The sequence below is a fragment of the Kocuria sp. ICS0012 genome, from assembly GCF_001665945.1.
Lineage (GTDB): Bacteria > Actinomycetota > Actinomycetes > Actinomycetales > Micrococcaceae > Kocuria > Kocuria marina.
Genome location: NZ_LZMM01000084.1, coordinates 1 through 57,671, shown reverse-complemented (window position 1 = coordinate 57,671; position 57,671 = coordinate 1). Strand labels below are relative to the sequence as shown.

48 protein-coding genes and 2 pseudogenes (1 of these 50 running past the window's edge) are annotated in these 57,671 nt (G+C 69.1%); 23 read left to right on the top strand and 27 right to left on the bottom strand.

Going from position 1 to position 57,671, the window contains the following annotated elements:
* On the bottom strand, positions 1-637 hold the 5' portion of the coding sequence (locus A5728_RS13090; RefSeq protein ID WP_064847490.1) for a 3-hydroxyacyl-CoA dehydrogenase. Its footprint begins 218 nt before the window's first position; the window shows 637 of its 855 coding nt (coding positions 1-637); it begins with the start codon at positions 635-637; its stop codon lies beyond the left edge, outside the window.
* 253 nt (positions 638-890) lie between these two features.
* Here A5728_RS13090 and A5728_RS13085 point away from each other — a divergent pair, with 253 nt between their 5' ends.
* Positions 891-2,306, top strand: a complete 1,416-nt coding sequence (locus A5728_RS13085; protein ID WP_082943492.1) for a uracil-xanthine permease family protein — start codon at positions 891-893, stop codon at positions 2,304-2,306.
* Positions 2,307-2,314: 8 nt separating this feature from the next.
* Here the strand turns inward: A5728_RS13085 and A5728_RS13080 are convergent, their stop codons facing one another.
* Together A5728_RS13080 and A5728_RS13075 are read right to left on the bottom strand one after the other, a co-directional pair.
* Positions 2,315-3,376, bottom strand: coding sequence for an enoyl-CoA hydratase/isomerase family protein (locus A5728_RS13080; protein ID WP_064847488.1), 1,062 nt, complete (start codon positions 3,374-3,376; stop codon positions 2,315-2,317).
* Positions 3,377-3,404: 28 nt separating this feature from the next.
* Positions 3,405-4,427 (bottom strand): YeiH family protein, encoded by a 1,023-nt coding sequence (locus A5728_RS13075; protein ID WP_064847471.1) that lies wholly within the window; start codon positions 4,425-4,427, stop codon positions 3,405-3,407.
* A gap of 274 nt (positions 4,428-4,701) precedes the next feature.
* On the opposite strand from A5728_RS13075, the gene A5728_RS13070 reads away from it, so the two are divergent.
* A complete protein-coding gene (locus A5728_RS13070) occupies positions 4,702-5,670 on the top strand; it encodes a LysR family transcriptional regulator (RefSeq protein ID WP_064847470.1) in 969 nt (322 codons plus the stop codon).
* On the opposite strand, the gene A5728_RS13065 is transcribed toward A5728_RS13070, so the two are convergent.
* The 10 genes from A5728_RS13065 to A5728_RS13025 all read right to left on the bottom strand — a co-directional run bounded on the left by A5728_RS13065 (position 5,603) and on the right by A5728_RS13025 (position 16,335).
* Positions 5,603-6,769, bottom strand: a complete 1,167-nt coding sequence (locus A5728_RS13065; RefSeq protein ID WP_082943489.1) for a serine hydrolase domain-containing protein — start codon at positions 6,767-6,769, stop codon at positions 5,603-5,605. The genes A5728_RS13070 and A5728_RS13065 overlap by 68 nt on opposite strands.
* Positions 6,770-6,778: 9 nt before the next feature.
* Complete coding sequence (locus tag A5728_RS13060; RefSeq protein ID WP_082943488.1) at positions 6,779-8,665, bottom strand: ABC transporter ATP-binding protein; 1,887 nt, start codon at positions 8,663-8,665, stop codon at positions 6,779-6,781.
* Positions 8,665-9,876, bottom strand: coding sequence for an ABC transporter permease (locus A5728_RS13055; RefSeq protein ID WP_231885659.1), 1,212 nt, complete (start codon positions 9,874-9,876; stop codon positions 8,665-8,667). Before A5728_RS13055 ends, A5728_RS13060 begins: the two co-directional genes overlap by 1 nt.
* Positions 9,873-10,829: an ABC transporter permease gene (locus A5728_RS13050; protein ID WP_064847469.1), complete on the bottom strand. Its 957-nt coding sequence runs from the start codon at positions 10,827-10,829 to the stop codon at positions 9,873-9,875. The genes A5728_RS13055 and A5728_RS13050 overlap by 4 nt, the downstream gene beginning before the upstream one ends.
* 4 nt (positions 10,830-10,833) lie before the next feature.
* On the bottom strand, positions 10,834-12,501 hold the full coding sequence (locus A5728_RS13045) for an ABC transporter substrate-binding protein (RefSeq protein WP_231885658.1): 1,668 nt from the start codon (positions 12,499-12,501) through the stop codon (positions 10,834-10,836).
* A gap of 120 nt (positions 12,502-12,621) precedes the next feature.
* Entirely contained in the window at positions 12,622-12,801 is a 180-nt protein-coding gene (locus A5728_RS14345; protein WP_156523471.1) for a hypothetical protein, read from the bottom strand.
* 240 nt (positions 12,802-13,041) lie between these two features.
* Positions 13,042-13,944 carry a glycerophosphodiester phosphodiesterase family protein gene (locus A5728_RS13040; RefSeq protein ID WP_064847468.1) on the bottom strand — a complete coding sequence of 301 codons (903 nt, stop codon included), beginning with the start codon at positions 13,942-13,944 and terminating at the stop codon, positions 13,042-13,044.
* Positions 13,937-14,806 (bottom strand): HAD family hydrolase, encoded by an 870-nt coding sequence (locus tag A5728_RS13035; protein WP_064847467.1) that lies wholly within the window; start codon positions 14,804-14,806, stop codon positions 13,937-13,939. The genes A5728_RS13040 and A5728_RS13035 overlap by 8 nt, the downstream gene beginning before the upstream one ends.
* A 3-nt stretch (positions 14,807-14,809) precedes the next feature.
* On the bottom strand, positions 14,810-15,331 hold the full coding sequence (locus tag A5728_RS13030) for a YbhB/YbcL family Raf kinase inhibitor-like protein (protein WP_064847466.1): 522 nt from the start codon (positions 15,329-15,331) through the stop codon (positions 14,810-14,812).
* Between the two features lie 71 nt (positions 15,332-15,402).
* The gene (locus A5728_RS13025) at positions 15,403-16,335 is read right to left on the bottom strand and encodes a carbohydrate kinase (protein WP_064847465.1); all 933 of its coding nucleotides are present in this window, start codon (positions 16,333-16,335) and stop codon (positions 15,403-15,405) included.
* Positions 16,336-16,540: 205 nt separating this feature from the next.
* On the opposite strand from A5728_RS13025, the gene A5728_RS13020 reads away from it, so the two are divergent.
* Positions 16,541-17,956, top strand: a complete 1,416-nt coding sequence (locus A5728_RS13020) for a glyceraldehyde-3-phosphate dehydrogenase (protein ID WP_144999321.1) — start codon at positions 16,541-16,543, stop codon at positions 17,954-17,956.
* A 91-nt stretch (positions 17,957-18,047) separates the two neighbouring features.
* Here the strand turns inward: A5728_RS13020 and A5728_RS13015 are convergent, their stop codons facing one another.
* The 3 genes from A5728_RS13015 to A5728_RS13005 form a co-directional block, all read right to left on the bottom strand.
* A complete protein-coding gene (locus A5728_RS13015; RefSeq protein ID WP_082943487.1) occupies positions 18,048-19,487 on the bottom strand; it encodes a M18 family aminopeptidase in 1,440 nt (479 codons plus the stop codon).
* On the bottom strand, positions 19,477-20,811 hold the full coding sequence (locus A5728_RS13010; RefSeq protein ID WP_156523470.1) for a CPBP family intramembrane glutamic endopeptidase: 1,335 nt from the start codon (positions 20,809-20,811) through the stop codon (positions 19,477-19,479). Before A5728_RS13010 ends, A5728_RS13015 begins: the two co-directional genes overlap by 11 nt.
* A gap of 216 nt (positions 20,812-21,027) precedes the next feature.
* Complete coding sequence (locus A5728_RS13005; RefSeq protein WP_064847463.1) at positions 21,028-21,762, bottom strand: glutamine amidotransferase; 735 nt, start codon at positions 21,760-21,762, stop codon at positions 21,028-21,030.
* Between the two features lie 342 nt (positions 21,763-22,104).
* Between A5728_RS13005 and A5728_RS14340 the strand changes: the two genes are divergently transcribed.
* The 3 genes from A5728_RS14340 to A5728_RS12995 all read left to right on the top strand — a co-directional run bounded on the left by A5728_RS14340 (position 22,105) and on the right by A5728_RS12995 (position 26,792).
* Entirely contained in the window at positions 22,105-22,278 is a 174-nt protein-coding gene (locus A5728_RS14340; RefSeq protein ID WP_179861313.1) for a hypothetical protein, read from the top strand.
* A 146-nt stretch (positions 22,279-22,424) separates the two neighbouring features.
* Complete coding sequence (gene aceE, locus A5728_RS13000; protein ID WP_064847462.1) at positions 22,425-25,163, top strand: pyruvate dehydrogenase (acetyl-transferring), homodimeric type; 2,739 nt, start codon at positions 22,425-22,427, stop codon at positions 25,161-25,163.
* A gap of 294 nt (positions 25,164-25,457) precedes the next feature.
* A complete protein-coding gene (locus tag A5728_RS12995) occupies positions 25,458-26,792 on the top strand; it encodes an aminotransferase class V-fold PLP-dependent enzyme (RefSeq protein WP_064847461.1) in 1,335 nt (444 codons plus the stop codon).
* Between the two features lie 58 nt (positions 26,793-26,850).
* Here A5728_RS12995 and A5728_RS12990 read toward each other — a convergent pair whose 3' ends face one another.
* The gene (locus A5728_RS12990) at positions 26,851-27,612 is read right to left on the bottom strand and encodes an IclR family transcriptional regulator (RefSeq protein WP_035964809.1); all 762 of its coding nucleotides are present in this window, start codon (positions 27,610-27,612) and stop codon (positions 26,851-26,853) included.
* A gap of 202 nt (positions 27,613-27,814) precedes the next feature.
* Between A5728_RS12990 and A5728_RS12985 the strand changes: the two are divergent.
* Both A5728_RS12985 and aceB read left to right on the top strand, forming a co-directional pair.
* Positions 27,815-28,863 (top strand): annotated as a pseudogene (locus A5728_RS12985) (malic enzyme-like NAD(P)-binding protein).
* Complete coding sequence (gene aceB, locus A5728_RS12980; RefSeq protein ID WP_064847459.1) at positions 28,860-30,467, top strand: malate synthase A; 1,608 nt, start codon at positions 28,860-28,862, stop codon at positions 30,465-30,467. The pseudogene A5728_RS12985 and the gene aceB overlap by 4 nt, the downstream one beginning before the upstream one ends.
* A gap of 179 nt (positions 30,468-30,646) precedes the next feature.
* On the opposite strand, the gene A5728_RS15145 is transcribed toward aceB, so the two are convergent.
* Both A5728_RS15145 and A5728_RS12970 read right to left on the bottom strand, forming a co-directional pair.
* A complete protein-coding gene (locus A5728_RS15145; RefSeq protein WP_082943486.1) occupies positions 30,647-31,033 on the bottom strand; it encodes a GtrA family protein in 387 nt (128 codons plus the stop codon).
* Between the two features lie 210 nt (positions 31,034-31,243).
* Positions 31,244-32,290 (bottom strand): NAD(P)-dependent alcohol dehydrogenase, encoded by a 1,047-nt coding sequence (locus A5728_RS12970; RefSeq protein ID WP_064847457.1) that lies wholly within the window; start codon positions 32,288-32,290, stop codon positions 31,244-31,246.
* A 213-nt stretch (positions 32,291-32,503) separates the two neighbouring features.
* Between A5728_RS12970 and A5728_RS12965 the strand changes: the two genes are divergently transcribed.
* Complete coding sequence (locus A5728_RS12965; RefSeq protein WP_064847456.1) at positions 32,504-33,874, top strand: NAD-dependent succinate-semialdehyde dehydrogenase; 1,371 nt, start codon at positions 32,504-32,506, stop codon at positions 33,872-33,874.
* Between the two features lie 37 nt (positions 33,875-33,911).
* Positions 33,912-34,349, top strand: coding sequence for a hypothetical protein (locus A5728_RS12960; RefSeq protein WP_064847455.1), 438 nt, complete (start codon positions 33,912-33,914; stop codon positions 34,347-34,349).
* Positions 34,350-34,375: 26 nt separating this feature from the next.
* Here the strand turns inward: A5728_RS12960 and A5728_RS14935 are convergent, their stop codons facing one another.
* The 3 genes from A5728_RS14935 to A5728_RS14600 all read right to left on the bottom strand — a co-directional run bounded on the left by A5728_RS14935 (position 34,376) and on the right by A5728_RS14600 (position 35,505).
* On the bottom strand, positions 34,376-34,762 hold the full coding sequence (locus tag A5728_RS14935; RefSeq protein ID WP_222119721.1) for an aspartate/glutamate racemase family protein: 387 nt from the start codon (positions 34,760-34,762) through the stop codon (positions 34,376-34,378).
* A gap of 18 nt (positions 34,763-34,780) precedes the next feature.
* Positions 34,781-34,957, bottom strand: coding sequence for a hypothetical protein (locus A5728_RS14605; RefSeq protein WP_197493205.1), 177 nt, complete (start codon positions 34,955-34,957; stop codon positions 34,781-34,783).
* Positions 34,958-35,163: 206 nt separating this feature from the next.
* Complete coding sequence (locus A5728_RS14600; RefSeq protein WP_197493203.1) at positions 35,164-35,505, bottom strand: hypothetical protein; 342 nt, start codon at positions 35,503-35,505, stop codon at positions 35,164-35,166.
* Positions 35,506-35,937: 432 nt separating this feature from the next.
* Between A5728_RS14600 and A5728_RS12950 the strand changes: the two genes are divergently transcribed.
* From A5728_RS12950 to A5728_RS12915, 6 genes and pseudogenes are all read left to right on the top strand, one after another.
* Positions 35,938-36,723 (top strand): hydroxypyruvate isomerase family protein, encoded by a 786-nt coding sequence (locus tag A5728_RS12950; RefSeq protein WP_098056084.1) that lies wholly within the window; start codon positions 35,938-35,940, stop codon positions 36,721-36,723.
* A 178-nt stretch (positions 36,724-36,901) separates the two neighbouring features.
* A complete protein-coding gene (locus tag A5728_RS12945) occupies positions 36,902-38,032 on the top strand; it encodes a glycerate kinase (RefSeq protein ID WP_064847454.1) in 1,131 nt (376 codons plus the stop codon).
* A gap of 177 nt (positions 38,033-38,209) precedes the next feature.
* Positions 38,210-39,140, top strand: a pseudogene (locus A5728_RS13825) (amidohydrolase family protein); the annotation flags it as partial.
* Positions 39,137-40,399, top strand: coding sequence for a M24 family metallopeptidase (locus A5728_RS12925; protein WP_082943485.1), 1,263 nt, complete (start codon positions 39,137-39,139; stop codon positions 40,397-40,399). The pseudogene A5728_RS13825 and the gene A5728_RS12925, both read left to right, overlap by 4 nt.
* 4 nt (positions 40,400-40,403) lie before the next feature.
* Positions 40,404-41,687 (top strand): PLP-dependent aminotransferase family protein, encoded by a 1,284-nt coding sequence (locus tag A5728_RS12920; RefSeq protein ID WP_231885657.1) that lies wholly within the window; start codon positions 40,404-40,406, stop codon positions 41,685-41,687.
* 59 nt (positions 41,688-41,746) lie between these two features.
* Positions 41,747-42,961 (top strand): M20 family metallopeptidase, encoded by a 1,215-nt coding sequence (locus A5728_RS12915; RefSeq protein ID WP_064847450.1) that lies wholly within the window; start codon positions 41,747-41,749, stop codon positions 42,959-42,961.
* A gap of 9 nt (positions 42,962-42,970) precedes the next feature.
* Here A5728_RS12915 and A5728_RS12910 read toward each other — a convergent pair whose 3' ends face one another.
* Positions 42,971-44,371: an MFS transporter gene (locus A5728_RS12910; RefSeq protein ID WP_206069151.1), complete on the bottom strand. Its 1,401-nt coding sequence runs from the start codon at positions 44,369-44,371 to the stop codon at positions 42,971-42,973.
* A gap of 179 nt (positions 44,372-44,550) precedes the next feature.
* Here A5728_RS12910 and A5728_RS12905 point away from each other — a divergent pair, with 179 nt between their 5' ends.
* A complete protein-coding gene (locus A5728_RS12905) occupies positions 44,551-45,213 on the top strand; it encodes a GntR family transcriptional regulator (RefSeq protein WP_064847449.1) in 663 nt (220 codons plus the stop codon).
* Between the two features lie 12 nt (positions 45,214-45,225).
* On the opposite strand, the gene A5728_RS12900 is transcribed toward A5728_RS12905, so the two are convergent.
* From A5728_RS12900 to A5728_RS12890, 3 genes are read right to left on the bottom strand one after another with little or no spacing between them, the layout of a single operon-like run.
* Positions 45,226-46,716, bottom strand: a complete 1,491-nt coding sequence (locus A5728_RS12900) for an NAD-dependent succinate-semialdehyde dehydrogenase (protein ID WP_064847448.1) — start codon at positions 46,714-46,716, stop codon at positions 45,226-45,228.
* Between the two features lie 53 nt (positions 46,717-46,769).
* Positions 46,770-49,793, bottom strand: coding sequence for an FAD-binding and (Fe-S)-binding domain-containing protein (locus A5728_RS12895; protein WP_064847447.1), 3,024 nt, complete (start codon positions 49,791-49,793; stop codon positions 46,770-46,772).
* Positions 49,790-51,079, bottom strand: a complete 1,290-nt coding sequence (locus A5728_RS12890; protein WP_064847446.1) for an aspartate aminotransferase family protein — start codon at positions 51,077-51,079, stop codon at positions 49,790-49,792. The genes A5728_RS12895 and A5728_RS12890 overlap by 4 nt, the downstream gene beginning before the upstream one ends.
* Positions 51,080-51,184: 105 nt before the next feature.
* On the opposite strand from A5728_RS12890, the gene A5728_RS12885 reads away from it, so the two are divergent.
* The 3 genes from A5728_RS12885 (at position 51,185) to A5728_RS12875 (ending at position 54,292) form a co-directional block, all read left to right on the top strand.
* The gene (locus A5728_RS12885) at positions 51,185-52,252 is read left to right on the top strand and encodes a D-2-hydroxyacid dehydrogenase (protein WP_082943493.1); all 1,068 of its coding nucleotides are present in this window, start codon (positions 51,185-51,187) and stop codon (positions 52,250-52,252) included.
* A 295-nt stretch (positions 52,253-52,547) separates the two neighbouring features.
* Positions 52,548-53,180 carry a peroxiredoxin gene (locus A5728_RS12880; protein WP_064847445.1) on the top strand — a complete coding sequence of 211 codons (633 nt, stop codon included), beginning with the start codon at positions 52,548-52,550 and terminating at the stop codon, positions 53,178-53,180.
* Positions 53,181-53,512: 332 nt separating this feature from the next.
* The gene (locus A5728_RS12875) at positions 53,513-54,292 is read left to right on the top strand and encodes a hypothetical protein (protein ID WP_064847444.1); all 780 of its coding nucleotides are present in this window, start codon (positions 53,513-53,515) and stop codon (positions 54,290-54,292) included.
* On the opposite strand, the gene A5728_RS12870 is transcribed toward A5728_RS12875, so the two are convergent.
* Positions 54,270-54,620, bottom strand: a complete 351-nt coding sequence (locus A5728_RS12870; protein ID WP_064847443.1) for a hypothetical protein — start codon at positions 54,618-54,620, stop codon at positions 54,270-54,272. The genes A5728_RS12875 and A5728_RS12870 overlap by 23 nt on opposite strands.
* Positions 54,621-54,850: 230 nt before the next feature.
* Between A5728_RS12870 and A5728_RS12865 the strand changes: the two genes are divergently transcribed.
* From A5728_RS12865 to A5728_RS12855, 3 genes are all read left to right on the top strand, one after another.
* The gene (locus A5728_RS12865; RefSeq protein ID WP_082943484.1) at positions 54,851-55,786 is read left to right on the top strand and encodes a VOC family protein; all 936 of its coding nucleotides are present in this window, start codon (positions 54,851-54,853) and stop codon (positions 55,784-55,786) included.
* Positions 55,787-55,870: 84 nt separating this feature from the next.
* The gene (locus A5728_RS12860) at positions 55,871-56,833 is read left to right on the top strand and encodes an aldo/keto reductase (RefSeq protein WP_064847442.1); all 963 of its coding nucleotides are present in this window, start codon (positions 55,871-55,873) and stop codon (positions 56,831-56,833) included.
* Positions 56,834-56,978: 145 nt separating this feature from the next.
* Positions 56,979-57,533, top strand: coding sequence for a type 1 glutamine amidotransferase domain-containing protein (locus A5728_RS12855; protein WP_064847441.1), 555 nt, complete (start codon positions 56,979-56,981; stop codon positions 57,531-57,533).
* The last annotated feature ends 138 nt before the right edge of the window (positions 57,534-57,671 follow it).

Here is a 57,671-nt window from a genome sequence, read left to right as displayed (position 1 = left end):
GTGCGATGTCGTTGACCCACAGGTGCGATGCCGCCGTCAGGAACGGCACCAGCAGGGTGTTGAGGATGTAGCCCGCCTGCTCCTTCTGGATGTGGATGGGCACCATACCGATCTGCCCGGCGAACTCCAGGACGGCCTCGGCCGCGGCGGGGTCCGTGCCCGCGTGCCCCATGACCTCACCGGTGTTGTTGCGCCACACCTCGTTGGCGAAGTGCAGCGCCAGGAACCGCTCCGGGTGGCCTGTGGACTCGGCAATGTCACTGGGCAGCAGCGTGGAGGAGTTGGTGCACAGGACGGTCTTCTCCGGCGCGGCCGCACCGATCTGGGACCACACCTTCTTCTTGAGCTCCAGGTTCTCGGGCACGGCCTCGATCACGATGTCCGCGTCCGCGAGGGCCGTCTCGAGATCCGTGGTGCCGCTCAACCGGGCCTTGGCCGCCTCCAGTTGCCCGGGGGTGGCCGCCATGTCCCGCGTGTACAGCAGGGACAGCTTCTCCCACTTGCCGGGCAGCGCCCCGACGATCTCCTCGCTAATGTCGTACACGGTCACGGTCTTGCCGAAGTACGCCGCCTGGAACGCGATCTGCGATCCGAGCACCCCGGATCCGATCACGGTCACGTTGGTCAGTTCAGCCATGATGTCCTCCCCCACTACTGTGTGAGTCACGCTCGCGCGAGTCGGCCTCCCGCGGGCCCGGTGGCCACGGGCGTGGCCCCCGTCATTCACCCTACTCGCCCGTAGATTTCTCGCCAGGCGCCGACAACGCCGCACGGCCACCTCCCGCGGCACCTCACCACCGCGCGTGGGCCCCGCACCACCAGTCGGGCCCCACCCGCGCACTAGAATCCTCGGGGCGGCACCCACGGCCCGCCCAGGACAAGGAGCACCCATGAGTTCGCCGGTTTCCCCCGACCACACCCCGCCACCGCAGGACGAGCAGCACGAGCCGCGCAAGCAGGACCGGCGCGGCGGCGTCGTCGAGCGCCTGGGCCTGAACTGGCGGCTGCACGGGGACGGCAGGCACGTGGCCCCCGGTGATGTGGTGACCCCGCGGGAACGGCTCGCCTGGCCGCGGACCATCTCGATCGGCGCGCAGCACGTGGTCGCGATGTTCGGCGCCACGTTCCTGGTGCCGCTGCTCACCGGCTTCCCGCCGGCCACCACGCTGTTCTTCTCGGGCATCGGCACGGTGCTGTTCCTGGTGGTCACGGCGGGGCGGGTGCCCAGCTACTTGGGGTCTTCGTTCGCGTTCATCGCCCCGATCACCGCGTCCGTGAATCAGTACGGTCCGGGTGGCGCGCTCGGCGGCGTGATCATGGCCGGTGCCGCGCTGTTCCTGATCGGCGTGATCGTGCAGATCGCGGGCACGGGGTGGCTGCAGAAACTCATGCCACCGGCCGTCACGGGCACCATCGTGGCCCTCATCGGTTTCAACCTGGCCCCCTCCGCCAAGCAGAACTTCACCGCGGCACCCGTCACGGCCCTCGTGACCCTGGGTTCGATCATCCTGATCTCGGTGTTGTTCCGCGGGCTGCTGGGCCGCCTGTCCATCCTCCTGGGCGTGGCGATTGGCTACGTCACCGCCGTGATCCGCGGCGAGGTGGACTTCACCTCAATCCAGGCCGCATGGGATGAACAAGGCGTGTTCGGCCTGCCCCAGTTCCACTCCCCCGAGTTCCACCTCAACCTGGCCGGGTTGTTCATCCCGGTGATCCTGGTGCTCGTGGCGGAGAACATCGGTCACGTGAAGTCCGTGGCCCTAATGACCGGCGACGACCTGGACCCCTACATGGGCCGCGCCATCATCTCGGACGGACTGGCCACTATGATCGCGGGCTCCGGCGGCGGGTCCGGCACCACCACGTACGCGGAGAACATCGGAGTCATGGCCGCCACGCGCGTCTACTCGACCGCCGCGTACTGGGTGGCCGCGCTCGTCGCGATCCTGCTGAGCGTGCTGCCCGTCTTCGGCGCCGCGGTGGCCACGGTCCCCCAGGGTGTGCTGGGCGGAGCGGCCACGGTGCTGTACGGCATGATCGGCATGCTGGGTGTGCGGATCTGGGTGCAGAACCGCGTGGACTTCTCCAACCCGGTCAACCTCACCACCGCGGCAATCGCCATGATCGTGGGCATCGGCGACTACACCTGGTCCGTGGCCGGGCTCGACTTCGCGGGCATCGCCCTGGGCACCGCCGCCGCCCTGGTGGTCTACCACCTCATGGCGGCCATCGCCCGCGCCCGCGGCTCGGTGGGCTCGGACCCGCTCACCCCGGACTCTTCGCAGAGCCCGTCGCCGCTGGGCTGACGCGCGGCTCACACACTGATCGGCAGGTCCGATTCCTGGTCCGCCACGTCCCGGATCCGGGCCATGTCCACCTCGGCCACCGTGGCCGGCTCCCACTGCGGGTTCTTGTCCTTGTCCACGACCATGGCGCGCACGCCCTCGATGAAGTCGTGGCCCACCGCAGTGTCCTCCGCCATACGCAGTTCGCGGCGCAGGCAGGAGACGACGTCGTCGTCCTGCGCGCCGCGCTGCAGCAGCTCGAACACGCGCGCGAGCGACGTGGGGCTCATCCCGTCCAGGTCCGAGCCCGCGTTGCGCACGACCTCCTCGAAGCTGTCCGCACCGTAGGTCGCCACGATCTCGTCCCAGCGCCCCACGAGTTCGGATTCCGGGGCCTGCTTGGCGTACGACGACGTCGCGGCGTCCACTCCGTCCGCCAGCACGGTGTCCACGAACGCGTCCACGTCCGCGGAATCGATGTAGGTGTCCGCCAGCCCCAGCGCGATCGCATCCGCGCCGTTGATCCGCGCACCGCTCAGCCCGAGGTAGCGGGCGACGGCGAGGGATTCGTGGCGAGCGGCGTCGTCGTCGGTCGAGGAACCGGCACCCCGGGTGACGCGCGGCAGGAAATAGCTCGCGCCGATGTCCGTGAAGAAGCCGATGGCGGTCTCCGGCATGGCCATCTGCGTGGTCTCCGTGACCACTCGGTGCGAACCGTGCACGGACAGGCCCATGCCGCCGCCCATCACGATGCCGTTCATGATGGCCACGTACGGCTTGGGGTAGCGCGCGATGATCGCGTTCATGGAGTACTCGGTGCCGAAGGCGTCGCGGATCTCGTCCTGGCGGCCGCCCAACGCCGCCTCGCGGACCTCCTTGATGTCCCCGCCCGCGCAGAACGCTTTGGCGAGCTGCGAGCGGATCACGACCTGCGTGATCGCGGGATCGTCCCGCCACATCTGCAGCGCGCTGACCAGCTGGTGGTACATGCTGCGGTTCAACGCGTTCAGCGCCTTGTCACGGGTCAGGGTCAACAGCCCGGTCTGGCCCTGGATCTCGGCCCGGACGAACGATTCTTCGGTTGCCTTCATGTTTCCCATGCTAGCCAGCACCATGGGCTCATGTGACGACCAGCATGCCCCCGAGGGCGGTGGCCGCCACGACGACCGTGGAGATCGCACCGAGCAGCACGGGCTTGAAGCCCACTCGCACGAGTTCCTCGGCCTTCACCCCGAGCCCCAGCGCGAACATCGCCATGCTGAGACACCACGTCTCCAGCGTGCCCAGGGCTCCCATGACCGGTTCCGGGAGGACGCCGCTCGAGGCCACCAGCACGGCGAGCACGAACCCCACCACGAACAGGGGCACGATTGGGGGTCGCTTGCCGTTGCGGGCGGCGGTGCCCGAACGGCGCGCCCGGATCCCCACGATCGTCATGATCGGCGCGAGCATGATCACACGGGTCAGTTTGACCAACACCGCGGACGCCAGTGCCGCCGAGCCGATGGCCCCGCCCGCGGCCACGACCTGGGCGACCTCGTGGATCGAGCCGCCCGCCCACAGACCGGCCTGGTGTTCGGTCAACCCCAGGACCCCGCTGAGGAGCGGGATCCCCGGGATCATCAGACTGCCGTAGAGCACCACGAGTCCCACGGCGGTCGCGACGTCCTCGTCCTCCGAGTCCGTGACCCCCTCCACCGCGGCCACGGCGGCGGCCCCGCAGATCGAGAACCCGCACGCGATCAACAGGCGCTGTGCGCGCGGGACCCCCATCAGGCCGCCGATCCACACCGTGGTCAGGATGCCCACGCCGACCACGGCCACGACGACCGCGATCATCCCGAAGCCGAGTCCCGCGATGTCCTGGAGCGAGACGGACAGGCCCAGCAGGACGATGCCGACGCGCAGGACCCGCTTGGCGGCCACGGCGATCCCCGGAGCCAGAACCCGGGGCAGCCGGACCACGTTGGCGATCAGGGCGCCCACGACGATCGCGATCAGCAGCGGGCTCACCCCCGGGATCAACCACCCGAGCACGAGGGATACGGCCATGCCCACAGCGCAGAACGCCAGCCCGGGGAGGACCGCAGCACGGGAACCCGGTCGCCGTTCAGTGCCAGGGGCAGCCGGGGGCGCGGGCATCGTCGCACGCGCCACTGGAACAGGATGCATGGCCGATGCCGCGGCTGCGGCGGTTGCCGAGGTCGACGCCGCTCCTCGCGGGACGACTGCGCCACCGGCAGCGCCCCGCCCAGCGAGCGCACCAGTCCCACCGAGTATGCCTGCCCCGCCGAGGGCGCTTGTCCCGTCAGGGGTGCCGTGGGAAGATTCGTGACCCGTTGCCATGCCTCCACTGTGCTCGCGCGAACACCCGTCGGGTAGTCGTGATCTGAGCATCGGGTCATACACTGCTGATATGGCCGAGGTCGATCTCTCCCTGCTGCGCGTGATCGTGGCCGTCATGGACCACCACTCCATGGGCGCGACCGCCCGCGCGCTGGACATGGCCCAGCCCAATGTCTCACGCGCCGTGGCCCGCGCCGAGCGGATGTGGCGGCTGCGCCTGCTGGACCGCTCACCCACCGGGTCCAGACCCACCCCCGAGGGCCGCGCCGTGGCCGAGCGCGCCCGCAGGGTCCTCGCGGAGTACGACGGGTTCACGACGGAGATCGAGAAACTGCGCCTCGAGTGGACCCAGCACGTGAAGGTCGCGGCATCCGTGACCGTGGCCGAGTACCTGGCCCCCACCTGGTTGTCCCGGTTGCGGGACTCCCACCCGGGGCTGGAGCTGCAGTTGTTCGCGTGCAACTCCGCGGAAGTCATGCGTCGCACGCGCCGGGGCGTGGTGGACGTGGGCTTCGTGGAGAGCCCGGATCCCGCGGAGGGGCTGCGAGAAACGGTGGTCGCTCGGGACCGACTGGAGGTCGTGGTGGCCCCGCTCCACCCGTGGGGTCAGCGCACCGAGCCCTTGACAGCTGCGGAACTCGCGGCCACCCCGCTGGTCATGCGTGAAGAAGGATCGGGAACGCGACGCACACTGCTCGCCGCGCTCGCGCCCCTCGTCCCGGTGCCCCCGGCCATGGAGCTCAGCTCCAACGCGGCGGTCCTCGGTGCCGTGCGGGCCGGGGTGGGCCCAGCGGTGCTCAGCGCGCTCGCCGTCGCCGCGGAGGTCGAGCGCGAGAACCTGGTGCGCGTGCCCGTGTTCGGCGGCGTGCTGGACCGTGATCTGCGCGCGGTGTGGCGCGCGGGTCTGGACACCGACGGCGCCGCGTGGCACCTCGTGGAGCTTGCCGCGCACGCGCACCGCACCTCCCCGTTCAGCTCAGATCGCACTGCGCGAGCGCGGCCAGCAGGTCCTTGGCCCGGCGGTCCACGTTTTCACTGACCATCTCGTTGGTGTGGAACGAGAACCCGATCCGCGCATCCGGCCATACCCCGTGCAGACAGCCACCCGCACCGGAGTGACCGTAGGCCCGCTCCACTGGGCCGTACGTGCACAGGGGGTCCTGCACCTCAAACCCCAGCCCGAACGCCACGGGCCGGTCGTTCACCGCGTCCCTGCCGTGGGACCACGTGCGCGTGAACGTCTCGAGGGTCGCCGGTGACACGCGTTCACCCGATGCCACGAGCGAGTAGAACCGCGCAATCGCATCCGCACCGGCGATCCCGCCTCCCGAGACCAGTCCGCTCGCGTGGAACGCGCGGGAATTGGCGGGCAGTTCCTCCCCGAGCAGTGCGTTGCCGTACATCCGCTCCACGATGGCGCGCCTTTGCGGATCCTCCAGGAACGTGCTGATCGCGTACCCGGGGGCGCGGAACACGGGAGCCACCCGGTCCTCGAGCTCGGCGGACAGTCCCAGGTACAGCTCGAGCCCGTGGGGCCGGGCCACGTGCTCGCGCAGCAGCTGTCCGGCGCGGTAACCCGTGACCCGCACGAGCAACTCCTCGACCATGTGCCCGAACGTCACCGCGTGATACGCCACCTTGCTCCCCGGCTCCCACAGGGGCTCCTGCCGCGCGAGCACCGCCGCATGCGCGGAGGCGTCCAGCATCCCGGCGGGAGGTTCCGGATCCGTGTACACGAGTCCCACGGTGTGATCGAGGACCTGCGCCACGCTCACATGCTCCTTGCCGCGGGCCGCGAACTCGGGCCAGTAGCGCGCCACGGGCTCGTTCACATCCAGCAGCCCTCGGTCCACCGCCATGGCCACGAGGGTTGCGGAGACCCCCTTGGTCCCCGAGAACATCACGGCCAGGGTGTGCTCGTCCCACGGCCGCTCGACCGCGTCCCCCGGGGAGGACCGGCGGTCGAACGATCCCCCGTGCAGCCGGATGAGCGGGCGCCCGTCCCGGTACACGCAGAAGGACATCCCTCCGTGTGCGCGGGACAGGTGCTCCTCGAAGGTCTCACGCACCCGGCTCACGGCGGGGTCGCGCAGGTTCGTGTGCGCCGTCGTCAACTCAGCCCGGCTTCGGATGGTCATCGTCCCACCTCAGCCCGCGCTCTCGAGGGTGGGTACGTGCTCGAGCAGGGACCGCGTGTACTCGTGCCGAGGGTTGCGCAGCACGGTGTCCGTGGGGCCGTAGTCCACCAGCTTGCCGCGTTCCAGGACGGCAAGCTGGTGCGAGATGTGCCGCGCCAGGGCGATGTTGTGGGTCACGAACAGCATGGCCAGCCCGCGCTCGCGCTGGATTTCCCGCAGCAGTTCGATCACGGACGCCTGCACGGACACGTCCAGCGCGGACGTGATCTCGTCGCACACCAACAACGACGGCGCGTTCACGAGCGCCCGCGCCACGGCCGCCCGCTGCCGTTCACCACCGGAGAGCTCTCCTGGACGGCGGTCGATGTAGCTGCGCCCCAGCCGCACCGCGTCCAGCGCGTCCGCCACCGCCGCCCGGCGCTGCCCCCGGTTCATCCCGCCACCCAGCTGCAGCGGCACCTGCAGCGAGTCGCCGATGCTGCGCCGCGGGTTCAGGGACGAGAACGGAGACTGGAAGACGTACTGGATCCGGCGGCGCTGCTTGTTGCTGCGCCGCCGCGTGCTGGGCGCAAGCACCTCGCCGTCCAGCAGCACGTCTCCCGTGTAGTCGTCGTTGAGACCCGCCACGCTGCGGGACAGGGTGGTCTTGCCGGACCCGGACTCACCCAGCAGCATCGTGGTCTGTCCGGCCTCCAGCTCCAGGTTGATGCCGTCCAGGATCACCGCCTGCCCGTAGGCCATGCGCAGGTCCCGCAACCGCACGACCGGTTCGTGCTCCTGCCCGGGCACGACGACGCCGCCCGCGCCCCGCTCCCGCGTCACCGCACGTGCGGTCGGGGCTGGGACCTCCCCGGCAGCAGCATCCTGCTCAGAAGGTGCCGAGCCAGGGTCCGACGTGTCGGCGCAGGGCGTGGCCGTGGTGTTGTCTGCGGTGAAGTGGGTGGCCGCGGAACGGCCGTCGTCCCACGGTGCCCGCACGGAGGCGAGGGGGCTGACAGCGGGTCCGCCGCCCATGTCCCGGGCACCCTGCATGTCTGGAACGGCGCTGAGCAGCGAACGCGTGTACGCGTGCTGCGGGTGGCGCAGCATCTGTTCCGCGGGACCGTCCTCCACAATCCGCCCGTGCAGCATGACGGCGACGTCGTTGGCGACCTGCGCAACCACGGCGAGGTCGTGGGTGATGTAGAGCCCGGCGACGTCGTGCTTGGTGGTCAGCTGGTAGATGGTCTTGAGCACGACGTCCTGGGTGGCCACGTCCAGACCGGTGGTGGGCTCGTCCAGGATGATGACCGCGGGGCGGCACGCGAACGCCATGGCGATGCCGATGCGCTGCTGCTGCCCGCCGGAGAGCTGGTGCGGGAAGCGGCGCTGGTACGCGCTGTCGCTGGGCAGACCTACCTCGCTGAGGACCTCGGCCACGCGGGCGTCGCGTTCGGGGGCGTTGCGGCCGAACTCGTGGGCGCGCAACACCTCCGCGATCTGCTCCCCCACGCGCAGCGACCCGTTCAGGGACAGCGCCGGGTCCTGTGGCACGTAGGCGATAGTGCCACCGCGCAGCTGCCGCATCTGCTTCTCGGAGAGCGTCAGCAGGTCCACGGCCTTGCGGTGGAACCGGGACGCTCCCTCCTGCAGCTCCACGGTGCCGCCGCGCAGCTCCAGCCCAGAGCGCAGGTGGTTCATGCACGCGAGCGCCGCTGTGGTCTTGCCGGACCCGGATTCCCCCACGAGGGCGAGGATCCGCCCGGGGCGCAGCCGGAAACCGACGTCGTCCAGGATCAGCCCGCCGTCCACGACACCCAGGCTCAGGTGCTCCACCGCGATCGCGGTCTCCACCGTGGCCCTCGGAACGACGGACGCGCGGCCCTCCACGCGGGCCCTCTGCTCTGACTTCCTCATCACGACCTCTTCTCCCCGGTGTCCCCGACATCTGCGGCGCCCGCGGCGTCTGCGCTGCTCGAGCGGCCTGCCCGGCCCGTACCTCCTGCGCTGCCCGTGCCGCCCGCGGGACTCTCAGCACCGTTCGACGCCGCCTGCTCGGCCGCTCTCCTCCGGGAACGCCGCGGTCCCGTGGAGGCGACCCGCCCCGCCGAGGCGCCGGCCACGGCGTCGGCAATGAGGTTGGTGCCCACCGTGAGCACCGCGATCGCGAGCACGGGAAGGATCACGCCCCAGGGCTGCAGGGACAGGGCGATCCGGTTCTCGTTGATCATCAGACCCCAGTCCGGGGTGGGCGGCTGCATGCCGAGACCCAGGAAGGACAGCGAGGCCACCGCACCGATCGAGTAGGTCAGGCGCAGCCCCACCTCCACCATGAGCGGGCCCATGATGTTGGGGACCACGTCCCGGGTCAGGATCTTCCACTGCGGCACGGCATACATCTGGGAGGCGAGCACGTAGTCCTCGGCCACCACCCCGGCGGTGGCAGCGCGGATCACGCGGGCCACGCGCGGTGCGTGGGTCACGCCGATCACGAGCACGAGCACCCACCCCTGCGGACCCAGCACTGTCACGGCCAGCAGGGCGAACACGAGCTGCGGGATGGCCAGCAGCACGTCCCCGCAGCGCATGATCAGCGCATCCAGCCAGCCCCCGCGGAACGCGGCGAGCATGCCCAGCACGGCACCCAGCCCCACGCCCAGCACGGTGGCCAGCGCCGAGTACAACAGCAGCCGCCAGCCGCCGGCCAGGAAGCGGGAGAGCACGTCACGGCCCAGGTTGTCGGTGCCGAAGACGCCGCCCTGGAACGGTTTGCCCGCGAACGAGTTGGGGGTGTGCCCGGTCCACGCCGGTACCACGAAGGGCCCCAGCACGGCCAGCACGAGCACGATCCCGGTGAGCACGAAGCCCAGCTTCGCAACGGGCTGCGAGAGCACGCGCCGCGCAAAGGACGCCGGCCGGGCGTCCCCCCGGGACTCGGAGTGGTCGAAGTCCGGGGCCGTTCCGGCGTCCCCCGAGCCGGTGGCGGCGCCGAGGCCGCCCCCGGCGCCGAGGCCGCCCCCGGCGCCGTCGCCTGCTGCGAGGGCGTCCTCGGCCACGACGACGTCGCTCGCCGCCGAAGTGCCCCGGGTCTGCCGGGGCGGGTGGCTCGTCCTGTCCTGCGCGCTCATGAGTGGGACTCCGTCCGCAGCTTGGGGTTGGCGAGGATCCCGATCACGTCCGCGATCAGGTTCACGACCACGTAGAACGCGGCGATGATCATGGACAGCGCCTGGACCACCTGCACGTCACGGGTGTTCACGGCATCGACCATGGCCTGGCCGAGTCCGGGATAGCGGAAGAGGAACTCGACCACCACAATGCCCCCGGCGAGCCACGCGAGCTGCATGGCCACCACCTGGGCCACGGGCCCTACGGCGTGCGGGAGGGCATGTTTGAAGATCACCTGGCGTTCGGGCAGCCCCTTGAGCCGGGCCATCTCCACGTACCCGGAGTCCAGAACGTCCGCCATGGTGGTGCGGGTCATGCGGATCATGTAGGGCACCACCACCAGGATCAGGGTCAGGGTGGGCAGGATCAGTTGTAGCGGGTAGTCCCACACACGCGTGCCCGGCGCGGCCATCGTGACCGAGGGCAGCAAGCGGAACACGGTCGTGGACAACAGCGTGGTCAGCGCCACGCCGATCACGAACTCGGGCAGCGCCGCCAGCACGAGCGAGAGGCCGGTGAGCGCCTGGTCCGAGGCGCGGCTCTGGCGCATGGCGGACCATGTGCCGAGCAGCAGGCCCACGGGGATCGCGATCACGGCTGCGATCACCATCAGCACCAGGGAGGCGGACACCTTGCTGGCCAGCAGGGCGTTCACGGAGCCGCCCGTGGCCGCGGAGGTTCCCAGGTTTCCCACGAACAGCCCGCCCAGCCACGTGAGGTAGCGGACGTACCAGGGATCGTTGAGCTGCAGCTGCTCGCGCAGCGCGGCCAGCCGTTCCGGGGTGGCCTGCTGCCCGAGGATTGCCTGGGCCGGATCGCCCGGGAGCAGGAGGGTGAACACGAACACCAGCAGGGACACCGCCAGCAGCACGAAGACGGAGACCCCCAGCCGTTTCAGGATCATGGCGGTCACACGATCACTTCCCTTCCTGGTCGATCCACAGGTGGCGCATGTGGAACCCGCACACGGGCATGCCGATGCGGTGGCCGAAGCCACCGCCCACGTAGTTCTGGTAGGCGTCCGCCTGGTTGAAGAACCCCCACGCGATGTATCCGCCCCGGTCGTGGAGCACCTTCTGCGCGTCCTGGATGAGCTGGTTGCGCTGCTTCTCGTCCATCGTGGCTCGGGCCTTCTTGTACAGGGCCCGGAACTCCGGGTCCGCCTCGTGGGTCTCGTTGAACGGGGCTCCCGGAACGGTGCCCTGCGCTGTCTGGGACAGGAAGTTGCGGGTGTACCAGAAGTCCTGCGAGAAGGGGTACTTCAAGTACCCGTCCCCGAAGAACGTGGTGCTGTCCACGCGGCGCAGCTTCACGGTGATCCCAGCCTCGGCCGCCTGCTCCGCGAAGACCTGGGCGGCCTCCACGGCGCCCGACTGGATGGGGGCGGTGACCAGCTCGACCTCCAGACCGTCGGGATGGCCCGCCTCCGCCAGGAGCTTCTTCGCCTTCGCGATGTCCCGCGTTCGCTGCGGCAGCGTGGGCGTGCCGGGGTCGAACGGCGAGTACATGTCGTTGCCCACCGAGCCGTGGCCGGAGAAGACCTGCTCCACCATCTGCCCGCGGTCCACCACCAGCCGGAATGCCTCGCGCACCCGGGCGTCGTCGAACGGGGCGGTGTCCACGCGCATGGTGAACGGCAGCCAGTTGCCCGTCTCGGAGAGCACCGTGTGCAACCGCGGGTCCGTGTTGACCACGTCCACCAAAGCCAGCGGCAGCTGACCCACCACGTCCACCTGGGTGGAGAGCAGCGCGTTGACCAGTGCGTCCTGGTCGTTGAAGTTCAGCAGATGGACCTCGTCCACGTAGGGCGGTTCGCTCCAGTAGTCCGGGTTGCGCTTGAGCACGGTCACCTGGCCGGGCTCGAACGAGCCGAGGGTGAACGGCCCGGTGCCCACGGGCTTGGCGGGATCGTAGTCCGCGGGCACGATCCCCATCGAGTTCTGGGCGATCGAGTCCACCAGGGACGCGTCCGGTTCCTTCAGCTCGAACCGCACCGTCCGCTCGTCCACCGCCACGGTGCGCTCGAGCAGAGCGAGAGCGGAGGCACCTGTCTTGGGGTCGTCGGGGTCGGTGATCCGCTCGAACGTGGCCACCACATCCTGGGGCGTGAGGGGCCTGCCGTCGTGGAAGCGCACGCCCTCCCGCAGCCGGAACACCCACTCGCGCCCGCCCTTGCGGGGCTCTGCGGATTCCGCCAGGCCGGGGACCAGTTTGTAGTCGGGGTCGAACTCGTAGAGCCGGTCGTACAGCCCCATCACGCGCCCACCGTCCGCGGTGACCACGGGTGCGTGGGCGTCCAGGCTGTCGGACGCGCCGCCCCCGGTCATTCCGACCCGCAGAGTGCCTCCACGCTGCGGTTCACCCGTGGCCCGGGCCGTCCCCGCTCCGGGCTGGCTTCCACTGCCGCACCCGGCGAGGGCCAACGACGCCGCAGCGGCGCCCAGGCCCATGAAACCCCTCCGGGACACCGCCGAGCGCAGCACGGCACCCACGGCGGGGGACGCTGCGACCTCGTGCGGGGCCGCAGCGCGGCCGGGGGCAGCCCTACGTTCGGGTGGCTGGATAGGGGGTGGCAGTGGATTCATGGTTCCTCGCAGGCGGCGTGGTCGCGGGCATGGTCGTCGTGCGCAGAGGCAGCGACGCAGAGCGGCGGAAGGGGAGGGCGCGGCAGCCCACGGAGGGAGTGCCGAGCGGCGCAGAGCCAGCTACGGGATCTTGCTGAGGCGCGCGGCCACCACGCGGTGTCTCCGCACGGGCGTCTGAGCGGTGAGCCGACGACGGTAGATCTCGGGCTGCGAACGGCGTGCACCGCCGCGGCGGGAGGGCTTCCGAGTCCCGCCCAGACGGCTACCGGCGGGAAGGACGAGGTCAGGGCTCTGGCGCATGCAGTGCACGTGGCCTCCCTGGTCTCGTCGGAGCGGGTCTCGCGGCGCACGGGGTGCTTGCCAGCCCGCTCGTGGCCTCGATCACGTTCCACGCTACCGTGTTGGGGCACCGAACGAGTGAAGCGTGGCACCTTGACGAAGCGCGTCGAACGCTCTTCGCCCTGCGCCGGGGTGGTCACGGGTCGCAGCGGCCAGGCGCATCCACGCCGCACGGGACCGCGCCCGCGTCAGCGCTGGGCATCAGTCCTGGGGATCAGGCGGCCACTGTCCCCGGCGGAGGAGCACGTCCCGGAGCAGGTCCGCGCGATCGGTGATCAGCCCGTCCACCCCGAGGTCGAGCAGCCGGTCCATGTCCGCGGGGTCGTTGACGGTCCACACCTGCACGCGCAGACCCTCCCGGTGGGCAAGGTCCAGGAACTGCCGCGTCACGATCCGCACGGTCACCCGCCGCCCCAGGGGCAGCTCCACGGTGTGCCGCTCTGGCAACTGCAGCGTGTCGAAGGGTGCGACCACGCGGGACCACGCTGCCCGGTGGGCCGCCCACAGCGCGTGCGCGACCCGCGGCGAGACCTTGTCGGTGAGGGGCGCGACCGCGGCGACGGCGAGGAACCCCGCTGTGCCGAGCGTTCCCGCGGAGGTCTTGGCGCGCCGCCCGGTAAGCCGGGTGATCCCTGCGAGCGCGCGGCGTCGTCGTGATTCGGAGAAGGACGTGACGCGCAACCGGTGCGCGGCGTGCTCGCGCGCCACGACCCCGGGCAGGGCGGCGACGGACGCCTCGTCCTTGACGTCGATGTTCAGGCACGCCTCGGGCAGCGCCCGCAGCAGCTCGGTGAGCGTGGGGATCTCCTCGGTGCCGCCGATGCGCACTTCCCGCAGTTGCTCCCACGTGAGGTCGTTGACGTTGCCGCTCGTGCCCGTGACGCGCTCCAACGTGGGGTCGTGGAATGCCACGACCACGCCGTCCAGGGTCGTGTGCACGTCTGTCTCGAGCCACACGAAACCGAGCTCCGCGGCGGCCCGGAACGCGGCCAGCGTGTTCTCGTGACCGTCCGGGGAGAACCCACGGTGGGCGAGCGCGGCGGGGTGCCGCCGTGCACCGGGGTCCTGGCGGGCGGCCGGAACGGAACGGGACGACTCAGACACGGCGACCCTCCCGGGCCACGGGAACGATGTGCTCGTGCTCCAGGTAGGCCTCGATCACCTGCGCTACGCCGTCCTCGGTGAACGCCGGTGCGGTGCGTCCCACCGTGGCGACCACGTGCGGGTGCCCGTCCGCCATGGCGTAGCCGCGCTCGGCCCACGTGAGCATCTCGAGGTCGTTGGGCATGTCCCCGAAGGCCATGACCTCCCGGTGGGAGATGCCGTGCTCCGCGGCGAAGTGTTCGAGCGTGCGGGCCTTGGTGAGCCCGCGCTGCCCCATTTCGACGAGGGGTGCGGCGGCCACCGAATGCGTCACGGACAACCGCCCCGCCACGATCTCGCGGACGTGCTCGAAGTACCGATTGGGATCGGCGCCGTCCAGCTTGGCCAACAGCTTGACCACCTCGGTGCCGGGCGCGAGCGACTCCTTCACGGGCGCTTCGGTGATGTGGCGGATCTCCATACGGTCCGTACGGGACCACCCGTGATCCGTGTAGACGCGCTCCAGGGTCTCCGCGGCGAACAGAGAATCCGGGAACTCGCGGGCCACGTCCGCCATGACGGGCAGGGCCTCGCTCACGTCGAACAGGCTCGCCTCCAGGACACGCTCCGCGCCGGGATCGTAGATCACCGCCCCGTTGGAGCAGATCACGACCCCCACGTCATCGAGTTGTTCGTGCAGGGGGTCCAACCACCGCATGGGGCGCCCGGTCACGAAGACCACGTGAATCCCGGCGTCCCGCGCGGCGGTGATCGCGGCGACGGTGCGCGGCCGGAACCGGAAGTCACGGCCCAGCACTGTCCCGTCCAGGTCACTCGCGATGAGCCGGACAGGTGGCTGGTCCGCGGCGTGTTCCGGCGCCACGGGCTACTTCACTTCGTAGACGGGCGTGAGGAACGCGCGTCCCAGGGCGTGCGAGAACAGGTTGAAGTTGACCACTGCGGGGCTCGCGGACTCGTCCACCTCGAGCTCGGGGACGTCCACGGCCGTGACGCAGACGATGTAGCGGTGCGGGCCGTGGCCCTCGGGGGGTGCGGCGCCCAGGTATTCGTCCGTGCCGCCGTCGTTGCGGTGCTTCACGGCGCCCTCGGGCGGGTTCGACGCCGCCCCGGTCGCCAGTTCGGTGACGTCCGCCGGAATGTTGGACAGGCACCAGTGCCAGAACCCGCTGGGGGTGGGGGCATCCGGGTCGAACATCGTGACCACGTAGGAACGGGTGCCCTCCGGGGCACCGCTCCACGACAGCTGCGGGGAGACGTCCTCTCCTCCGGCGCCCATGATCCCGGAGACCTGGGGCGTGTTCATGCTCTCGCCCTCGGCCACGTCCGTGGACGTCACTGTGAACGTGGGCAGTTCGGGCAGATCGGCGTAGGGGTGACGGTCGTACATGGGAGCGTTCCTTTCCTCGTTACGGTCATGACACAGCTGGGGGCCTCGCACGGCCACGGGAAAGCGGCGGATCAGGCGTGGTCGATCAGGTCCGCGCGCGTGGGCAGATCCGCGCCGGAGCGCGAGACCGTGACCCCGGCAGCGGCCGCGGCGTGGCGCAACAGCTCCGTGAGTTGCGCGCTGTCCAACTCGTCGAGGGCGCTCGCCGCAGTGGGGCCCAGGATGCTCCGGTCCGCGAGCCCCGAGAGCAGGGCCGCCATGAAGGAGTCACCCGCGCCCACGGTGTCCGCGACGGTGACCCGGGCGGCGGGGACCTCCACGCCATCGCGTCCGGTGCCGCGACTGACAGCCCACGGCCCCATGACCCCGCGGGTCACGACCACAAGCCGTGCTCCGGCCTTGAGCCACGCACGCGCGGAGTCCTCGATGCTGCGGTGCGGGTAGAGCCACAACAGGTCCTCGTCGGAGGCCTTGATCACGTGGGACAGCGCCACGATCTTCTCCGCACGGGCGCGCGCGTCCGAGGAGTCCGGGATGATGGACGGGCGGCAATTGGGGTCGTAGGAGATCAATGCGTGGCCGCGAGCGCGTTCGAGTGCCTGACCCACCACGGTGGCGCCGGGTTCCAGCATGGCCCCGATGGATCCGGCGTGCAGGGCGTCGGTGTCCCGCAGGAGCTCGTCGATCCGCTCCGGGGAGATGTCCAGGGACCAGTCGAGTTGGAAGTCGTAGCTCGCGGCACCGGTCTCATCCAGGGTCGCCTGGGCCACGGAGGTGGGCAGGGCGTCCGCGTCGAACGGCAACCGCACCCCGTTGCCCGTGAGGTGATCGGCCACCTGACGGCCGTACTCGTCCCGGCCGTAGCGGCCCAGGAACTGGACGTCGTGACCCAGCCGGGCCAGTCCCACGGCCACGTTCATGGGGCTGCCACCCACGTGGGCCCGGGGTTCTTCACCCTCGCGGGACACCACGTCCACGAGGGCCTCACCGATCACCGTCAACATGACCCCACGTTAGCAAAGGGTGCGGGGAGTCACCGGGGCTGTCACGACGCCGCACGGGCGGGAGAAGCCCCCCCGCGCACCGTAAACTTGGGGCCACGACGAGCAGCGCCGCTCCCGCGCGCGCCATCACCCGAGTCAGCGCACCGCCGCGCGACCCCCAACACGGCCCTCACGACGACGTCCGGGCCGAGGAAGAAGGATGCTCATGAGCGCCACGTGGTCCGAACGAGAAGCCCTTGCCGAGCAGCTGGTCCCCCTGGTGGGTCAGCTGCACCGCGGCAACAAGGTGGTCACCACGGTGTTCGGCCGTTCCCTGGTCCACAAGTCCGTCACGGAGATCATCAAGGTCCACCGCTTCACGCGCCGCATCCTGGGCGAGGAAATGCCCATCGACAAGACCCTCCAGATCGTCCACACGCTGGGCGAGCTCAACCTCGGCGTGTGCAACGTGGACGTGGCCAAGCTCTACCAGGGCTACACCGTGGCCGGCAGCGGTGACCTGCAGGCGTACCTGCGCGAGGCCCTTGCTCCCGCCGTGGACCAGCGCGGGCGCAACGAACCCGGGTCCCGCGACGTCGTGCTCTACGGCTTCGGGCGCATCGGGCGCCTGCTCGCGCGCATCCTGCTCAACCGCAACGACGGCACCGGGCTGAACCTGCGCGCCGTGGTGGTGCGCCGCAAGCCCGGCAACGACCTCGTCAAGCGCGCCTCGCTGCTGCGCCGCGACTCGGTGCACGGCCCCTTCAACGGGACCATTACCGTGGACGAGGACAAGAACGTGATCACCGCCAACGGTGTGCCGATCCAATTCATCTACGCCAACTCCCCGGCGGAGATCGACTATACCGAGTACGGGATCGACAACGCCCTGGTCGTGGACAACACCGGCGTGTGGCGTGACGAGGAAGGCCTCTCCCAGCACCTGCAGTCCAAGGGTGTGGGCAAGGTCCTGCTGACGGCCCCCGGTAAGGGCGACATGAAGAACATCGTGTGCGGCGTGAACGACAAGGACATCTCCCCGGAGGACACCATCCTCTCCGCGGCGTCCTGCACCACGAACGCCATCACACCCGTGATCAAGGTCCTCAACGACGAGTACGGGATCATCCAGGGTCACGTGGAGACCGTGCACTCCTACACCAACGACCAGAACCTGATCGACAACTGGCACAAGGGTGACCGCCGCGGCCGTTCCGCCGCCCTGAACATGGTCATCACCGAGACCGGTGCCGCCAAGGCGGTGGCCAAGGCGCTGCCCGTGATGAAGGGCAAGCTCACCGGTAACGCGATCCGCGTCCCCACCCCGGACGTGTCCATGGCGATCCTCAACCTGCAGTTGGAGAACGCCCCGGAGTCCAAGGACCAGATCAACGAGTTCCTCAAGGACATCTCGCTGAACTCGCCCCTGCGCAAGCAGATCGACTACGTGGACTCCCCGGACGTGGTCTCCACGGACCTCGTGGGCTCCCGCCGCGCCGGTGTGGTGGACGGGCTCGCGACCATCGTGAACAACAACTCCGTGGTGCTCTACGTCTGGTACGACAACGAGTTCGGTTACTCGTGCCAGGTGGTGCGCGTGATGGCCCGCATGGCGGACATCTCCATGCTCCAACTCCCGTAAGGGTCAGGTCCCGCGCGCCGCTGGTACGCTCGACGACGCCGCCGCCCCGGCCACCTTCCGCGTGAAGGTCGCCGGGGCGGCGTCATTGCGCTCACGGGCGCCAGAACGCGGCGACCGCCCGGTACAGGGCGTACAGGTCCCCGGTGTGCACGAGCTCGCGCGCCGAGTGCATGGACAGCAGCCCCACGCCCACGTCCAGCGTGCGGATGCCCAGACGGGTCGCGGTGATGGGTCCGATGGTCGAGCCGCACGGCACGGTGTTGTTGGAGACGAACTCCTGGTAAGTCACTCCGGCCCGTTCGCACACCCGGGCCCATTCGGCCGCACCCGTGGCATCGGTCGTGTAGCGCTGCTGCGCGTTGATCTTGAGCAGGGGCCCTCCCCCGGGCTCGGGGGTGTTCACGGGATCGTGGTGACCCTGGTAATTGGGGTGCACCAGGTGCCCCGCGTCCGAGGACAAGCACACGGAGGCCGCGAGCGAGCGCCGGTATTCGTCCGTGGTCTCGCCCCGCGCGGCGCTGATGCGCACGAGCACGTCCTCGAGGAACGGGCCGGCGGCGCCCGAGCGGGTGGCCGAACCGACCTCCTCGTGGTCGAACGCGGCGAGCACGCTCACGTGCTCCGCGCTCTCGAGGTCGTGGGCTTGTTCCATCAGGGCACGCAGGCCCGCGAACACGGAGGTCAGGTTGTCCAGGCGGCCGCTCGCGAGCAGCGTGCGCTGCGCGCCGATGAGTTCCGGGGCCTGGGAGTCCGCGACGACGATGTCGTAGCCGAGAATGTCCGACGCCGTGATCGGTTCGGCCGACGCATCGTCGCCGGCCGGGGCACCCGGTGCACCTGTCACGGTCGTCCGGCGCGTTCCGCGCGACTCGTTCGCGGCATCCGCGAGCACGGTCAGGACGTCCGTGTCCTGGTCCTGCCCCACTCCCCACACGGGTTGCACGTGACGCTGCTTGTCGAGCGTGAGACCCTCGTTCGCGCTGCGGTCCAGGTGGATCGCCAACTGCGGGATCCGGGCCACGGGGCCGGTCGCGGTGAGGACCTGCCGGGTCCCGCCGTCACGGCCACGCACCACGAGCCGACCGGCGAAGCGCAGATCCCGGTCCAACCACGAGTTCAACAGGGGACCGCCGTAGATCTCCACACCCGCCTGGTACCACCGGTGCGTCACGGTGGTGGGTCGGGGCTTGAGCTTGAACCCCGGCGAATCGGTGTGAGCCCCCAGGATCCGGTACCCCGCACCCGGTGCGGCACCGGACGGGATCACCCACGCGATCAGGGCGCCGTCGCGCACGGTGTAGTAGCCGCCCGCGGACAGGTCCGACCACGGCCGGGTCTCGTCCAGGGCGGTGAACCCCGCGGCGTCGAGCGCGGCGGCAGCCGTGGCCACGGCGTGGAACGAGCTGGGCGAGGCCGTGATGCACTCACCCAGTGCACACGCGAAGCCGGCCTCCGGAGTTCCGGGGCCGGGCTCCGGCGTTCCGTTGGCGGGGTCGGCCGGGGTAGTGGATTCGTGCGAGCTATCCGTCATGACGCCCAGTGTAGGTGGGGGCGACATCCCACTCGCCCGGGGTTGCGGGCGGCGGCGTTGCACCGGGCGAGGGAGGCGTCGCCGTACCGTGTGGGTCGGAACCGTTGGGCCGGGAAGTGCTCTCGCTCGAGGTATCGCCCGAGGGCTCGCCCGGCACTGCGGGAGCGACGTCGTCCCCCGTGTGCGCGCCGTGAGCGGTGCGGGTGTCCAGCAGACCCACGTAGCGGCCCTGCCCGTCCCGCACGGAGTACGGACCGTACTGCGGCGGCAGGACCAGGTAGCGCTGCGTGGCCGGGTCCAGGACGTAGGCCGCCAGGCCCGAGGCGTCCTCGGCCAACCGAGAGGGCCGGTGGCCGAGCTCGGGAAGCCGGGCCGGTTGCGGGAGTGGCGGCAGGACGATCGTGCGAGTCACGGCCACGGACCGGTTGCGGCGCACGAGCCAGAACACGAGTGCCACGTAACCACCGTTGATCAGCGTCACCGCGATCAGGTCTGTGGGCGCCCCGGAGGTGTCGTTCATGTCCGTGAGCCCCACCATGGCCATGAGGGACACCGTCATGTTGTTCACGGCGTGCAGTGCGATCGCCGCTTCCAGACCACCGGTGCGCCACGTGATGATGCCCATGGCCACGGCCATGATCCCCACCGAGAGCTGCCCCCAGATGTCGTACGCGTGACCGAGCACGAACAGCGGCACCGGGAGCAGGATGGCCCACGCGGGGTGCTTGAGCCACCGGCCGATGGTCTGGGCCAGGTAGCCGCGGAACACGACCTCCTCCGCCGCGCACTGCAGGGGGACCACGAAGATCAGCGAGGCCATGAGCCACCAGAAACCGGGGGCCGGTTGCAAGGACACGGGCCTGCCGCCCGCGGCGAGTTCCAGGCCCACGGCGATCGCGTTGATCAGGGCGTAGATCGCGACCGCCGCCACGACGCACGTGAGCAGCCACTTCCACCGGATCCGCCCGGTCACGGAGAAGATCAGCCCCAGGGGACGCGGGCCGAGCACCAGCCGGGCCAGCAGGGCGCTTGGGAGCATGAGGACCACGGAGCCGAAGAGGATGAAGAACACCACGGGGTCCAGCTGGTTCATGGCCAGCAGGTCCCCGTCGATCCGCTCCGGGGCCGCGAAGACCATGACGAGCAGGAATACGATGGTCAGGAGCAGGAGGACGGCCAGCAGGATGAGCCCCTCCACGAGCGGCATCCACCAGCGGTGGCGGGGGTCCGCGTGCGCCAAACGGTGGTAGAAGAGGCTACGGGTCCGTGGCGGATCCTGGACGGGGGGCGACGGACGGGACCACGGTGCGCTGGCGTGACTCATGACTCCACGGTAGCCGTCACGGGGGACGCTCAGGGCCCTCTGTGCAGGGCGCTGGCCGTGAATCCGGGGTGGCTCCGACGGAGAACCGGCGAATTCCGACCGCGGTATGAGATGCCAGCCCGAGGCGGATCCGCCCGGTGGTACCGGAAGTCCCGGGTGGCCCGCCCCCGGGCGTTGACGACCGGGCTCGTGATCGGACGCCTCGACCCGGGCGGGTCAACGCCGGTAACGCTCCACGAACGCCCGTAGGATCCGTGGGGCCTGGTCCACGGCGGGGCCGTTGACCACCCGGTCGATCACGGTGTCTGTGTCCTCGGGCCGGAAGTACCCCAAGTCCTTGTACGCGCGCACGCGGCTCACGAGCCCCTCGGGGTCCAGTTCGGGGTGGAACTGGGTGGCGTAGAGGTTGTTCTTGATCCGGTACATCTGCACGTGGCACGCGGTCCCGGTGGCGAGCAGCACCGCGTTGGGCGGCAGCACGCGGGTGCCCTCCTTGTGCCCCACGTACGCGGTGAACTCACGGGGCAGTTGCACGAGTAGGGGATCCCGAGCCCCCTCGTCGGTCACGCTCACGGTGATGGGACCCACGTCCTCGTGGCACGACCGGTCCACCTTGGCCCCCTGGTGGATCCCCAGGGTGCCCACGCCGTAGCACGCGCCGAGGAACGGGAAGTCTCGGGCCACGACGTCGTCCAGCAGGGCGCTGATCCAGGTCTCAGCGACGCGCTGCGCCCTGGACTTCTCCTCCGGCGGGTCCGAGGAGTTGAACGGCGACCCGCCCACGATGATCCCGCTGTACCTGTCCAGGTCCAGCGCGGGCCACTCACCGGACTCCAGACGGATGCGTTCGAGTTGGTCCTCTTCGAGGCCCCCGAAGTGGGCCACGGCCCGGTATTCCTCGTCCGCGAGGACGTTGTCATCACGGGTGGCCAGCAGCACGAACGGTTTCATGGCTTACACCTATGTCACGGGGGCCTCGGGATGCAAACTGCCCGGGGACGAGGCCGCTTTCCGACGCTTCGATGACACCCGTGGAAGAGTCCGGCGGTTACTCCGAAGAAACGTGGTTCCTCTCCTTGACTTACCCTGTGTGGTCCAGTTCACTGTTCTTGAATGAAATTTAAATTTCATATCACGAAATGCCAGAGGAGGACGAATCGTGGATCTGACCGAGTTCAACAGCCTCGATCGTGAGGCCGCCCTCGCGGCCGTACGACCGGCCCTGGACGTCCAGCGCTGGATCGAGGAACTCGTGTCCGGGCGCCCGTACGGGTCGAGGCCCCGCCGCGCTTCGTGCCCATCGCATCCATCGAGCACCTCCAGAATCACCTGCGGGAAGGTGACACCGTCAAGGATGGTAAGCTCGTGGACTCCGAGGGCAACGAGATCCCGTGCATTATCGCATCCGGTGAAGTGGTCCCGGCGCCCCTGGACTCCAAGAAGTCCGGGACCGCGGGCGAGCACTGATTTTCCGCCGCCAACCGTGTCCTCACGCGATGAGCGGAGGGGCGCGGTTCGCACATGTCCTTCACGTGCGGTGGCCGGACCCCCACCCGGGGACCGACAACCGCACGGTCAGAACTGCCCCGCCTCTCATGGCAGGAGAACAACACATGCAGCCTTCAAGCAATCACCACATTTTGAGTGGGTTGACGAATAATCTTCAGGACGCTGATGTTCAGGAGACGCAGGAGTGGATCGAGTCGTTTGACGCGTTGATCCAGGCGCAGGGTACCGCGCGGGCGCAGTACGTGATGCGGGCGTTGTTGCAGCACGCGGGCACGCATTCGGTGGGTGTGCCGATGGTGACGACGTCGGATTATGTGAACACGATCCCGGTGGATCAAGAACCCGAGTTCCCCGGTGATGAGGAGATCGAACGCCGCTACCGGGCTTTCCTGCGCTGGAACGCGGCGGTGATGGTCCACCGCGCTCAACGCCCGGAAGTCTCCGTTGGCGGGCATATCTCCTCTTACGCGGGGGTGGCGACGTTGTATGAGGTGGGGTTGAACCACTTCTTCCGCGGACCTGGCCATCCCGGGGGCGGGGATCAGGTGTTCTTCCAGGGTCATTCCTCCCCCGGTAACTACGCCCGCGCTTACCTCGAGGGCCGGCTCACGGAGGAGCAGTTGGATGGGTTCCGGCAGGAGAAGACCCACGCTCCCAACGGGTTGCCCTCGTACCCGCATCCGCGGTGTTTACCGGATTTCTGGCAGTTCCCCACCGTGTCGATGGGGATCGGGCCGATGAACGCGATCTACCAGGCCCAGTTCAACCGGTACCTGCACAACCGCGGTATCAAGGACACCTCGGACCAGCACGTGTGGGCGTTTTTGGGGGACGGGGAGATGGATGAACCCGAATCCCGTGGTGTGCTGCAGTTAGCGGCGAATGAGAAGTTGGACAACCTCACCTTCGTGATCAACTGCAATCTGCAACGCTTGGATGGTCCGGTACGCGGGAACGGGAAGATCATCCAGGAGCTGGAAGCGTTCTTCCGCGGTGCGGGGTGGAATGTGATCAAGGTCGTGTGGGGCCGGGAATGGGACGCCTTACTGGAGGCGGATCACACCGGGGAGCTGGTGCGGATTATGAACGAGACCCTGGACGGGGACTACCAGACCTTCAAAGCCGAATCCGGTGGGTTCGTCCGTGACCACTTCTTCGCCCGCTCCGCAGCCACTAAAGAGCTGGTGGCCGATTACACGGATGAGCAGATCTGGAACCTCAAGCGCGGCGCCCATGACTACCGCAAGGTGTACGCGGCGTACAAGGCGGCGGTGGAACACACCGGCCAGCCCACGGTGATCCTGGCCCAAGGCGTCAAGGGCTACGGGTTGGGTCCGCACTTCGAGGCCCGTAACGCCACCCACCAGATGAAAAAACTCACCCTCGAAGACCTCAAGGCCTTCCGGGATCACTTACGGATCCCGATCAGTGATGAGCAACTGGACTCGGATCTCTACAACGCCCCCTACTACCACCCCGGACCCGACTCCCCCGAAATCAAGTATTTGTTGGAGCGCCGTCAGGAGTTGGGGGGGTTCCTCCCGGATCGCCCCCACACCCAGCAGGCGATCACCTTGCCCTCGGACAAAGCCTTCGCTTCGGGGAAGAAGGGTTCGGGCAAACAACTGGCGGCCACGACCATGGCGTTCGTGCGGATCCTCAAAGACCTGATGCGGGAGAAGGACTTCGGGCACCGCATCGTACCCATCGTCCCGGACGAGGCCAGGACGTTTGGGATGGACTCCTTCTTCCCGACCGCGAAGATCTATAACCCCAACGGGCAGAACTACCTCTCCGTGGACCGCGAACTGATGCTCGCGTACAAGGAATCCGCCCAGGGTGTGATCCTGCACCCGGGGATCAACGAGGCCGGGGCCACCGCTGCGTTCACCGCCGCGGGCACCTCCTACGCCACCCACGGTGAAACCATGATCCCGGTGTACATCTTCTACTCCATGTTCGGGTTCCAACGCACCGGGGATGAGTTCTGGGCAGCAGCCGATCAGATGGCCCGCGGGTTCGTGATCGGCGCCACCGCCGGGCGTACCACACTCACCGGTGAGGGCCTGCAACACGCTGACGGGCACTCCCCGATCCTGGCTTCGACCAACCCCGCGGTGATCCACTACGACCCCGCCTACGGGTACGAGATCGCCCACATCGTCAAACGCGGGATCGAACACATGTACGGGCACGCGGATGAGGATCACAACGTGATGTACTACCTCACCGTCTACAACGAACCCATCCACCAACCCGCCGAACCCGAAGACGTCGATGTGGACGGGATCCTCAACGGTATCTACCTGCTCAAACCCGCCACCAACGAAGGCCCGCGCGCCCAGTTGCTGGCCTCCGGGGTCGGGGTGCCCTGGGCGTTAGAAGCCCAACGGATCCTCGCCGAGGAATGGTCGGTCTCCGCCGACGTGTGGTCGGTGACCTCGTGGACGAACCTACGCCGGGATGCTCACGCCGCCGAACATGAGGCGTTCCTCAACCCCGGTGAAGGAACACGCACCCCCTACATCACCCAAGCACTAGCAGGGGCGACGGGACCGGTGATCGCCACCAGTGATTACACCTCGCAGTTGCCGGACTCGGTGCGTCAGTACGTACCCAACGACTGGGCCTCGTTGGGCGCTGACGGATTCGGGTTCGCTGACACCCGCGCCGGAGCACGCCGGTACTTCACCATCGATGCGCACTCAATGGTCGTACGCACCCTGGAAATGCTGGCCAAACGCGGAGAGATCGACTGGTCCGCCCCCGCAGAAGCCATCACCCGCTACGACCTCACCAACCCCGCCGCCGGCACCAGCGGTAACACCGGAGGCGACGCCTAACCCACCAACCCACCACCACGACGCCCCCACACCGCGCGGCACAGTGACGTACCGCCGCGCGTTCACCGTGCCCGGGCCGTGATGGGCCGGCGAGAAGCACCCCGTATGACTGCCCGATGAGTCGATTGGTTCGACGACGCAGCCCGCAGGCTAGGGCCCCGCCCGCGTCGCACCGTGATGCGCACCCGAATTTCTTCTGCGGATCGTAAATTGGAAATTTACGGTTTGACTAGTGGCGATGTCCGGGATCCAGGCTGTGGTGCACATCAGCACACTTCCGGGGGCCTGCACATCATGGAACTCAATCGCCGAAATCTGGTCGCGGGAACAGCAAGCCTGGGCGCGCTGGCGGCGGGCGGCCTCGTCACCTCCCCCGCCCACGCCCACCAGGGTGGGCGCCATGGTCGAGACCCCTCCGGACTGCCCACTGCACCGCAGACCCCCGCAGGCCGCCTGGCCCGTGACGAGAAGTACTGGCGCACCGTCGCACGGCATTTCCGCATGGACATGCCCGTCACCAACTTCGAGAACGGGTACTTCGGAGCGAACCCTCAGAACGTACGAGATGCCTATGCCCACGCCAACCGGACCATCCAGGAACAGAACTCTTGGTTCCTCCGCAACGCGTACGAGGAGCGCATCACAGATGTGCGGGCTCGACTGGCGGAAGCTGTCGGGTGCTCCGTAGAGGAGATCGCCATCACGCGCGGCGCTACGGAGGCGCTACAGGCCCTGATCGGCGGCTACAACAAGCTCAAGCCCGGTGACGCCGTGGCCTACGCCGATCTCGACTACGACTCCATGCAGTACGCCATGAAGTGGCTCAAGGACCGCCGCGGGGTGGACGTGATCGCCACCGCGATCCCGGAACCCGCGACGTACCAGAACGTGATCGATCATTACACCAAGCTGCTCCGGGGCAATCCGCGGATCACATTGCTCCTGCTGACCCATATCTCCCACCGCACGGGCCTCAAGCTGCCGATCGCGGAGATCAGCCGGATGGCCGCGCAGCACGGGGTCGACACGATCGTGGATGCCGCGCACTCGTGGGGCCATGTGGATTTCAGCGTCAGGGATCTCGAGAGCCCCTTCGTGGGGTTCAATCTGCACAAGTGGATCGGCGCACCGCTGGGCTGCGGCTTTCTCTACATCAAGAAGGATCGCCTTCCCGATATCGATCGTCACTTTGCGGACGAGGACCACGACGCCGATGACGTGCGATCACGGATTCACACGGGAACCGCCAATTCGGCCAACTACCTGGCAGTCCCGGCGGCTCTGGACTTCCACCGAGCCGTGGGAGCCGCCAACAAGTTCGCGCGCCTGCAGTACCTGCGTGATCGCTGGGTGCACCAGGTCTTGGACGTGTCCAATCTGACCATCATGACTCCGGAGGATCGGCGCATGTACGGCGCACTGACGTCCTTCCGGATCGACGGGAACACGACCCGGGAACGCAGCGTGGCCATCACGGACTACCTCACCAAGGCGTGGAGGATATTCACGGTGCGTCGCGGCGGTGTGACGAACGGCGAGGTCATTCGTGTGACCCCCGCCCTGTACAACACACCGCAGGACAGCGACCGCTTGGCGCGGGCATTGAGGGCTGCCGCCAGGCGGTTCTGAAGCCCGTGGACCAAACGGTACCGGGACCGACGCGGCGTCGAGACTCGGACGAAGGCGTTCAGCCGGCCTGGGCCAGCTGTCCGCACAGCCGCTCGGCGGCCTCGCGCAACAGGGGCACGGCGCGGTCGCCGAAGTCCCAGTCCACGCGGGACGTGGGCCCGGACACCGAGATCGCAGTGGGTGTGGGTGCATCCGGCAGTGCCATGGCAAAGCAGCGCACGCCGATCTCCTGTTCCTCGTCGTCCACGGCGTAGCCGCGTTCTCGGATCTTTTCGAGATCGGCGAGAAGCTCGTCCACAGTCCCGAGGCTCTTCTCGGTGGGGGTAGGCATGCCCATGGACGCCACGATGGACACGACCTGCTGTTCGGGCAGGGTCGCCAGGATCGCCTTGCCCACACCGGTATCGTGCACGTGGGCGCGCCGGCCCACCTCGGTGAACATGCGCATGGAGCGGGAGGACTGCGCCTGACCCACGTAGACCACCATGTGACCGTCCAGCACCGCCATGTTGGCAGACTCCCCCAGTTCGTTCACGAGCCCCTGCAGGACTGGTTGCGCGTAGGTGCCCAGTTGCAGGCCCGCCGCATAGCCGAGGCGGATCAGTCCGGGGCCCAGCGCGTAACTGCGGTTGGGCAGCTGACGCACGTAGCCCAGCGGGATCAGGGTGCGTAGCAACCGGTGGATGGTGGGCAGCGGAAGATCCGCCCGGGATGCGAGCTCGCTGAGGGAGGACTCCCCTCCGGACGCGGTGATGATGTTGAGCAGGTCGAAGACCCGCTCCACCGATTGCACGCCGCCCGCACTCTTGCCTTCGGCCATGGCCCTTCTCCCTCTGCTGCCGGAGCGATCACCGCCCCGCGTGGGGTCGCGTACGGTGACCGCAATGTGAAACAAGTCTTACGAAGACCTTGTCATGCCTCGTACTCTACGCCTAGGATTCAATTAATGAAATTTATTTTCCACAATACGGATAGGTAGCGGGCCACCGCGGTTCCGCTCGACTCGGAAGGAAACCCGTCACATGGCGGCTCCCAACCCCGGCTACTCCATGGTCCTGCGCGTGGAAGCGCCCGCGACCTTCAACTCCACGAGCGAGATCACCACGGCGGCCGCCGCCGGTGCCCAGGTGACCGCACTGGACATCGTGGAGTCTTTCCCCAACAGCGTCGTGGACATCCGCTGCAACTTGTACAACGCCGAGCACCGGGACGAGGTGCGCGACGCGCTCAACGCCCTGGACGGCGTCAAGGTCCACAAGATCTCCGACCGCACCTTCCTGATCCACCTGGGCGGCAAGATCGAGGTCACCCCGCGCGTGTCCCTGCGCAACCGTGACGACCTCTCCCGCGCCTACACACCGGGCGTGGCCCGCGTGTGCATACCCGTCCGAGAGAGCCCCAAAGACGCCCGGCGGCTGACCGTCAAGCGCAACACCGTGGCCGTGGTCACGGACGGCACCGCGGTACTGGGCCTCGGTGACATCGGACCAGCCGCGGCCCTGCCAGCCATGGAGGGCAAGGCCGCCCTGTTCAAGGCGTTGAAGGACGTCAAGGTGGTCGTCTCCGGCGTGGGTGCCGCGGACGTGTTCATCGGCGTCTCCGCCCCCAATGTCCTGGACGGCAACGACATCGCGACCATGGCCGACGACGCCATCGTCTTCGCCAGGGCCAATCCGGACCCCGAGGTCCACCCCCGTGGAAGGTGCCGAGCCCGCGACCGTCGTGGCTACCGGTCGGCCGGACTTCCCGAACCAGATCAACAGCGTGCTGGCCTTCCCCGGGCTGCTGGACGCGGGCGCTTGCGAGATCACCTCAGAGGTGCTCGCGGCCGCCGCGAGGGCCATCGCCGACTGCGTGCACGAGGACGAGCGCAACGCGAGCTTCATCGTCCCCAGTGTGTTCGACCAAGAACGTCGCCCCGGCCGTGGCCGAGGCCGTGAAGTCCGTGGCGGAGGCCCCAGGCCGGCTGACGGGAACGACCGGGTGCGGCGGCGTCGTACCGAGTGCAGGGCCTGCCGCACCCGCAATGAGCAGTACAAACTACACCGAAAATCCAGGAGGCAACCCATGAGCATCACCCACAACACACCCGACAACATCCCCGCCGCGAACGAGATCCTCTCATCCGACGCCCTCGCATTCGTGGAGGCGCTGCACGAGAAGTTCGCGGACCGTCGTGAGGAGCTGCTCGGCAAGCGCGAGACCGCCCGCGCGAAGGCCGCCGAGAGCGGCACCATGGACTTCCTCCCCGAGACGCGCGAGGTTCGGGAAGGCGACTGGAAGGTCGCCCCGGCCCCCGCGGCCCTGCAGGACCGGCGCGTGGAGATGACCGGACCGGCGTCGCCCGCGAAGATGGCCATCAATGCCCTGAACTCCGGCGCCAAGGTGTGGCTCGCGGACCTCGAGGACGCCGCCTCCCCCAGCTGGGCCAACCAGGTGGACGCGATCGCCAACCTGCGCGACGCCGCCCGCGGCACCCTGGGCTTCACCTCCCCGGAGGGCAAGGAGTACAAGCTCCGCGAGGACGTGCCCCTGGCCGTGGTGGTCATGCGCCCGCGCGGCTGGCATCTGCCCGAGTACAACATCACGGTCAACGGGAGGACCGGTTCCGGTTCCCTCACGGACTTCGGGCTGCACTTCTTCCACACGGCGAAGCAGCTGATCGAGAACGGCCAGGGGCCGTACTACTACTTGCCGAAGATGGAGTCCTACCTGGAGGCGCGACTGTGGAACGACGTGTTCACGTTCGCGGAGGACTACCTGGGCATCGAGCACGGCACCGTTCGCGCGACCGTGCTGATCGAGACCATCCCCGCCGCGTTCCAGATGGACGAGATCCTCTACGAGCTGCGGGACCATGCCTCCGGGCTCAACGCCGGACGCTGGGACTACCTGTTCTCCATCATCAAGTACTTCCGCGACGCCGGGGAGAAGTTCATCCTGGCGGACCGCTCCGCCGTGACCATGACCGCTCCCCTGATGCGCGCGTACACGGACCTGCTGGTGCAGACGTGCCACAAGCGCGGCGCGTTCGCAATGGGTGGCATGGCCGCGTTCATCCCGTCCCGCAAGGATGAGGAGGTCAACCGGGCCGCGTTCGAGAAGGTCCGCAACGACAAGACCCGCGAGGCCAATGACGGCTTCGACGGCTCGTGGGTGGCCCACCCGGACCTCGTGCCCGTGTGCCAGGAGGTCTTCGACGGCGTGCTCGGCGAGAAGCCCAACCAGGTGGACCACCAGCGCCCCGACGTGGACGTGACCGCCGAGATGCTGCTGGACGTGCCCTCCGCGGGGGACCAGCGCACCGAGAAGGAGCTCAACGCCAACCTGTACGTGGCCATCCGCTACGTGGCGGTGTGGCTGTCCGGCAGCGGCGCGGTGGCCATCCACAACCTGATGGAGGACGCCGCCACCGCGGAGATCTCCCGCTCGCAGATCTGGCAGCAGATCAAGAACGGCGTGGTCTACACGGACACCAACAACACCGCCACGCGCGAGCTCGTCTCCGACGCACTGGACACTCAGCTCGAGGTGCTGCGCGGTGAGATCGACCAGGAGAACTACGAGAAGTGGTTCGTGCCCGCCGGGCGGCTCATCTCGGACATGGTGCTCAGGGAGGACTACCCGGCGTTCCTCACGCTGTCCGCCTACGACCTCATGGAAGGCAGCAAGTAACACCGGCGCACCTGGACGCCACCCCGGCCCCCGCCACGACCGCCCCGCGCGGCGGGGGCCGCACCCTCTCCGCCAGCGGGCTTCGGTCACCGCGCGGACCTGCTGCTCGCGGGCACGGACGCTGACCTCGCACGGTTCCTCCCCAAGGACTCCGGGACCCGCCAGCCCGTGCACACGTGCTACGTCCTGGCGGACCTCGTCACGGAGCGGACGCCCGCCGAGTGGGGTGCCGCGGCGTCGTCGGCGGCCGGGGAAGCGGGTGGTCTCGCGGCCCTCGCCGAGCTCGCCGGGGTCGACGCCGCGGCGGCACCCGATCTCGTGGCCCGCGTCCACAAGAAGCTGCGCACCGAACCGGTCGAGGACACGAACGCCTCCGCTTCCGGGTGCCTGCTCCCCCGTGAGCTGAAGGTCCACCGTTTGTTCGGCGAACAGGAGACCACGCTGGCGATCGTGGTGGCGATGAGCAGCGCATTGGTGGGCTTCTCCTCCAGCACCGTCCACTTGAGGAGGACGTTGATGCCGATGGTGGTGAGGTAGCAGATGCCACCCACCGTCAGGAACCGCATCTGACGTTTGCCCCGGGTGGTCGAGGTCGATCCGGTGCCGGCGGACTGCGTCGTGGTGCCTTCCCTGTCAATGTGTCAGGCCCGTGTTCAGGGGTGCTTTCAGCGGACGGGAGCGGCTCCACAATCTACACGGGGGCGGGACACGGCCCCGTGCACGCACAACGCCCCGGGCCGTAGTGGTCCGGGGCGTTGTGCGTGCTGCGCGGGTGTTCAGATGGTCTTCGCGTCGATCACGAAGCGGTAGCGGACGTCCGAGTCCACCACGCGGTCGTAGGCCTCGTTGATGTCCTCGGCGCTGATCAGCTCGATCTCCGCGGTGACACCGTGCTCGGCGCAGAAGTCCAGCATCTCCTGGGTCTCGCGGATGCCGCCGATGTTGGAGCCCGTGAGGGACTTGCGGCCGCCGATGAGCGAGCCCGCGCTGACCTCCAGGGCCTCGGTGGGCAGCCCCAGCAGGACCATGGCACCGTGCGGGCGCAGGGTGGCCATGAACTCCTGCACGTCCACGTGGGCGGAGACGGTGTTGATGATGACGTCGAACTCGCCCTTGTGGTTCTTGAGGGCCTCGGGATCCTCCTTGCGGGCGATCCAGTCGGTGGCGCCGAAGCGGCGGCCGTCCTCCTCCTTGGAGCGGGTCTGGCTGATCACGGTGACCTCCGCGCCCATGGCGGCGGCGAGCTTCACGGCCACGTGGCCCAGACCGCCCATGCCCACCACGGCCACCTTGGAGCCCTCGGTGACGCCCCACGTCCGTAGCGGGGAGTACGTGGTGATGCCCGCGCACAGCAACGGCGTGGTCGCGGCCGGGTCCAGGTTCTCGGGGATGTGCAGCGCGAAGGCCTCGGAGACGAGGATTTCGGTCGAGTACCCGCCGTCGGTGGGGCGCCCGTCGAAGCGGTCCTTGCCGTTGTAGGTGCCCACGGCCTTCGGACAGTTGTTCTCCTCGCCCTTCAGGCACCACTCGCACTCGCGGCAGGAGTCGACCAGGCAGCCGACGCCCGCGCGCTCGCCGACCGAGAACTTCGTGACCTCGGAACCGACCTCGGTGACGCGGCCGATGATCTCGTGTCCCGGGACCATGGGGAACTCGATCGGTCCCCACTCCTCGCGCACGGTGTGGATGTCGGAGTGGCAGATGCCGGCGAACTCGATTTCGATGCGGATATCGTCCGGGCGCAGGTCCCGGCGCTCGATGGTGCCCTTCTCCAGCGGGGCGTCGGAGGCGACGGCCTGGTAGGCAGCAACATTGGTAGTCATGGGCCGTGACTCTAGACCCCCGCCGTGGCCTTGTCACGTCACTCCTTTCACAGGGGACCATATCCGCAGACAGAACAACATGGACCCGGCCGTTGCTCGCCCAGCCCATCCTCGAATGCCCCACCGTGCGGGGCGTTTCGAGGAGCCGGGAATATCCGCGGACACCTCCCCGCTGTTATTGATGAGTTTCATCGAGATGAGTGAGGAGTCATCATGGCTTTCCGTACGGAGAATCCCGCCACCGGCATTGTGGAGCAGGAGTTCACCTCGGCCACCGATGCTGATGTCAGCCGCGCGATCGAGCGCGCCGACACCGCATTCGCTTCCTGGCGCAAGACCCCGGCCGCTGACCGCGCCAAAGCGCTGGCCGGTGTCGCCCAGGCGTTCCAGGACCGCGGGGACGAGCTCGCGCGCGCGATCAGCACCGAGATGGGCAAGCCCTTCGCCCAGGCGCAGGGAGAGGTCGCACTCTCGGCATCGATCTACCAGTGGTACGCCGACCACGGCGAGGGCCTGCTGGAGGAGGAGACCCTGGACGTGGGTGACGACGCCAAGTCCGTGGTCGTCACCGAGCCCATCGGTGTGCTCATGGGTGTCATGCCGTGGAACTTCCCGCAGTACCAGGTGGCGCGTTTCGCGGCCCCGAACCTCATGTTGGGCAACACCATTCTGCTCAAGCATGCCTCCATCTGCGCCCGGACGGGTGAGCTGATCGAGGAAATCCTGCACGCCGCGGGTATCCCGGAGGACGCCTACATCAACTTGTTCGTGAGCACCGACCAGGTGACCACGATCATCGAGGACCGGCGGGTGCGGGGCGTGTCCCTGACCGGCAGCGAGGGCGCCGGTGCCGCGGTGGCCACCACGGCCGCGCAGAACCTGAAGAAGAGCGTTCTGGAGCTCGGCGGGTCCGACCCGCTGATCGTGCTCGACGATGTGGACGTGAAGGAGACCGCTACGACCGTGGCAACGGCGCGGATGAGCAACGCAGGCCAGGCCTGCAACTCGCCCAAGCGCATCCTGGTGCCCGCCGGCATGTTCGACGAGTTCGTGCAGACGGTCGTCGAGACCGTCGAGGGCATGCCGGTGGGGGACCCGCTGGCGGAGGACACCGAGATCGGCCCCCTGTCCTCCGTGCAGGGCCGTGACGACGCCGTGTCCCAGGTCGAGCGTGCGGTGGAGCAGGGTGCAACCCTGCACACCGGTGGTAGGGCTCTGGATAAGGACGGGGCGTGGATGTCCCCGGCGGTACTGACCGGTGTGACCCGGGAGATGGATGCGTTCAAGGAGGAGATCTTCGGTCCGGTGGCAGTGATCTACTCCTACGACTCGGTGGACGAGGCGGTGGAGATTGCCAACGACTCCGACTTCGGTCTCTCCGGCTCCGTGTGGAGCAAGGATGAGGCGAAGGCTGAGGAAGTCGCGCGTCGTCTGGAGGTGGGCATGGCCTACGTCAACGAGCACGCGACGACGAAGGCGGGCCTGCCCTTCGGCGGCGTGCGCCGCTCCGGCTACGGCCGTGAGCTGGGCCGCTGGGGCTTCACCGAGTTCGCCAACACCAAGCTGGTGCGCGTTGCCGGCTGACACCCGCCCGGCGCCCACCACGAGAGAGGTTTGCACTATGGCTCGCATTACCAAGGCTCTGCAGTCCCTGACCGCACCGTCTCCCAAGCCCACTGCGACGGAGACGGCAGTGCGCCTGGCCCTGGGAGCGTTCATGTCCACCGCGGGCATATCCCACCTGACCTTTGCCCGGGAGGACTTCCAGGCACAGGTTCCGGACTGGTTCCCCATGGACAAGGACACCGTGGTTCTGGCCTCCGGTGTGGTGGAGATCGCCTTTGGTGCCGCACTGTTGGCGCTGCCCAGGCAGCGCGCAGCCGTGGGCGCCGGTCTGGCCGCGTTCTACGCCGCGATCTTCCCCGGCAACATCAGCCAGTACGCCGAGCGGCACGACGCATTCAATCTGGACACTGATGCCAAGCGGCTGGCCCGGCTGTTCGGTCAACCGGCCTTGATCGCCGCGGCCCTCCGGGCCGGGGGCTTCCCCCGGAAGTAGTCGGAAGCGCAGGACGCGAGCCGGCCTCACCGCCCGAATGGGAAACCCTTCAGGTCCTTCGGCAGAGGGGTCGCGTACGTGCGGACCTTGGAGGTCCTCAGCCCCAGCCACACCAGCGACTGCGCCACGGTGACCGCGGCAGCCACGCCGTCCATCACGTGCACGCCGCACCGCTCGTGCACGGCGTGCTCAAGGGCGGCCATCCCGCCGCAGCCGAGGACAACCACCTCGGCTGCGGCCCTGTTCGATGGCCCGCTGCGCTTCAGCGACGATCGTCTCGACCGCCGCGTTCTCATCACGCTCCAGGTCCAGCACGGAGGTGTTCGGCGCCCGCACGGACGCGCAGCGCTCATCAGCCCGGCCAGCTGCAACCGGTCCTCGATGAGCGGCACGGTGCGGCCCAGGGTGCTCACTCCCGGTGTAGCTGCGCCTCATGAAGATGGCGATGGAAGCGGCCACCTGGGGATGTCCACGACGGGCTGGTCGAGGAGCTCCTGCAGACCTTCCCACCGGTGCTCGCCGAACCTGGCCTGGATCACAGGGGTGAAGGGCGGGTCGTAGGTCAGCACCGCGTCCATCACCCCCACCGCGGCGAGGTAGGACTTCACGTTCCCTTCGCACGACGACGCCGTGCTCCACCCTGCGGGGCAAGTGGGAGGGAGCCCGCGGCGGCGTCGTTGGGCGCGATCTCGTGCGAGACGCAGGGTCGGTGCGAAGTGGCGGCCACGATGGCCTCACCGTGCTGGTCGGTGCACTCGAGCTCGCGCTTGGCGGTGACCAGGTAGCACAGGGCGCCCAGGTCGGCCCCAATGAACTACGAGAACTCGCCGACAGCCTGGAAGACGGGCAGCAGGGCGACCGCCAGAGAGGCCAGTATCGTGGGGACGAACGCCCCGGTTGCCCGGGGGTCACGCCGCCGCGGTAGACGTACTCGCCGTCGTGGGTGTCCATGGAGAGCTGGGGCACGTTCACGCTGGAGCGGCGGATCAGCCAGTAGTCCACCATGATGATCCCGAAGAGCGACCAGAGCAGCGGCGCCCAGCCCACCCAGGAAGCACACGATCACCACGGGCGAGGTGTAGAGGTTCCACGGCAGGATCAGCAGCGCTAGGGACGCGAGCACCTGCAGCGCGCCCACACCCAGGACCGTGAGCACCTGCCACGCACCGAGTCCGAGGGCGAAGAGGCCGATGGCGAAGCCCGTAGTTGCCCAGGGAGTGCACGTCGTTGGCCCTCATGGTGAAGATGCTGTACGCGCTCCACGTGCGCCCGTAACGGCTGGTGGGAGCGAGGTCCACGTTGTAGAGCCTGTTGCTCGTGTCCGAGCGCGGCTCGTGGGGGACGCCGGGCGGTGCGTGCAGGCGCCCGGGCTCGGGGCGACCGCCCGCCTGCTCCGTGGTGCGGGGGAAGTCCTGGAGAAAACCGTGAGACGACGTCGCACCGTTCAGCTCCCAAATCTCACACCACGGGTTGACGCGCATCACACCCGGTCGATAACTTTTCATTCATCAGAACTCAAATTTCACTCCATGGAATCAAGGCGTAAGAAAACGGGGCGGCCGCGTCACCGCCCCGGGGAGGGCCCACCGTGCGGTACACCGTGAACGCCTCGATCATGCTGACCGACCTGCCCGTGCTGGAGCGCCCCGCCGCCGTGGCGCGCGCAGGCTTCTCCGCGGTCGAGTTCTGGTGGCCGTTCCCCGCCACCACCCCGTCCGAGAGGGAGATCGAGGACTTCGCCCGGTCGCTGGAGGACGCGAACATCCAGCTCACGGGCCTGAACTTCTTTGCCGGGGACATGCCCGCCGGTGAGCGGGGAGTCCTCTCCCACCCAATGCGCACGGATGAGTTCCGGCGAGGCGTGGACTCCCTGGTACGCGTGGCCCGGGCCACGGGCTGCCGGGCCTTCAACGCCCTTCACGGCAACCGCCTGCCGGACGTGCCCGTGGCCGAGCAGGACGACGCCGCCGTCGAGAACTTCCGGTACGCCGCGGACGCGGTCGCGGTCTTCGGCGGGACGGTCCTGGTGGAACCGCTCTCCGGCGCCTCGACGTATCCTCTGCGCACCGCCGCGGACGTCATGGCCGTGCTCGACCGCGTGGACTGCCCGAACGTGAAGCTGCTCGCGGACTTTTATCACCTGGCGGTCAACGGGGAGGACGTCGAGGCCCTGATCGAACGGCACGCCGCGGAGTTCGGGCACATCCAGCTCGCGGATGCACCCGGCCGCCACGAGCCGGGCACGGGCGATCTGCCGCTGCTCCGGTGGGTGGCCCGGGCCCACGAGCACGGCTACCACGGACCGGTGGCGCTGGAGTACGTCCCCTCCCAGGACGACCCCTTCGCGTGGCTCCCCCGCGACCGGCGCGCGTGAGCCCCCAAACCGACCCCACCCACAGAGGCCGCGCGGGTGAGCACCGCGTGGCCGGGCCCCGAGCGGGCGGGCACGCCGGGCGGGTGCCACGTGAACAGGTGCCGAGCGAGCGGGTACCGCGTGGGCGGCGTTGTGCTGGAATGGTCCCGAAACCGGACATCCCCAGAAGGAGGACACCGTGCGCGTCGTCGTGGCACCGGACAAGTTCAAGGGGTCGGTGACCGCCCACGAGGCGGCGGCCGAGCTTGCGGCGGGCATCGCCGAGGTGCGCCCGGACGCCGTCGTGGAGGTCCTCCCGGTCGCCGACGGCGGAGAGGGGACGCTCGACGCCGCCCTGGACGCGGGCTTCGAGCGCCACGACCTCACCGTCACCGGACCCGCGGGAGGTCCCGTCCCCGCCGCGTGGGGTCGACGCGGAGACGAGGCCGTGGTGGAGATGTCGTTGGCTTCGGGCCTCGCTGTCCTCCCCATCCAGGGCGGCCGCCCCGTGCTCGCACCCCGCACCGCCACGAGCCGCGGCACGGGCGAGCTCGTGGCCGCCGCGCTCGATGCCGGCTGCACCCGCGTGCTGCTCGGCGTGGGTGGCAGCGCGACCACTGACGGCGGCGCGGGGATGCTCGCCGCGCTGGGGCTGCGCCTGCTGGACGTGAACGGCCGCGACCTGCCCACTGGCGGCGCGGCGCTCGCCGAGTTGTATCACGTGGATGCCGCACAGCTGCACCCACGCATCCGGGACGTCGAGTTCGTGCTTGCCGCGGACGTCGACAACCCTCTGCTCGGCCCGCACGGTGCCGCCACGGTCTTCGGCCCGCAGAAGGGCGCCTCCGAACAAGACGTCTTGGACCTCGACGCCGCCCTGGCCGTGTTCCGCGACCGCCTCGGGGACGCGCTCGGCGACCCGGCCCGCCAGGCCGCGGATGCCCCCGGCGCGGGGGCCGCGGGCGGCGTCGGATACGCGGGACTCGCGGTGCTGGGGGCGCGGCGCAGGCCGGGGATCGACGTCGTGCTCGACCTTGTGGGGCTCGATGCAGCCGTGGCCGGTGCGGACCTGCTGCTCACCGGCGAGGGCAGCCTGGACGAGCAGAGTCTCGGCGGGAAGACGCCGCTGGGCGTGCTGCACGTGGGGCGGCGCCACGGCGTGCCCGTGGTGGCCGTGTGCGGGCGCACCACCCTGGATGCCGCGACACTTCGCGAGGCGGGGTTCGCCGCCGTCCACGAACTGCGCGCGCTTGCAGCGGACCCAGAAACGTCGATGCGAGAGGCACCCCGCCTGCTCCGGGAGGTCGGTCGCCGCATCGCCTCACAGTGACGGAGCTTTCCATTTCCACGGGCACTCGAGAGCGAGCCGCCCCTCACGCACCGCACCGCCCGGCCACGAGCGCCGGAACGCGCCAGCGGAAGGGCACCCCTTCCACGAATGCCTCCCCGCAGCACGGTTCACGTCAGAAGAAGACCCCGGAGTCCGCCCGGAACAAGAGCCCCCGGCCCGGGGCGACCGCAGACCCGGAGGTCGACGAGGAGCGCGCGAACGAGCGGGTGCGGGCGACGGTGGAGCAGGCGCATGCCCCTGAACTCCGTGCCCGCCACCGTGAACGTGCCCGCCCTGGAGTACGAGCGGCTGTTCGCGGCGCAGAACGCGTTCGTGGACATCGGCTTCCGGGGCGGCGCCGTCCCCGGCAACAAGGAGGACCTGCGCCCCCGCGCGATGACGGCGTGTACGACTTCAAGTGCTTCCTGCTGCACTCCGGGGTGGACGAGTTCCCCCACCTGGGGGCGGACGAGATGGCGGAGGCGCTCGCGGAGATCAAGACGTTCAACTCGCTTCTGATCGTGCACACGGAGGAGATCCCGGACGGCGCGACCGCGTTCAAGTGCTGCCCACCCGTGCGCGAAGTCTCCACCCGGGAGATGCTGTGGAGGGGCTGGTGAACGGCACCATCGACGACATCGTCTCGGACCGCTACCCCTCCACGCTCGAGCTCAAAGACCTGGGCAACGGGGACTTCGAGGTCGCGTGGGGCGGCGTGTCCTCCCTGCAGCTCGGGCTGTCCCTGCTCTGGGCCGAGGCACGACGCCGCGGCGTGGGTCTGGGCCGCGTGTTGCAGTGGATGTCCACGCGCCCGGCCGAGCGCGTGGGTCTGCGCTCCAAGGGCTGGTTGTCCCTGGGGTACGACGCGGACATGGCCGTGTTCGCGCAGGACGAGAGCTTCGTGGTGGACGCCAAGGCCCTCAACCACAAGAACCCCATCACGCCGTACCAGGGCAAGGTGCTCTCCGGGAAGATCCGCAAGACCTTCGTGGGCGGCCAGGAGGTCGACTACCAGACCCCCACGGGTCGTCTACTCGGCCGCGGCCAGGTGCGAGCCGATCGCCGGATTGTTGACAATAGGCGGATTTTTTTCAATCATGAACCATGAACCCGTGGGATGAGACCGAGAATCATGGTTCCCCCGATCCGGTGTCCACGGATGCCGGATCGGGCTCCCCCGACGTCCGTGAGCCCCTCTTCTCCGAGCAGGAATACGCGCACCGTCTGCACCGCGTCCGCGAGAAGATGGCGCACCAGGGACTGTCCGCCCTGATCGTCACGGATCCGGCCAACCTCTTCTACCTCACCGGCTACGACGCGTGGTCCTTCTACGTCCCGCAGATGCTGTTCGTCCCCGCCGAAGGCGACATCCTGTTGTTCCTGCGCGAGATGGACGCCCGGGGCGCCTTTCGCACCTCCTGGCTGCCCGAACACCAAATCATCGGGTACCCCGAACGCTATGTGCAGCGCCCCCACCTGCACCCCTTCGACTGGGTGGCCTTCGCCCTGCGGCGCCGCGGACAGATCGCCCCGTCCGCGCACGGCTGCGTGGGCCTGGAGATGGACGCCCACTTCTTCTCCCCCAAGGGCTACCGGGCCCTGGTCAATGCCATCCCCGAATGGTCGTTGGTCGACTGCTTCGAACTGGTCAACTGGGTTCGCTCCGTGAAGTCGGACGCCGAGATCCACTACATGCACGTGGCCTCGCGGGTGACCACCGCGGCCATGACCGCGGCGATCGACGCGATCGAACCCGGGGTCCCGCAGAACAGGGTGGCCGCCCGCATCGCGGCCGCCCAGGCGGAGGGGGACGGCGAGGCCTGGGGTGACTTCCCGGCCATCGTGCCCATGCTGCCCACCGGTGCGTCCGCGGACACACCCCACCTCACGTGGTCCGACCGTGTCCTGCGCAGCGGCGACGCCGTGGTGGTCGAGTTGAGCGGTGTGCACCGGAGATATCACGTCCCCCTGGCGCGCACCGTGACCCTCGGTCCCCCGAGCGATGCGATGGACCGCTTGGAGGAGGCGGTCGCCGACGGTCTGCGCGCCGTCCTGGACGCGACCGCCGCGGGCGTCCCCATCCGTGAGCTGGCGAGCGCCTGGAACTGGAAACTGGCCTCGTACGGGCTCGAGAAGCCCAGCCGTCTGGGGTACTCCGTGGGCATCGGGTACCCGCCGGACTGGGGCGAGCGCACCATCAGCATCCGCTCCGAGGACGAGACGGCCCTCGAGGAGAACATGACCTTCCACCTCATTTGCGGCATGTGGATGACGGGATACGGCTACGAAGTTTCGGAGACCATCCGAGTGACCAGCACGGGGGTGGAGACCTTCACGTCCTTCCCCCGCCAGATCATCAGGAAGTGAGCTCATGACCATGACCCCGCACGTCACCACCGTCCGGTCCCTGGACCCCTGCCCCACCGCGGGTGTCTCGGGACCGGTCACCCAGGGCCTGCTCCCGCTCGCGTCCCGCTCGGACGGGCTCGTGGGCTCGGTCATCGATTCGTCCACCTCGCTGCTGGCCGCCCAGACCCACGACATCGTGCGTTTCGCGATGGGCGCTCCCGCGGCGGAGGTGATCCCCACGGAGGAGTTCCGACGGATCGCCGGGGAGATCCTCACGGACGCCAGTTTCACATACGGCGCCACCGAGGGTGAACCGGACCTGATCGACACGGTCGTGAACCACTTCTCGGACAGTGCCTCCGATCCGGAGCGCATCGTGATCACCTCCGGCGGGATGCAGGGTCTGGATCTCGCGTTCAAGCTGTTCGTGGACCCCGGTGACCTGGTGGTCGTGGAGAGCCCCACCTACACCAACGGTTCCGGCACGGCGCTCAGCTACGGCGCGGACGTCCTGGAGGTCCCCGTGGACGACGACGGCATGGACGTCGACGCCCTCGAGACGCTCGTGGCCAAAACGGGCCGCACGCCCCGGATGATCTACACGATCCCCAACTTCCAGAACCCGTCCGGCACCACCCTGAGCGAATCCCGACGGCGCCGCCTGCTCGATCTCGCGCACACGTGGGGCGCCATGATCCTCGACGACGACCCGTACGGCGAGCTGCGCTTCTCCGGCGATCCCGTCCCCGGGTTCCGCGATCTCAGCCCGGACGACCCCCTGGTCTTCTCGGTGCGCACGTTCTCCAAGATCCTGGCCCCGGGCCTGCGGGTGGGCTGGGTCGACGCCGATCCCCGGCTGCGCGAGCTGCTGATCGCCGGGAAGCAGGCCATGGACACGTGCGCGAACGTCCCCGCCCAGCACATCGTGGCCGAGTACATCGCCCGCGGCGGCTACGACGAGCACCTCGCCGGGTTGCGCACCGAGTACAAGCGCCGCAAAGAGGCCATGGACGCCTCCATCGCCGCCCACCTGGGCGATCGAGTCCGCACCACGGACCCGGACGGCGGCTTCTTCCTGTGGGTCACCCTGCAGGGCGACGACGCACGGGTGCCCTCCTCGCGATTGTTCGAGATCGCGTTGGCCGAGGGGGTCGCGTTCATCCCGGGCCCGGCGCTTTCACCCTCGGGGCGGTTCCAGGACGCGTTCCGGCTGTGTTTCGCCTCGAGCACCCCCGAACGCATCGAGGAGGGACTGCAGCGACTCGCCCGGGCCCTGGACATCGCCCGGGGAGAGCTCGACCGATAGCTCCGACCCGGCCACCTCGGCGCAGCGCCACCCGTTCGGACTGGATAAGGAGACCCATCATGAGCCGCGACGGCGTGCGGTGCAGCCCGCAGGAGCAGGCCGTGCTCGACCTCATCGACACGGACGAGCTCGTGGACCTCACGTGCGCCCTGGTGAATGCCGCCGGCGAGAACCCCGGGGGCACCGAGGAGGACACCGCCCACGTCCTGGAGCGAGCGGCGAGCGAGCGCGGATTGACTGCTCGCAGCGACGTCGTGTCCCCCGGTCGGCCGAACGTGGACGTGGACCTGCCCGTGGGCGGTCCCGTGGCGGACGGGCCGGGGCTGCTGTTCCTGGGCCACTCGGACGTCGTGCCCGCGGGGCCCGGGTGGATGCGGGCGCCGTACGACGCGGTGGTCGACGGCGACCGGCTGTACGGGCGCGGGGCCACGGACATGAAGGGCGGGCTCGCCTCGGTGCTGTGTGCCATGGACGCCCTGCGCCGCTCGGGTGTGTGCCTGTCCGGACCCGTGAGGCTGTCGTCCACCGTGGACGAGGAGGACCTGGGTCTCGGGATCCGGCAACTCACCGCGCGCGGGCTGGGGCGTGCGTTCCTCGGCTGCGTGGTGGCCGAACCGACCGACCTGCAGACCGTGATCGCATGTCGTGGGGACGCGTACCTCGAGGTCGAGATCACCGGGGTCCCCGCGCACTCGGGGCGCCCCGCCGACGGGCGCAACGCGATCGATGCCGCGGCGGCCCTGCTGCGCCTGATCCGGCGGGACCACGAGGAACACGCCCGCCGCAGCGATCCGCTGCTGGGGTCGCCCACGTGGAACGTGGGCAAGATCGAGGGCGGCCGGGCCACCTCCATGGTGGCGCCGTCCTGTCACGTGTGGTTGGACCGGAGGCTCATGCCGGGTGAGGACCCCGAGCGCATCGTCGCCGAGCTGCGTGCGGCGGTGGACCGTGCGGGGATCACCGGCGACGGGATCTCCCTGGACGTGGAAATCACCATGTCCATGCCGGGTTTCCGCACCGACCGAGAGCACGAACTCGTCACCACCGTGCACGACGCCGTGGCGGACGCGGGCGGCGCAACGTCGATCGGCGGGTGGACGGCCGCGTGCGACGGCGGGTTCATCGCGCGGGACCACGGCGTGCCCACGGTGGTCATGGGACCCGGAGGACTCAACGACCAGGCGCACCAGGTGGACGAGTCCGTGAGCGTGGAAGAACTTTCGCAAGCGGCCAGGGCGTACACCCTGACCGCGTTGCGTCTGCTGTCCCGCTGAACGGACCGGCTACCGCCGGGCGACCACGGGCATCTTGCCCGTCTCCGGGATCTCCGTGCCGCGCAGGGACGCCCCCACGGTCTCCTTCATGAACTTGGCGGCGATCAGGCCGATCACGCATGCGCCCATCATGTAGAACGCGGGGATCAGCGGGTTGCCGGTCGCCTCGATGAGCGCCTCGTTGACCAGCGGTGCGGTGCCGCCGAAGATCGCCGTGGACACGTTGTAGGTGATCGCGAACCCGGCGTAACGCACCTGCGTGGGGAACATCGCCGGGAACGTGGCGGAGATGCACGCCAACTGGGGGATGTAGAGCAACCCCAGCACCGCGAAGCCCAGCAGTGCCCACCAGAAGCCGTTGGCCATGAGCATGTACATGGGGATGGACATCACGATCAGACCGATGAGCGAGAAGTACCACATGGGTTTGCGCCCAAGCTTGTCGGAGAGTTTCCCGGCGAACGGGATCACGAGCATCATGGCGAACTGCGCGATGAACATGATGGTCAGCACCGTCTGCGAGGACATCTCGGTCTGACCCTCGAGGTAGGTGGGCATGTAGCTCAGCAGCGTGTAGTTGACCACGTTCACGGACACGACCAACCCGGCCATGATCAGCATGGGCTTCCAGTAGGTGGTGACCAGTTCCTTGAGGGCCATGCCCGCGGATTCCTCCGAGTGGCCGGCTTCCTCGAGCTCCAGGAACACGGGCGAATCCGCCAGCTTGGACCGCAGGTACAGGCCGATCAGGCCCAGCGGGCCGGCCAGCAGGAAGGGGATCCGCCAGCCCCACTCCATCATGGCGTCGTTGCCCAGGGTCACCTCGCCCATCAACACGATCAGTGAACCCAGCGCGAAACCGCCCAGGGTGCCGAACTCCAGGAAGCTGCCCAGGAAGCCGCGCTTCTTGTCCGGGGCGTACTCGGCCATGAACGTGGCGGCACCGCCGTACTCACCGCCGGTCGAGAAGCCCTGGATCACACGCAGCAGCACGAGCAGGACGGGTGCCACGAAGCCGATGGTCGCGTGGGTGGGCAGGATGCCGATGCAGAACGTGGCACCGGCCATCAGGATGATGGTCAACGCAAGGATCTTCTTGCGTCCCAACCGGTCACCGAGCGGGCCCCAGAACAGTCCGCCCAGAGGGCGGACCAGGAACGACAGGGCGAACGTACTCAGAGCCAGCAGCGTGCCGGCCTCCCCCGGGAAGAAGTTCTGGGTGATGTACACGACCGACACGGCGTACACGCCGTAGTCGAACCACTCCGTGGCATTACCGATCGCGGAGGCGGCCACCGCGCGGCGCACGGTACTCGCGTCCGGTTCCGGGTGTGACGACGCCGCAGGGGACGTCATGTCGCGCGGGTCCCGCGATTCGCGGGGCAGATCGGATTGATGTTGCGAATTCATGGAAACCTCCATGGTGCAATCGGTGGGCGTCGGCGCGCCCGGGATCGGTCCGGCATCGAGAGATCATGGAGCCTGGCGGCCCGTGGACCGTTTGATTGTCGACAATCCTACCCATAGGCTGTGCGATACGTAAGACTTGGATACGCGGACCTTCGGGTCTGCCAGGACCGGAGGCGGCCATGCCCGGCAATCTGCTGCGACCCGTGGTACAGGAAACCACCCCGTCCTTGTTGGCCCGGCAATTGCGTCAAGCCATCGGTGCGGGCGAGCTGGCCCCCGGCCAACAACTCAACGAGATGGAGTTGAGCCGCGCCCTGGGCGTGAGTCGGGGTCCGTTGCGCGAGGCCATGCAGCGCCTCACCCAGGAAGGCCTTCTGCTCAGCGTGCGCAACCGTGGGGTGTTCGTCACGCAGATCACCGACGACGATGTCCGGGACCTCTATCTCGCCCGCGGCGCCGTGGAGCGCGCGGCGGCCGCCCGGGTGATCACGACCGATCCGGAGGCTGCGGCACAGCGTCTGGGTGAGAAGGTCGAGGCGATGTCCCGGGCGATCGATCACGGGGACACCGCATCGCTCACGGAAGCGGACGTGCAGTTCCACGCGTTGCTCGTGGAACTCTCGGGCAGTCCCCGTCTGATCCGCATGCACGACACCCTCATGGTCGAGACCCGCATGTGCATGACCGCTCTGGAAACACGGTACGCGTCGCACAGTTTCCGCTTGGAGGAGCACCGCGAGATCACGGAGGCCATCGGGGCGGGCGACGCTCCCCGCGTGGACGCGCTGCTGCTCGAGCACATGCGCGACGCCGTGATGCGGTTGACCTCGAGCGACGACTGACCCGCCCCCAGCTCAGCCGCGCGGCACGGCCACGTACTTGTACTCGAGGAACTCCTCGATCCCCACGCGCCCGCCCTCGCGTCCGAGCCCGGACGCCTTGACGCCGCCGAACGGTGCCGCGGGATTGGAGACGATGCCCGTGTTCAGGCCCACCATCCCGACCTCCAGGGCGTCGCTCACGCGGAAGCTGCGATCCACGTCCTGGGTGAACAGGTAGCCCACGAGTCCCCACGGCGTGTCGTTGGCCAGTTCGAGCACCTCGTCCTCCGAGTCGAACGGGATCACCGGCGCAACGGGACCGAAGATCTCCTCACTCATCAGTTTGGAGTCCGGGTCCACACCGTGCAGCACGGTGGGGTCGTAGAAGAATCCGGGCCGGTCCGGGCGGGAGCCGCCGCACTCCACGGTGGCGCCGCGGGCCACGGCGTCGGCCACAAGTTCCTGGACCTTGTCGAGCGCCTTGGCCTCCACGAGGGGCCCGACGTCGGTGCCGTCCTGGGCGCCGTCGCCCACCGAGAGTGCCCCGAGCCGTTCGGCGAGCTTCCGGGAGAACTCGCTCATCACCGAGCGGTGCACGAACAACCGGTTGGCCGCGGTGCACGCCTCCCCCATGTTGCGCATCTTGGCCGCCACGGCGCCGTCCACGGCGCGATCCAGATCCGCGTCCTCGAAGACGATGAACGGGGCGTTGCCACCCAGTTCCATCGAGGAGCGCATCACGTGCTGCGCCGCTTGTTCCAACAGCCGCACGCCCACCTCGGTGGATCCGGTGAAACTGACCTTCCGGGCGATCCCGCTGGACATCCACGGGCCCACGACCGAGGACGCCTTCTTGGTGCACACCACGTTGAGCACCCCGCGGGGCAGTCCCGCTTCGATCAGGATGTCCACGAGGGCCAGCGAGGAGAGCGGGGTGAGGTTGGCGGGCTTGAACACCATGGTGCACCCCGCGGCCACGGCCGGGCCGATCTTGCGGGTGCCCATGGCCAGGGGGAAGTTCCACGGCGTGACCAGGACGCACGGCCCCACGGGCTCCTTGGACACCATGATCCGGTTCTTGCCGTCCCCGGTCATGGTCTGATCACCGCCGATCCGCACGGCCTCCTCGGAGAACCACCGGAAGAACTCGGCGGCGTACGCCACCTCGCCCCTGGCCTCGGCGAGCGGCTTGCCCATTTCCGTGGTCATGACGAGGGCCAGTTCGTCCTGGCGCTGCATGATCAACTCATAGGCTCGGCGGAGGATCTCGCCGCGCTCGCGCGGGGGTGTGGCCGCCCACTGCTTCTGCACGCGTCCCGCGGTCTCGATCGCGCGCTGGGCGTCCTCCGGGCCGCCGTCCGCGACCGTGGCGATGACCTCCTCGGTCGCGGGATTGACGACGTCGAACCGGGCGCCGGAGGCGGCCTCACCCCATTGGCCGTCGATGAACGTGCCCGTGCTGACCTTGGCCACCGCATCGAGGGCGGCCCGGGAGGTGCGGTGTTGGGTGGTGTGTGCGCTCATGGGATTTCCTTCGTCGGTCGTGGGTACATGTCGGAGGGTGTCGGTGGGCCTGATCACGCGGTGCCCGATGGCTGGGGTCCGGTCGCTGCGGGTCCGGGGTCCAGGATCTGTGCGATGTGCAGGCCGCGAGCGCCGGGATCCACGTGGCCCACCTGCATCGCGCACGAGAACCCGTCCGTGAGAACGGCGGTGTCCGGTGCGGCCGCGCGCAGTGCCGGCGCCAGGGACGTCTCGGCCACGAGCATGCTGACGTCGTAGTGCTCGACCTCGAAACCGAAGTTGCCCGCGACGCCGCAGCACCCGTTCGCCTCGCTCACCTCGGCCACTCCCGCGACGGCCAGGGCCCTGCGCTGGGTCGCGGGGCCGAACACGGAGTACTCGTGGCAGTGGGTCTGGACCACGGCGCGCCCCGGTACCGGCGCGGCCGGTGGGGCCATGTGCCGCTCACCCGCCCACGACGCGACGTAGGCGGCGAAGCTCGTGACCCGCCGTGCCACCCGCCGCGCCTGTTCCGTGGGGACGAGTTCGGGCAGGTCCTTGCGCAGTGCCGCGGCACAGCTGGGTTCCACGACGACGATGGGGCGCTCGGACCCGTCGTCCAGCGCGGCCGCGGCACGGGTCAGTAGCTTCTTGGCGGTGCGCAGCTGTCCCGTGGAGATCCAGGTCAGCCCGCAGCACACGTCCGCCGAGCACTCCACCGCGTCCCCCGCCCCGGCGAGGACGCGCGCGGCGGCTCCGGCCACCTCGGGCCGGAAACCGCGGGTGAACGTGTCCACGAACAACACGACGTCCTGCCCACCGGGCGCGTCCGCGACGTGGGCCCCGGCGGGAGCCAGAACACCGGGGCGCTGGGAGGGGACACCGGTGCGCAAAGCGGGCCGAGCGGTGTCGTCGACCTCCCGGCGCCACTGCCCGGAACGGGCGAATCGCGGCAGGGCACGGTGCGGGGTGAGGCCGCCGAGCCGTGCGGCGAGTCCGCGCAGCGGCGTGGCCAGGATCGTATTGACGAGCGGCGCGATCCGCCCCGCGATCCCGAGCCACCGCGGCAGCCAGCCCAGGGAGTAGTGGGAGCGCGGTCGGAGCCGGCGCGCGTAGTAGTGGTCGAAGAACTCGGACTTGTAAGTGGCCATGTCCATCCCCGCGGGGCAGTCCGTGGCGCACGCCTTGCACGAGAGGCACAGGTCCAGGGCCTCGCGCGCGTCGTGGGACCGCCAACCCTCGGCCACGGTCGCAGCGCCGCGGACCATGTCCTGCAGCACCCGGGCGCGCCCGCGCGTGGAGTCCTTCTCGTCCCGCGTGGCCCGGAAACTGGGGCACATCACGCCACCGCTGTCCGCGCGGCACCGCCCCACACCGATGCACCCCTGGACGGCGTGCACCCAGGGGTCGGGCTGGGCGTCCCGCCCCGATTCGCGGGCGGTCTCCGCGGCGCCGACCGGCTGCAGGTCGAAGCTCGTGCGCCACTGCCGGCCCGGGACGCCCCCCAGTGCCAGGTGAGCGTCGATCGGTGCCGGATCCACGATCGAGCCCGGGTTCAACAGCCCCTCGGGATCCCATGCGCGCCGGAACGCGGCGAAGGCCTCGAGCACCTCGAGCGAATACATGAGGGGCAGCAGCGCGGAACGGGCCCGGCCGTCCCCGTGTTCCCCGGACAGCGAGCCGCCGTGGCGCACCACCAGGCGGGCGGCGTCCCGGGTGAACTCGCGGTACACCTCGCGGCCGCGTTCGGTGCGCAGGTCGAACGTGATGCGGATGTGCATGCACCCGGCGCCGAAGTGCCCGTACATCACACCGTCCAGGTCGTACTCGCCCATCAGCGTGCGCAGCTCGGCGAGGTAGGCGGCCAGGTTCTCGGGGGCCACCGCGGAGTCCTCCCACCCCGGCCAGGACTCACCTCCCATGGCCAGCCGCGACGAGAGCCCCGCGCCGTCCTCGCGAACCCGCCACAGGTTCGCACGTCCCTCGGGATCCGCGACGGCGATCCCCTCCACCAGGCGGCCGTTCCCACCGAGTCGTGTGAGCAACTCGTCCGCCTGCCTGGCCACGGCTTCGCGCGTGTCACCGTCCAGGTCCACGAACAACCACGCATTGCCATCCGGCAGTCCCGTCACGGAATCCGGTCCGCGCCGCCACCGCATGGTCTCCACGATGGCCTTGTCCGTACCCTCCACCGCTGCGGGTGAGAACTCGAGGATCGTGGTCACGTCACGAGCGGCGTCGACCACGGTGTCGTACCCCAGGCAGACCAGCAGCGCGCTCGTGGGCTTGGGGACGAGCCGCATGCGCGCGCCCACGATCAACGCGCACGTCCCCTCGGACCCCACCAGGGCGCGGGCCATGTCGAAGCCCTTCTCGGGGAGCAGGTTCTGCAGGTGGTACCCGGACACCTGGCGCGGGATCCGGCCGAGCTCGAGCCGGAACGCCGCGAGGTGCTCGCGGGCCAGCGCACGCAGCTCGCCGCTCAGCTCGCTCGCCCGCAGCACCGAGGCGCGGTCGTCGGGATTCGTGGCGCGCAGTCCGGTCGCGGTGGCAGTGAGCCGTGCACCGTCCGCGGTCACGACGTCGATCTCGACCGTGTGATCGCTCGTACGCCCGTACCGCACGGAGTGGTTGCCACACGCGTCGTTGCCGATGGCCCCGCCCACCGTGGCGCGGTTCTTGGACGAGGGGTCCGGCGCGAAGGTGAGCCGCTGACCGGTCGCGGCCTCGACCTCGCGGGTGAGGGTCGCAAGGACCACACCGGGTTCCACGGCGGCCGTTCCCGCGCCCGGGTCGATCTCCAGGATGCGGTTCATGTGCCGCGAGAAGTCGACGACGACGCCGCTGCCCACCGCATTGCCCGCCATGGACGTCCCGCCGCCCCGACTGACCACGGGGGTGCGGGTGTCCGCGCACGCGCGCACCGTGGCCACGACGTCGTCCACGGTGCGCGGGAACACCACGGCCAGCGGACGCACGCGGTAATTCGAGGCGTCGTAGGCGTACTCGGAGGTGCGGCGCTCGGACGCGTCCACCTCCACACCCGAGCCGCGCAACCGGGAGATCACGGCGTGCTCGGTGACCGGCGCGGCCGTCATCGGCTCCCTCGGCCCCCGGTGGTCGCGCCGGACGGCGACGTGACGGCGGCCAGAGCGGCGTCGAACCGCTCGAGACCCTGCTCGATCTCGCGTTCGGTGACCACGAGCGCGGGGATCAACCGGACCACGTTGCCCGCGGGACCGCACGTGAGGGTGAGGAGGTCCTGGTCCACCGTGGCCTGCTGGACCGCCGCGGCGGTGGCGGCGTCCGGTGACCCGTCCTCGGCGGTGAACTCGATGCCCTGCATCAGCCCCAAGCCGCGCACGTCCCCGATGACCGGGTAGCGGGTCTTGATCTCCTCCAGCCCGGCTCGGAGCTGCTCACCGCGCACCCGGGAGTTCTCGACCAGGCCCTCCTCCTCCACGACCCGCAGGGTGGCCACACCCGCCGCGGCGGAGACCGCGTTACCGCCGTAGGTCCCGCCCTGGGAACCGGGCCACCCCTGGGACATGAGCTCGGTGGAGGCCGCGATCACGGAGATAGGGAAGCCGGAGGCGATGCCCTTGGCCATGATCTGGATGTCCGGGGAGGCGGTGGAGTGCTGGTGCCCCCAGTACTTGCCGGTGCGGCCCACGCCGGCCTGCACCTCGTCGAAGATCAGGAGGATGCCGTGGCAGTCCGCCCGTTCCCGCAGTCCCTCGAGGAACCGCGGGGGCGTGGGGATATAGCCGCCGTCCCCCAGTGCGGGTTCGATGAGGAACGCCGCGGTGTCCTGGGGCGCGGTACGTGTCATCAGCAGGTAGTCGAGTTCCTGCAACGCGAAGTCCACGGCGGTGTCCATGTCCCAGCCGTAGCGGTAGGCATAGGGGAACGCGGACATGTGCACGCCGGCCATGAGCGGCGAGAAACCGGCGGAGAACTTGGTCCCGGCGGTCGTCAGGGAGGCCGCCGCCACCGTGCGGCCGTGGAACCCACCCTGGAACACCGCAATGTTGGGACGACCGGTGGCCATGCGTGCCAAGCGGATGCCGGCCTCCACGGCTTCCGACCCCGAATTGGCGAAGAACAGGGAGTCCAACCCCGCGGGCAGCACCTCCCCCAGGCGCTCGGTGAACTCGAGCAGCGGCGGGTGCATCACGGTGGTGTACTGCGCGTGGATCACCTTGCCCACTTGTTCGCGTGCGGCCTCCACCACCCGGGGGTGGCAGTGACCGGTGCTGGTCACGCCGATGCCCGTGGTGAAGTCCAGGTACTCCCGCCCGTCGGTGCCGTGGATCCAACTCCCGGACGCGTGATCGACCACGACGGGAGTTGCCTGCTTGAGAAGAGGGCTCAGGGATGCCATGCGTCACATTCTCCGAGCCGGATCGAATGATTGTCAACAATCAGCGGATTGGCCTATGGTGCGATGATGACGCAGCAACGGCCATTCGCCCAACCCTCCCACGACATGCACGCATTCCCCGATGCACCCCGCGCCGAGGCCGGTCGTCCGGCTCGCGATCACCGAGGGTCCGGTGACGACGACGCCGCAGCGCACAGGGCACGACGCCGCCCCCGCCTCGTGGTCCTCACCTCCCCCGACGCGCCTCCCCTACCCAATGCTGCACGCATCGAGGACATGGTGGAGGTGGTCTACACGCACGCGGACGATCTCGAGTCCGCGCTCCCCGGGTCCAGGGCGTTGCTGGTGTGGGACTTCTTCTCCACGGCACTGCTGGACGCGTGGCCCGGGGCGACCGACCTCGAATGGATCCACGTGGCCGCGGCCGGCGTGGACTCACTGCTGTTCGACGAGTTGCGTGCCTCGGACATCACCGTGACGAATGCACACGGCGCCTTCGACGTGCCCATCGCGGAATTCGTGCTCGCGTCCGTCCTGGCCCACGACAAACAGCTCCACCGCAGCAAGCGGTTGCAGAACGAGCGGACGTGGCAGCACCGACAGTTGCAACAAACGAGCGGTCAGCGTGCCCTCGTGGTCGGTACCGGCGGGATCGGCCGGGCGACCGCCAGACTCTTGCGAGCGGCCGGCCTGCGGGTCACGGGAGCCGGGCGCACAGCGCGCGAGCACGACGAGGACTTCGGCACGGTGGTCGAGAGCAGTCGACTCGCCGAGCACGTGGCAGACGTGGACCACCTCGTGCTCATCGCGCCGTTGACGGACCGGACCCGAGGACTCCTGAACGGCGAGGTCCTCGCGAACATGAAACCCACGGCGCACGTGATCAACGTGGGCCGCGGAGCCCTCGTGGATGAGGACGCCCTGGTGGAAGCACTGCACGAGGGGCGCATCACGGCGGCATCGTTGGACGTGTTCGACCAGGAACCCCTCCCCCGCGACCATCCGTTCTGGACGATGCCCACGGTGCACATCTCGGCTCACATGAGCGGGGACGTCATCGGCTGGCGGGACACCCTGGCGGAACAGTTCGAGGCTAATCTGGTCCGCTGGCTGCGCGGCGAGGAGTGGGAGAGCGTCGTCGACAAGCAGCTGGGGTACGTGCGGGGACGTTGAGGCGGGGGCCACCCAGACGTATCAATCCTTCGGGAACGCTGGCCACACGGTGATGGCCGCCCCTGCACCACGCCGAGCCCGCCCCCGAGCCCGGACCCGCGGACCCCGGATCCCGGATCCCGGATCCCGCAGGACATCGCAGGCACACCACACCGTTGTCATGTCCCGAGAAATTTGCCGTCCACCCCTTGACGCGTGATGTGGATGACAGAAGATTTCATATCTCGCATCTTCGCGCGCTGAACCACGCCGAACCTCAGCGCCGCAGCCCGTCCCCGACCCACGAGGAGCCCACATGTCACGCGAACTCTCCACCGGAGACCCCGCCCCCGCGCTGCGACTGACCGCCCACGACGGCAGCACCGTGGACCTTGCCGACGCCACCCGCAACGGCACCGTGGTGTACTTCTACCCCAAGGCCTTCACGCCGGGGTGCACCACCGAGGCATGCGACTTCCGGGACAACCTGGCCGCCTTGAAGGGCCAGGGCTACGACGTCTACGGCGTCTCCGGGGACGACCCCCAAGAGCTCCAGCGCTTCGTCACCGAGTACCACCTGCCCTACACGCTTCTCTCCGACCCCGATCACGCCGCCGCTAAGGAATGGGGCGCGTGGGGGGGACGCACGATCAACGGCGAGACCTCCGAGGGTCCGCTGCGATCCACGTTCGCGATCGACCCGTCCGGGAACCTGACCCACGCCCAGTACCGCGTGGATGCCCAGGGCCATGTGCCCGATTGGTCTCCAAACTCTCCGACGCCTCCTGAACCGGGACGCGTCCCTCATACTCCGCGCGGGCAGTGGCCTCCTGGTCGCACGGTGACAGCGGCAGCCACCTCCGGGTGGCTGCCGTCCTGTCGTCTCCCGTCGGGTCGGTGCGAGGGCACGCCGCTGGATCACCGCGGGCCCCTGTTCGTCCCGTCATGACGACGACGCCGCGGGCCTGGCGAGAACGGCTCCGCCCAGCTCACGTCACCACGGCGCCGCGCCGGGCCATGGCCCGCGCCGCGCGCCTGGTCAGCGCCGCGTGATCAGGCCCTGCGAGACCATCAAGTCGAACGCGATGTCGCCGGGCACGTGGACCTCGCCTCCTGAGTAGACGCGCCGCTCGCCTTCCTGCTGGGCACCCAGATCACGGCGGTCCTGGACCCCGCGAACGTCACCCCTGCGCACCTGGAGCGCAGCTGACGGCGCAGCTGGCGCTCGTGCGCGTTTCCGCCTGGGCCGCCGAGGGCGGGCAGGTCACGTACCCTACTGGGATGCGCTCGCCCCGCTTGCTTCCCGCCCGCCCCGACGACCACGACGACGGGCCACCGCCCGAGAGCCGCTACCAGCACCTGGACGACCAGGCCGTGCGCGCGTCCGCGGCCGCCCTGCAGCGCAGGATCTACTCCCGCTTCCCCCAGCGCAGCCTGTGGGAGGTCTGCGGTGAGCTGATCGCCCTGGTGGACGAGGTCACCGAGGGTGGTGGCATCAGCCGGCGCCGGATCCGCACCGCCCGCGCCCTGTCCCGGCTGGGCGTCCTGGTGGTGCTGCTCGTCTTCGGCACCGCCATCACCCTGGCGGCGCTGAGCATCTGGGCGGACCCGGACGCCCTCGGCCCGGTGGACTGGCTACCCCTGCTGGAGACGGTGGTCAACGACCTCGTCTTCGCGGGCATCGCCATCTTCTTCCTGCTCGCGGTGCCGCAACGCTTGGAGCGCGCCCACGTGCTGCGCGTGGTGCACCGGTTGCGCTCGCTCGCCCACGTGATCGACATGCACCAGCTCGTGAAGGTCCCGGAGCGCCTGCCCGCCGCCAGGGTCTACACCGAGGACGCGCGGGAGGACGAACTGGCACTGACGCGCGCACAGATGACCCAGTACCTGGACTACTGCACGGAGATGCTCTCGCTCGTGGGCAAGACCGCCGCACTGTTCGCAGAGGACACCACGGACGCAGACGTGCTGGACGCCGTGGAGGGCATCGAGGCCCTCACGTCGGACATGGCGCGGAAGGTATGGCAGAAGATCGCGATCATCCAGGAGCAGGGCGGCTGACCACCCACCGCGGGGGTGCCCGCCCCGCCGTGAAGACCCGTAGAGCCGGGAGCACCGCACAGGCCATGAGGCCCGCGACCGAGGAGCAGACCCCGAAGCCCGGGACGCACGCCAGCAGCACCATCAGACCGATGGCGGGTGCCCCCTCTCCGATGCCCGCGGCCACGAGCACGGGACGCCCGAATCGACGCAGCGGGCCGCGGGTCAGCGCAAGGCCCAGGGGAAGGACGAGCACGAGGGCGATCACCGTGGCCAGCGCCGTGAGGCCCAGGTGCTGCCAGCAGGCGGCGAGGAACTGCTCGGGGCGCCGGTCCAGAAACCCTCCCACGGGTCTGCCCCCTCTCTGCTCGACACACCCAGACCCGTCGACCAGGGCTCGGCCGAGTGGTCAGGGTCGATTGGCCGCCCGAGGGGCGACGTGATGATTGGCCCATCACAAGGTGGCTTTTTGTTGACGTGCATCCATGTTTTTGTCCGGATATACTTGTGACAGTAACTATTTCTTAGGTAATATGTTGAGTATTCCGGCGGCCTCCTGGGCCGTCCCCCGACAAGGAAGTGGTTCCCGTGTCCCTGCTCATCCAGCGCCCCGATCCCCGCAGCCTGCGCCGCCGCCCGGCGGACGACCTGCTCTCCGACGGCACCACCATGGGTGCCGTGGAGCTGCTCGTGAAGGACCTGGACGGGATGATCGCCTACTACTCCACCGGCGTGACCCTGGACGTGCTGCAGCACTCCGGGGAGACCGCCGTACTGGGCCACGACGGCCGCGTGGTCGTGCGCCTGCGCCGCGTCACGGACCTGCCGTCCTGGCGCCCGAACCAGGCGGGCCTGTTCCACACCGCCGTGCTCTTCGACGACGACGACGCCCTGGCCCGCGCGCTGGCCTCGATGGCCCGTTTCGCACCGGGCACCTTCACGGGCTCCGCGGACCACCTCTACAGCCAGGCGTTCTATTTCACGGATCCCGAGGGCAACGGCGTGGAGCTCTACGCGGACCGCCCCCGTGAGACGTGGCAGCGCGAGGCGAACGGCCTGCTCAGCCTGGCCTCCAACTATCTGGACCCGAACGAGTTCTTGCGCACGAATCTGCCCCTGGAGGTGCCACAGCCGACCACGGCACCGGCCTCCACGCTGGGTCACGTCCACCTGCAGGTGGGCGACATTTCCACCGGGCGCGAGTTCTACGTGGACACGCTCGGCTTCGAGGTGATGAGCGACGCCGGGTCCGCCCTGTTCATCTCCGCCGGCGGCTACCACCACCACATCGCTTTGAACACGTGGAACAGCGCGGGCGCCGGTCCGCGCGCCGCGTCCCTGGGCCTGGGCCAGGTCAACATCGACCTCCCCACCGGCGAGGACATCGCCGCGCTGGAGGAGCGCCTCACGGACCACCGCGTAGCCACCCGCCACGACGGCGCCGTGCTGCGCTTCGAGGACCCCTGGCGCACTCTCATCCAGGTCGCGCAGGCCCCCGAGCCGGGCGTCGCCTGACACTGCCCGCCCCGTAATGTCGGCTTGCTACAGTCGCCAGGGAAAAGGCCCCGACCGGCCACCACACCACCGCAGGAGGTTCCCATGAGCCAGCACGCACCCACCACCGCACGGATCACCGGGATCGAGCAGGAGATCTTCCGGCTGAACCTGGGCGGGAACACGTTCGGGTGGACGAGCGACGAGCAGCAGTCCTTCGACGTCCTGGACACCTTCGTGGCCGCGGGCGGAAACTTCGTGGACACCGCCGACATGTACTCCGTGTGGGCCGAGGGCCACGAGGGCGGGGAGTCCGAGACGGTTCTGGGGCGCTGGTTCGCGGCGCGCGGCAACCGTGACTCCGTGGTGCTCGCGACCAAGACCGGTGCGCACCCGCGGTTTCGCGGCCTGGCCCACGACACCGTGGTGGCTTCTCTCGAGGCGTCCCTCGATCGGTTGCAGACCGGCTACGTGGACCTCTACTACGCACACTATGACGACGCGGACACGCCCATCGAGCAGCAAGTGGAAACCTTTCACGAGCTCGTGGACTCCGGGCGCGTGCACGCGGTAGGGCTGTCCAACTACTCGCCGCAGCGCATGCGCGAGTTCTTCACGGTGGCCCGCGAGCGCGGCTTGGCGGTGCCCGCGGCCATCCAGCCGCAGTACAACCTGGTGCACCGCCGCGATTTCGAGCGGGACTACGCCGCGATCGCCCGGGAGTACGACGCTGCCGTGTTCCCCTACTTCGCCCTGGCCTCCGGCTTCCTCACGGGCAAGTACCGCACCACCGAGGACCTCGAAGGAGCGGCCCGCGAGCAGATGGCCCGGGAGTACGTCTCCCCCGAGGGTTTCGCGGTTGTGGAGGAACTGGTCTCCGTGGCGGACAGGCACCGCGCCGAGCCGGCCACCGTGGCCCTCGCATGGCTGCTCGCCAAGGGCGTCACCGCACCCATTGCTTCCGCATCCTCCGCCGCGCAGCTGTCCTCGCTGGTGGCGGCGCCCGCACTGCACCTGGGCGCGGACGACATCGCCGCACTGGACCGGGCGTCGCACCCCTTCGCGTGAGGGGGACGCTGGGTGCACGCAGCACACGCCGCGCGGCGGCGTCGTGATCGTGTCGCTGACAGCGGAACCGGCGGGGACACCCTTGCCAGGGAAAGTGCCGCGGTGCCACAGTGGAACCACCAACCAAGAGAAAGGATTCTCGACAATGGCTGAACTATCCGGCAAGAAGATTCTCGTTCTGGTGACCAACCAGGGCGTGGAGCAGGACGAGTTGAAGGTGCCCCTGGAGAAGTTGCGGGCCGACGGGGCGGAGGTCACGGTGGCCGCCCCCGAGACCGGCGAGGTGAAGTCCCTCGTGGGCGACTGGGACCGGGGGGAGACCTTCCCCGTGGACCAGACCATCTCCAGCGTCAACGAGTCCGAGTACGACCTGCTGCTGCTGCCCGGCGGCACGCTCAATGCGGACGCCCTGCGCCTGAACGAGGACGCGCAGGAGATCGCGAAGTCCTTCGCGTCCTCCGGCCGCCCAGTGGCCGCCTTGTGCCACGGCCCGTGGCTGCTCGTGGAGACCGGCGTGGTGGACGGCAAGACCCTCACGTCCTACGCGTCGCTGAAGACCGACATCACCAATGCCGGCGGCAACTGGGTGGACCAGGAGGTCAAGGTGTGCCCCGCCAACGAGTGGACCCTGATCACCTCCCGCGACCCCGGTGACCTTGAGGCCTTCGTGGGTGCGATCAAGGAGCAGTTGAGCATCTGACCCCGTCTTTGCACCGACGCACAGTGGGGCCCCCCCGCGCCGGCCGGGGCCCCCGCGGGGGGGGGGGGGGGGGGGGGGGGGGCGCGGGGCGGGGGGGGGGGGGGGGGGGCGCGGGGGGGGGGGGGGGGGGGGGGGGGG

Excerpts from the sequence above, each read along its gene's own strand:
- A5728_RS12900 (WP_064847448.1), bottom strand. The coding sequence starts at position 46,716 with ATGAGCGCACACACCACCCAACACCGCACCTCCCGGGCCGCCCTCGAT.
- A5728_RS12995 (WP_064847461.1), top strand. The coding sequence starts at position 25,458 with ATGGAACTCAATCGCCGAAATCTGGTCGCGGGAACAGCAAGCCTGGGC.
- A5728_RS12910 (WP_206069151.1), bottom strand. The coding sequence starts at position 44,371 with ATGAATTCGCAACATCAATCCGATCTGCCCCGCGAATCGCGGGACCCG.
- A5728_RS13060 (WP_082943488.1), bottom strand. The coding sequence starts at position 8,665 with ATGAGGAAGTCAGAGCAGAGGGCCCGCGTGGAGGGCCGCGCGTCCGTC.
- A5728_RS12990 (WP_035964809.1), bottom strand. The coding sequence starts at position 27,612 with ATGGCCGAAGGCAAGAGTGCGGGCGGCGTGCAATCGGTGGAGCGGGTC.
- A5728_RS12965 (WP_064847456.1), top strand. The coding sequence starts at position 32,504 with ATGGCTTTCCGTACGGAGAATCCCGCCACCGGCATTGTGGAGCAGGAG.
- A5728_RS12880 (WP_064847445.1), top strand. The coding sequence starts at position 52,548 with ATGTCACGCGAACTCTCCACCGGAGACCCCGCCCCCGCGCTGCGACTG.
- A5728_RS12915 (WP_064847450.1), top strand. The coding sequence starts at position 41,747 with ATGAGCCGCGACGGCGTGCGGTGCAGCCCGCAGGAGCAGGCCGTGCTC.
- A5728_RS12860 (WP_064847442.1), top strand. The coding sequence starts at position 55,871 with ATGAGCCAGCACGCACCCACCACCGCACGGATCACCGGGATCGAGCAG.
- A5728_RS14345 (WP_156523471.1), bottom strand. The coding sequence starts at position 12,801 with ATGCGCCAGAGCCCTGACCTCGTCCTTCCCGCCGGTAGCCGTCTGGGC.
- A5728_RS13075 (WP_064847471.1), bottom strand. The coding sequence starts at position 4,427 with ATGCCCGCGCCCCCGGCTGCCCCTGGCACTGAACGGCGACCGGGTTCC.
- A5728_RS13030 (WP_064847466.1), bottom strand. The coding sequence starts at position 15,331 with ATGTACGACCGTCACCCCTACGCCGATCTGCCCGAACTGCCCACGTTC.
- A5728_RS13015 (WP_082943487.1), bottom strand. The coding sequence starts at position 19,487 with ATGACGGATAGCTCGCACGAATCCACTACCCCGGCCGACCCCGCCAAC.
- A5728_RS13005 (WP_064847463.1), bottom strand. The coding sequence starts at position 21,762 with ATGAAACCGTTCGTGCTGCTGGCCACCCGTGATGACAACGTCCTCGCG.
- A5728_RS12855 (WP_064847441.1), top strand. The coding sequence starts at position 56,979 with ATGGCTGAACTATCCGGCAAGAAGATTCTCGTTCTGGTGACCAACCAG.
- A5728_RS13070 (WP_064847470.1), top strand. The coding sequence starts at position 4,702 with ATGGCCGAGGTCGATCTCTCCCTGCTGCGCGTGATCGTGGCCGTCATG.
- A5728_RS13010 (WP_156523470.1), bottom strand. The coding sequence starts at position 20,811 with ATGAGTCACGCCAGCGCACCGTGGTCCCGTCCGTCGCCCCCCGTCCAG.
- aceE (WP_064847462.1), top strand. The coding sequence starts at position 22,425 with ATGCAGCCTTCAAGCAATCACCACATTTTGAGTGGGTTGACGAATAAT.
- A5728_RS12920 (WP_231885657.1), top strand. The coding sequence starts at position 40,404 with ATGACCATGACCCCGCACGTCACCACCGTCCGGTCCCTGGACCCCTGC.
- A5728_RS15145 (WP_082943486.1), bottom strand. The coding sequence starts at position 31,033 with ATGCGGTTCCTGACGGTGGGTGGCATCTGCTACCTCACCACCATCGGC.
- A5728_RS13045 (WP_231885658.1), bottom strand. The coding sequence starts at position 12,501 with ATGAATCCACTGCCACCCCCTATCCAGCCACCCGAACGTAGGGCTGCC.
- A5728_RS12970 (WP_064847457.1), bottom strand. The coding sequence starts at position 32,290 with ATGACTACCAATGTTGCTGCCTACCAGGCCGTCGCCTCCGACGCCCCG.
- A5728_RS13085 (WP_082943492.1), top strand. The coding sequence starts at position 891 with ATGAGTTCGCCGGTTTCCCCCGACCACACCCCGCCACCGCAGGACGAG.
- A5728_RS13025 (WP_064847465.1), bottom strand. The coding sequence starts at position 16,335 with ATGTTGACGGTGATCGGTGAGGCCCTCGTGGACGTGGTGTCCCGCGAG.
- A5728_RS12905 (WP_064847449.1), top strand. The coding sequence starts at position 44,551 with ATGCCCGGCAATCTGCTGCGACCCGTGGTACAGGAAACCACCCCGTCC.
- A5728_RS12875 (WP_064847444.1), top strand. The coding sequence starts at position 53,513 with ATGCGCTCGCCCCGCTTGCTTCCCGCCCGCCCCGACGACCACGACGAC.
- aceB (WP_064847459.1), top strand. The coding sequence starts at position 28,860 with ATGAGCATCACCCACAACACACCCGACAACATCCCCGCCGCGAACGAG.
- A5728_RS12890 (WP_064847446.1), bottom strand. The coding sequence starts at position 51,079 with ATGGCATCCCTGAGCCCTCTTCTCAAGCAGGCAACTCCCGTCGTGGTC.
- A5728_RS12885 (WP_082943493.1), top strand. The coding sequence starts at position 51,185 with ATGCACGCATTCCCCGATGCACCCCGCGCCGAGGCCGGTCGTCCGGCT.
- A5728_RS13065 (WP_082943489.1), bottom strand. The coding sequence starts at position 6,769 with ATGACCATCCGAAGCCGGGCTGAGTTGACGACGGCGCACACGAACCTG.
- A5728_RS13055 (WP_231885659.1), bottom strand. The coding sequence starts at position 9,876 with ATGAGCGCGCAGGACAGGACGAGCCACCCGCCCCGGCAGACCCGGGGC.
- A5728_RS12960 (WP_064847455.1), top strand. The coding sequence starts at position 33,912 with ATGGCTCGCATTACCAAGGCTCTGCAGTCCCTGACCGCACCGTCTCCC.
- A5728_RS12925 (WP_082943485.1), top strand. The coding sequence starts at position 39,137 with ATGAACCCGTGGGATGAGACCGAGAATCATGGTTCCCCCGATCCGGTG.
- A5728_RS12895 (WP_064847447.1), bottom strand. The coding sequence starts at position 49,793 with ATGACGGCCGCGCCGGTCACCGAGCACGCCGTGATCTCCCGGTTGCGC.
- A5728_RS13080 (WP_064847488.1), bottom strand. The coding sequence starts at position 3,376 with ATGAAGGCAACCGAAGAATCGTTCGTCCGGGCCGAGATCCAGGGCCAG.
- A5728_RS13020 (WP_144999321.1), top strand. The coding sequence starts at position 16,541 with ATGAGCGCCACGTGGTCCGAACGAGAAGCCCTTGCCGAGCAGCTGGTC.